The organism is Streptomyces sp. NPDC048192, from assembly GCF_043202415.1.
GTDB lineage: Bacteria > Actinomycetota > Actinomycetes > Streptomycetales > Streptomycetaceae > Streptomyces.
In genome coordinates, this window is sequence record NZ_JBIDAL010000025.1 from 57672 (window position 1) to 115194 (window position 57523).

Genomic DNA, 57523 nt, shown 5'->3' on the forward strand with positions numbered 1-57523 from the left:
CGTCGGCGCCGCCGCGCACGCGGCCTCGTACGTCAGCGACACCGGGGAGGCGGGAGAGGCGGGCTCGGTCTCGGCGAGACACATCACATGGATCCCGGCCCGCGGCCCGGCCACGGCCAGCCGCGCCACCGCGTCCCGCAACGCGGCGCCCCCGGGATCACCGTCCACGACGACAACGGTGTACGGCCCCGGAAACCCGCCGGCCTCCCCGATCCCGGCGTCCTCCCTGGCCCAGGAGGGACGACGAGCCGGGGAGGGGCGGGACGCCGGGGGGCGGGTGCCGCTCGTGTCAGGGGTGGTGTGGGCAGTGGGGGTGTGGGTGGTGGCGGGGATTCCGGGGGTGGGATGGCCCAGGAGCGTGGTGGAGGCCGTGCGCTCCGGACCGGTGTCCTGGCTGGGCGCGCCCATGGTGGAGCCGGGCGTGGTGGGGCCGGGTGCGGGCGTGCCGTTCACGGGGTCGGCCTGGGCTGCGGTGGCCGGCGGGATGCGGACGGAGCCGGGGCGGGCCGTGCCGGCGCCGGTCGCCGCGTGGTCGTCGACCCGGCGCAGCAGCTCCTCCGTGCGGGCCGCCGCCTGCTCGCGGTCGTAGGCCAGCAGCAGCCTGCAGTCCTGGCCATGACCCGGCCGGACGTGCGGGAGCCAGCCCAGCCAGGCCCACTCGGCCGTGCGCTCCTCCACGGGACGGGAGCGGTCGGCGCTGATCAGCACGATCTCCAGCAGGTCGGGGGAGTGCAGCGCGGCCAGCTGGGCCAGCACCGCGCGGGCCAGCCCGGACAGCCGGGGGCGCGGACCGGCCAGGCCCAGCGCGCCGGCCTCGCGCAGCGCCGTCGTCACGGGCACCGCGGGCAGCAGGCCGGAGCCGTCCGGTGCGCTGCGGTCGGCGGTGCCGAGCCGCACGGCCAGCGCCTCCGGGTGACCGGGCCCGCGCTCCCACAGCCGGGGTCCGGGGCCGAGCGCCGTCAGCAGCAGCGAGGCGGGATCCGGCCAGGTGTCGGGCTGCTGCGGCGCGGTGCGGGCGGCCGGGGCGACGCCGGGAGGGGCCGCGGGGCCGTCGTACGTCTCGGATGCGGCGGACTGCTCCCCGCGTCCGCCGGTCAGCCGGCGCGCCCACGCGCCGAGGCCGCGGCGCCGGGTCCCCTGGGGGGCGTCGACGCCTCGGACGGGACTGCCCTGACGGCCGTCGCCCAGCGGCTGTCCGCCGGTCCCGCCGACACCGAGCCGCCCCGCGTGCGTGTCTTTGCCGGAGGAGCCGCCGGGCGCGCTCTCGATCCGCGGCGCCCCGGCCTGCTCCGGCACCACGGCCGCGTCCTGCCGCCGATGCTCCTGCCCCCCGCTGCCGAAGGCCCCCCACCCATCGGCCCCATAACCGTGCTGCCCCACCCCGGAGACCCCCCCGGCCTCCGCCCCACCAACACCCCTCACACCGGCCGATGGCGCTCCGACCCCGCCCAGGCCTCCTGCACCGGGCGACTCCGCTCCCGCCCCGCCCGCGGCACCCGCAGCCGCCGACGGCGCGTCCGCCCCACCGGGGCCGCCCGCACCCGACGACGATGCCCGCACGGGTGGTGCGGCTGGGAACCCTGACCCGGCCGAAGGCCGGATGCCCCCCGACGCACCCGCACCCGACGACGCACCGGCACCCGAGAACGCACCCGCACCCGACGACGAACCGGCACCCGACGACGAACCGGCACCCGCACCCGCGAACGCACCGGCACCGGAAGACGCACCGGCACCGGCAACCCGCACGCACCCCTCCCCGTCGGCGACGGTCCGCACCCGCGCCCCCGGCCCCCCGGACGGAGCAACCCGCAGCGCCGACTCGCCGATCCGCAGCAGCCCCCCGGCAGGGACCCGCACCGGACGCTCGCCGACCCGCGTCCCGTCCAGCGCCGTACCGTTCGTGGAGCCGAGGTCGGCGACCGAGACGCGGCCGTCCGCGTCGACGGTGACCGCGCAGTGCAGCCGGGAGACGTCGGGGTCGTCCAGCGGCACGTCCGCGTCGGCCGAGCGGCCCACGGTGATCCGGCCGCCGTGCAGCAGATGGACCCCGCCCGCGTCCGGGCCCGCGACGACGTGCAGCTGGGTCGGCGCCTCGTCCAGCTCGGGGTGCGGCTCGGGAGCCGCCGGGGCGCCCAGGGACAGCACGGCGCCGTCGATCAGCGGGGGCTCGCCGAGGGTGCTGCGGCGCGGGTCCAGCCGCTCCGCGCCGGCGTACAGCACGGGGGAGCCGGAGTCGCGGCCCTCCCCGGCGACCGCCTGGACCAGCGCCGACGCGACCGCGGCCAGGTCGGTGCCCGCGGGCGCCGTGACCAGCACGTCGCGGCTCGCGGCGCGGCCCCGCTGCGGAGCCGGGCCCAGCGGGTCTACGACGGTCAGCCGGATCTGCATCCCCACCCCAACACGAGCACGTCGGTCAGTACTGCAAGGCATCCTCGCACCTGCCACTGACAACACGCCCGCCACCCGGCGTCAAGTGATCTTGATTGGTCGGCTCTGCCCGCAAAAGTGCCTGACCAGTGCCGTACGAACGATCAGTTGAGATCGGTCACGTGCGCTCCCCGGCAACCGGCGGACCGGCCCGCGCGTCTTTCCGTCGAACACGTCGAACAGGGTCGGGAACGCTTACGTAGTGCCCTCGGGAGCGGCACTACAGTGGACCGGACCGGAACGACAACCGGAACGCAGGCAAGCAAGCATCAGCAAGCAGCAGGGAGCGCGTGACGTGCGGCCAGTCGGCAGCAAGTACCTGCTTGAGGAGCCGCTGGGACGCGGCGCCACAGGCACCGTCTGGCGTGCCCGCCAGCGCGAGACCGCGGGCGCCGAGGCGGCCGTGCCCGGACAGCCCGGCGAGACGGTCGCCATCAAGGTCCTCAAGGAGGAGCTGGCGAGCGACCCGGACATCGTGATGCGCTTCCTGCGCGAGCGCTCGGTCCTGCTCCGCCTCACCCACCCGAACATCGTCCGGGTGCGCGACCTGGTCGTCGAGGGCGATCTGCTGGCCCTGGTCATGGACCTCGTCGACGGCCCCGACCTGCACCGCTACCTGCGCGAGAACGGCCCGCTGTCGCCGGTCGCCGCCGCGCTGATGACCGCCCAGATCGCCGACGCGCTCGCCGCGAGCCACGCCGACGGCGTGGTCCACCGGGACCTGAAGCCCGCGAACGTGCTGCTCATGCAGCACGACGGCCGGATGCACCCGATGCTGACCGACTTCGGCATCGCCCGGCTCGCCGACTCCCCGGGCCTGACCCGCACCCAGGAGTTCGTCGGCACGCCCGCGTACGTGGCGCCGGAGTCCGCCGAGGGCCGCCCGCAGACCTCCGCCGTGGACATCTACGGCGCCGGCATCCTGCTGTATGAACTGGTCACCGGCCACCCGCCGTTCTCGGGCGGCTCGGCCCTGGAGGTCCTGCACCAGCACCTGAGCGCCGAGCCGCGCCGCCCCTCCACCGTCCCGGACCCGCTGTGGACGGTCATAGAGCGCTGCCTGCGCAAGAACCCCGACGAACGGCCGAGCGCCGAGAACCTCGCGCGCGCCCTGAGGGTCGTCGCCGAGGGCGTCGGCGTGCACGCGAACGCGGCGCAGATCGCCGCCGCCGAGGGCGTGGGCGCGCTGCTGGCCCCGGACCCGGCCCCGGCCGCCGTACCGGGCGTGCCCGGCGCCGCCGACCCCACCCAGGTGCTGCCGCATGGCTCCGCGGGGGCGTACGACCCGAACGCCGCGACCAGCGTGCTGCCGCACACCGGCGGTCCCGCGGGCGCCGCCGACCCCACCGCCGTCCTGCCGAACACGGGCGCGGCGGACCCGACGGCGGTGCTGCCGAACACCGGCCCGCAGGGGCAGCAGCCCGAACAGCCGCACCCCTGGCAGACCCAGCTGCGCGCGGCCCGCGACCGCAACGAGCAGACGCAGATCCAGTACCTCTCGCCGGAGGACGACCCGCTGCGCCACCGGCCGCAGCGGCAGGTGGCCCGGCCGCAGCAGCAGCCGCGGCAGGCCCCGCAGCCCCGCCCCCAGCAGCCGCAGCCGCGCGGCCGTCAGCAGGGCTACCAGCAGGGGTACGGCTATGCGCCCGAGCCCCAGCAGTACGCGCCGCAGCGGCGTCCGCAGCGGTACGCGCCGCCCGCGCCGGAGCCGCAGCGGCCCGCGCGCGAGCCCCGCGAGCCGCGGCGGCGCAGCGCCAACCCGATGAAAATCCCGGGTCTCGGCTGTCTGAAGGGCTGCCTGTTCACGATCGTCATCCTGGTCGTGGCGAGCTGGCTGATCTACGAGCTGACGCCGGTGCACACCTGGATCGGCCAGGGCCGCGGCTACTGGCACGAGGTGAGCCACTGGGTCGGCCAGGCAAGCAAGTGGGTCAAGGAGCTGGGCGGCTCCTCGGGCGGCGGCAACTGACTCCGGGTACTCGCGGTGACTGACCGCGAGTTTGCGGATTTGTCGACATCTGGCGGGTGATTTCCGTCTCCGCGGTGAAGGTTGGCTCGTCGGACGCGTAGTTTTAGCGACACCACGCGACAACGCGCGTCTGTAGGAGCAGTCTTGGCACGGAAGATCGGCAGCCGGTACACCGCGAACCAGATCCTTGGTCGGGGCAGCGCCGGCACGGTGTGGCTGGGCGAGGGACCGGACGGGCCCGTCGCCATCAAGATGCTGCGCGAGGACCTCGCCTCCGACCAGGAGCTCGTCGGACGCTTCGTGCAGGAGCGCACCGCGCTGCTCGGCCTGGAGCACCCGCACATCGTCACCGTGCGCGACCTGGTGGTCGACGGCAACGACCTCGCCCTCGTCATGGACCTGGTGCGGGGCACCGACCTGCGCACCCGGCTGGAGCGCGAGCGGCGGCTCGCCCCCGAGGCGGCCGTCGCGATCGTCGCGGACATCGCCGACGCGCTGGCGGCGGCCCACGCGGCCGGGGTCGTCCACCGGGACGTCAAGCCCGAGAACGTGCTCCTCGACATGCAGGGCCCGCTCGGCCCCGGCGGCTCGCACCCCGCCCTGCTCACCGACTTCGGCGTGGCCAAGCTGATCGACTCGCCGAAGCGGACCCGCGCCACGAAGATCATCGGCACGCCGGACTACCTGGCACCGGAGATCGTCGAGGGCCTGCCGCCCCGCGCGGCCGTGGACATCTACGCCCTGGCGACCGTCCTGTACGAGCTGCTGGCCGGCTTCACCCCGTTCGGCGGGGGCCACCCCGGCGCGGTGCTGCGCCGCCACGTGACCGAGACCGTCGTACCCCTGCCCGGCATCCCCGAGGAGCTGTGGCAGCTGATCGTGCAGTGCCTGGCCAAGGCGCCCGCGTCCCGGCTGCGCGCCTCGGAGCTGGCGGCGCGGCTGCGCGAGCAGCTGCCGACGCTGGCCGGGATGCCGCCGCTGGACGTCGACGAACCGGAGCCAGCCGAGGAGGCGGCACAGGAGCCGGCGCCGCCCGTCCCGGGCGGCGAGCCGGTGCGGCGGCGGGGCGCGGTCCCGCTCGTGCCCGGCGCCAAGCCGGACTCCAACCGCGACACGCACACCTCGATGCGCGTACCGGGACCGGACGAGCTGGCGGGCGGCGCCCACGGGACGGCTCGCGCCCCCCGGGCCGCCGGCGCGCCCCGGCCGGGCTCGGCGAGGCACCGGGCGGCGCTGCGGCGGCGCAGGCTGACCCTGGGCGTGGCCGGACTGGTCGTGGCGGCCGTCGTGGGCGTCGGGGCGTGGTGGGTGTCGGCGGACGACGACTCCGGGACGCCGTCCGGCACCCACAGCACGTCGGCCCCCTGACCCACCCTGACCCACCCCGGACGCCGGCCCCTGACCGACCCGGGGCCGGCGAGACGCCGGGGACGCTCGGCCGAGGTCGGTTGCCACAGCCGTTACGCTGGGAGGCGTGGCAGTCGTCGATGTATCCGAAGAGCTGAAGTCCCTCTCCTCGACCATGGAGTCGATCGAGGCCGTCCTGGACCTCGACAGGATGAGGGCAGACATCGCCGTGCTCGAGGAGCAGGCGGCCGCGCCGTCCCTGTGGGACAACCCGGACGAGGCGCAGAAGATCACCAGCAAGCTCTCCCACCTCCAGGCCGAGGTCAGGAAGGCGGAGGCGCTGCGCGGACGGATTGACGATCTCGCGGTCCTCTTCGAGATGGCCGAGGAGGAGAACGACCCGGACACCCGCGCCGAGGCCGAGTCCGAGCTGGCCGCGGTCAAGAAGGCGCTGGACGAGATGGAGGTCCGCACGCTCCTCAGCGGCGAGTACGACTCCCGTGAGGCGCTCGTCAACATCCGCGCCGAGGCCGGCGGCGTCGACGCCGCCGACTTCGCCGAGAAGCTCCAGCGCATGTACCTGCGCTGGGCCGAGCAGCGCGGCTACAAGACGGAGCTGATCGAGACGTCGTACGCGGAAGAGGCCGGCATCAAGTCGACCACCTTCGCCGTCCAGGCGCCCTACGCCTACGGCACCCTCTCCGTCGAGCAGGGCACGCACCGCCTCGTGCGCATCTCGCCCTTCGACAACCAGGGCCGCCGCCAGACCTCCTTCGCGGGTGTGGAGGTGCTGCCCGTCGTCGAGCAGTCCGACCACGTCGAGATCGACGAGTCCGACCTGCGCATCGACGTCTACCGCTCCTCCGGCCCCGGCGGCCAGGGCGTGAACACCACCGACTCCGCGGTGCGCATCACCCACCTGCCCACCGGCATCGTGGTCTCCTGCCAGAACGAGCGGTCGCAGATCCAGAACAAGGCCACCGCGATGAACGTCCTCCAGGCCAAGCTGCTGGAGCGCCGCCGGCAGGAGGAGCAGGCCAAGATGGACGCCCTCAAGGGCGACGGCGGCAACTCCTGGGGCAACCAGATGCGCTCCTACGTGCTGCACCCGTACCAGATGGTCAAGGACCTGCGCACCGAATACGAAGTGGGCAACCCGGAGGCCGTGTTCAACGGCGAGATCGACGGGTTCCTGGAGGCCGGTATTCGCTGGCGCAAGCAGCAGGAGAAGTAACCGCAGAAGTTACTTTGTCGACATGACAACTGCCGCCCGAGAGGCGGCAGTTGTCTTTTGTCTGGGTTTTACATCACACTCACACGCTTCAACTCGCCGCATACGGCCCCCGAGCGGACATAGCGCCCGCAACGGCCTTGACGTTGCTTTGAAAAATCGGAAGGGTGAAGCGCGGCATGCGTAACTTCAGGGGCGCATGTGAACCGGGGGAACGAGTTGACGCGCTTCGTCACCGGCTGCCTCCCGTCGATCACGGCACGCCCCATGCGCCGCCTCATGGACGATCAGCTACTGGGGGTAGCAACCATATGACGAAGAAGACGCGGATCCGGGTCGCGCGGATAGCCGCCGGCGCCGTGATCGCGGCCGGTGCGTCACTGACCGCAGCCGGCGCGGCCTCCGCCCTGGACCTCGATGTCAAGGCCGGACCGATCAGCCTCGGTGTCACCACGGACGGCAACGACACCGACGGGACCACCGAGGGTACGACCGACGGCACCATCCAGGGCGCCACGCTCGGCGTGACCGAGGGGACGACCCAGGGGTCCACCCAGGGCACCACGGAGGGCGACACCCAGGGCTCGACCCAGGGCGACACGCTGGGCACCACGGAGGGCGACACCCAGGGCTCGACCCAGGGCGACACCCTGGGCACCACCGAGGGCGACACCCAGGGCTCGACCCTCGGCACCACCGAGGGCGACACGCAGGGTTCCACCCAGGGATCGACCCAGGGCACCACCCAGGGTTCCACTCAGGGTTCGACCCAGGGCACCACCGAGGGCTCGACCCAGGGTTCCACCCAGGGCAGCACCGAGGGCGGTTCCGGTGACGGCGGCAACGGCGGCGGCCACGGCAACGGTGGCAACGGCAACGGCGGCAACGGCAACGGCGGTAACGGCAACGGTGGCAACACCGGCGGCTCCGGCAACGGCGGCTCCGGCACCGGCGGTTCCAGCACCGGTGGCAACCACGACAACCCGCAGGGCGGCAGCGGCACCGCGCCCCAGGAGGAGGGCTCCTCGGCCCTCACCGACACCGGGTCCGACAGCAAGGCCCAGGGCGGCGACAAGCAGCTCGCCGAGACCGGTGCCGGCCAGACCGCGTTCCTGGTCATCGGCGCCGCGACGATGATCGCGGGCGGCATCGGCTTCCGCATCCTGCCGCGCCTGGTCAACGGCCGGGGCGGCGCTGCCGCCTGAGCGTAGCCGTACGCTCACGCGGCGCGCACGGCGTGCACGCGCAAGGGCCCGGAGCCTGACGCTCCGGGCCCTGACGGGTCTGTGAGACTTCTCTTACGCGGTCTGGTGCGCCAGCAGCGCCACCGCGGCGATCAGCACCGCCAGCAGTGCGATCAGCGCCATCGGGTTCACCCCGCCGAGGAAGCCCTCCTGCTGCAGTCGCTCGCGGTTGGCACGGCACACCGGGCACCGGCCCTCGCTCACGGGCGCCGCGCAGTTCGCGCACACCAACCGGTCGTACGTCATGCGCTCGCCCTCCTTGCACCGGCCATCACACGTACAACGCTCCTGGGAACGAGAACGTTCCCCCCTCCACTGTGCCAGGTTCACGGAGTGCGTGCGCGGGCCCCCGGAGAGCCGGAGGGGAACAGCGGCCGGTACAAAAACGTACAAGCCTTACCCAACCTCGACCTGCGACTGCACTTGCACACCCGGTTCGCGTATGGTCACGCTCATCTACCCCCGGCGACCCGTGGTGCATCCGTGATCCGATTCGACAACGTCTCCAAGGTCTACCCCAAGCAGACCCGCCCCGCACTCAGGGATGTCTCCCTGGAGGTGGAGAAGGGCGAGTTCGTGTTCCTCGTGGGGTCCTCCGGCTCCGGAAAGTCCACCTTCCTGCGGCTCATCCTCCGCGAGGAGCGCTGCAGCCACGGCCAGGTGCACGTGCTGGGCAAGGACCTCGCACGCCTCTCCAACTGGAAGGTGCCGCAGATGCGCCGCCAGCTGGGGACCGTCTTCCAGGACTTCCGCCTGCTGCCGAACAAGACGGTCGCGGAGAACGTGGCCTTCGCGCAGGAGGTGATCGGCAAGTCCAAGGGCGAGATCCGCAAGTCCGTGCCGCAGGTGCTCGACCTCGTCGGCCTCGGCGGCAAGGAGGACCGCATGCCCGGCGAGCTGTCCGGTGGTGAGCAGCAGCGCGTCGCCATCGCGCGGGCCTTCGTCAACCGCCCGAAGCTGCTCATCGCCGACGAGCCCACCGGCAACCTCGACCCGCAGACCTCCGTCGGCATCATGAAGCTGCTCGACCGCATCAATCGGACGGGCACCACCGTCATCATGGCGACGCACGATCAGAACATCGTGGACCAGATGCGCAAGCGCGTCATCGAGCTGGAGAAGGGCCGCCTCGTCCGCGACCAGGCCCGCGGCGTCTACGGCTACCAGCACTAAGCAAGTTCACGACGGAAAGGCTCGACCAGACGCCATGCGCGCCCAGTTCGTCCTGTCGGAGATCGGTGTCGGTCTCCGCCGCAATCTGACGATGACCTTCGCCGTCATCGTCTCCGTCGCCCTGTCCCTGGCCCTCTTCGGCGGCTCCCTGCTGATGAGCGACCAGGTGAGCACCATGAAGGGCTACTGGTACGACAAGGTCAACGTCTCGATCTTCCTGTGCAACAAGCACGACGCCGACTCGGACGTCAACTGCGCCAAGGGCGCGGTCACCGAGGACCAGAAGAAGCAGATCCTCTCGGACCTGCACAAGATGACGGTCGTCGAGAAGGTCACCTACGAGTCGCAGGACGAGGCGTACAAGCACTACAAGGAGCAGTTCGGAAACTCCCCGCTGGCCAGCTCGCTCACCCCGGACCAGATGCAGGAGTCCTACCGGATCAAGCTCAAGGACCCGCAGAAGTACCAGGTGATCGCGTCCGCGTTCAACGGACGGCCCGGCGTGCAGTCCGTGCAGGACCAGAAGGGGATCCTGGACAACCTCTTCCAGCTGCTGAACCTGATGAACCGGGGCGCGCTCGGCGTGATGGCGATGATGCTGGTCGTCGCGCTGCTGCTGATCGTCAACACCGTGCGCGTCTCGGCGTTCAGCCGCCGGCGCGAGACCGGGATCATGCGCCTGGTCGGCGCCTCGGGCTTCTACATCCAGGCGCCGTTCATCGCCGAGGCCGCGGTCGCCGGGCTCATCGGCGGCGGACTCGCCTGCGTGGCGCTGGTGGTCGGCCGGTACCTCACCATCGACCACGGCATGGACCTGTCCCACAAGCTCACGCTCATCAACTTCGTCGGCTGGGACGCCGTGTTGACCAAGCTGCCGCTGATCCTCGCGACGAGCGTCGTGATGCCGTCCTTGGCGGCGTTCTTCGCTCTGCGCAAGTACCTGAAGGTGTGACGCACGCCAAGAAGGGCCGTGCGGTCAACCGGCCGTACGGCCCTTCGCGTTGTCCTAGACTCACCGCCATGTCAGGTCGTGACCTGTTCTGCCCGCCCCGCCGCTTCCGCCGCGGGGCCGCCCTGACATTGGTCTTCGCCGGCGTCCTGGTCACCGGCGCCGCCACCGGCTCCTTCCCGGAACCCGACCCCGCCGCACCGGTGGCGTCCGCGCGCAAGGCCGCCCCCTCCCCGAAGGGCGCGGCCACCGGGCACGAGGACGTGCAGCGGGCCGCCGCCCAGGCGCTGGCCGACGGCACGTCCCCGATGGAGGCGGCCGAGCGGGCCGTCAGCCGCAGCGGGGACCGCTGGGGCGCCGTCTACTCGGAGGGCGAGTACCAGGAGTTCCAGGAGGCACTCGACGGCCGCTACACCGGCGTCGGCCTGTGGGCGCGGCGCGAGCGGGACGGCCGGATCGAGGTGACCCGGGTGCAGCCCGGCTCGCCGGCCGCCGAGGCGGGGATCCGGTCCGGCGACCGGCTGCGCAGCATCGACGGCCGCAAGGCCGACGGCCGGCCGGTCACCGAGGTGGTCTCGCTGCTGCGCGGCGACGCCGACGACGCGGCCGCCGGCACGACGGTCACCCTCGGCCTCCAGCGCGGCACGCGCGCGTGGACCGAGACCCTGCGCCGGGCCCGGCTGTCGACCGACTCGGTGACCGTGCGCCGGCTGCCGGGCGGGGCCACCCTCATCAGGATCGCCGCGTTCACCAAGGGCTCGGGGGACGCCGTCCGCACCGCCGTACGGCACGCCCCGGCCGGCGGCGGCATCGTGCTCGACCTGCGCGGCAACTCCGGCGGGCTGGTCACCGAGGCCGTCAGGACCGCCTCCGCCTTCCTCGACGGCGGCCTGGTCGCCACCTACGACACCGACGGCGTGCAGCGCTCCCTGCACGCCGACACCGGCGGCGACACCACCCGGCCCCTGGTCACCCTGGTCGACGGCGGCACGATGAGCGCGGCCGAGATGCTCACCGGGGCCCTGCAGGACCGGGGCCGCGCGGTGGTCGTCGGCTCCCGCACCTTCGGCAAGGGCTCCATCCAGATGCCGACCGGCCTGCCCGACGGCTCGGTGGCCGAGCTGACCGTGGGCCACTACCGCACCCCGCTGGGGCACGCGGTCGACGGCCGCGGCATCACCCCCGACCTCGAGGCGGCGCCCGACGAGGCCGAGCGGCGGGCCGAGACGGTCCTCGCCGGCCTGGGCGACCCCTCCTAGCCACACGTAATCGGCTGTACGCACACCCCGGGTGTGGTGCGAAAATGGGCGGCACTATGGCTAAGGAAAAAGGGCGCAAGCTGATCGCGCAGAACAAGAAGGCGCGGCACGACTACCACATCCTCGACACCTACGAGGCCGGTCTGGTCCTCATGGGCACCGAGGTGAAGTCACTGCGCCAGGGGCGGGCCTCGCTGGTCGACGGCTTCGTGCAGCTGAGCGACCACGAAGCGTGGCTGCACAACGTGCACGTCCCCGAGTACAGCCAGGGCACCTGGACGAACCACAGCGCCCGGCGCAAGCGCAAGCTGCTGCTGCACCGCGAGGAGATCGACAAGCTGGAGTCCAAGTCCCAGGAGACGGGTCACACCATCGTGCCCCTCGCCCTGTACTTCAAGGACGGCCGGGCCAAGATCGAGATCGCGCTGGCGAAGGGCAAGAAGGAGTACGACAAGCGGCAGACCCTGCGGGAGAAGCAGGACCGGCGCGAGGCGGACCGGGCGATGTCGGCGGTCCGGCGCAGGCAGCGCGGCTGACCCCGCGCGGGGCGGCGCCGGTCCCGGGAATGTTCCGGACCCGGGCCGCGTTATCTGATGCGATCGCCGTACGACGGCCGGGTGACCGGCAGGAATACGGTGGCATCGGCGGGCGTTGTTGCTCTACGATGGCACCCGCACTCCACAGCGGGTGCGTGCGGCCCTCCTCGGAGGGTTTGAAAAATCAACATGGGGATGATCGGTTTCGACAGCGGCTGTCGAAGCAGGGGAAGCGTGTCGAGGAAGCGGCCATGATCTCGTAAACCACAGGCCGAAAAAAATAATCGCCAACACCAAGCGCGATTCCTTCGCCCTCGCTGCCTAAGTAGCGACTTGCGAAGTGTCAGCCCGGGGCTGTTCCCGACCCGGATCCTGGCATCAGCTAGGGAACTAAACCTCGATCCCGGTCACGGGGTGAAGAGGGAAATCAAACAGTGACTGAGCCCGTCGGAGACTTGTCCGCGTGATCTCCGGGGCCGAGAAAAGCGAAGCGGACTGCACACGGAGAAGCCCTGATTCCACACCGTTGGACGCGGGTTCGATTCCCGCCATCTCCACCAAGCCCCTCCGGGGGCTCGCCCCATGTTCACAACGCCCCGTCGCTTTCGAGCGGCGGGGCGTTCGTCATGGGGCGGCGCCGTCGGCCGCCCCGTCCGGCGGCACCCCGCCGACGCGGGTGAGCGCGGCCACGCCCAGGGCCAGCGCGGCGGCGCCGGCCGGGACCGCGTACGCGACCGTCGCGGACAGGTGCTCCGCCGCCCAGCCCCCCGCCGCCGAGCCGCAGGCCACCCCCGTGAGCAGTCCCGTCACCATCAGGCTCATGCCCTCGTTCAGACGGTCGGCCGGGGTGCGCCGCTGGACCAGGGTCATCGCGGTCACCATCGTCGGCGCCGTGGCCATCCCCGCCACCAGCAGCGCCCCCGCCAGCGCCCACAGCGAACCGGCGAGGCCGGCGGCGGTCCACGGCAGGGTCATCAGCGCCGCCATCCCCGCCAGGCAGTGCACCAGCCGCACCCCCGCCGGCTTCAGCGCCCCGTACCCCAGCCCCGCCGCGCACGACCCCGCCGCCTGCAACGCGAGGACCGCGCCGGCCGCCGTACGGTGACCCTGCGCGTCGGCGTAGGCGATCGTGACGACCTCCATCGAGCCGAACACCGCCCCGGTCGCGACGAAACACGCCAGCAGCGGCGGGATCCCCGGCGTGCGCAGCGGCGACCGCGCCTGTGAACGCCCCCGCGGCGGCGGCTCGGTGGCCCGCTGGGCGGTGAACAGCAGCATGCCGGTCAGCAGCAGGAACGCCCCGGTCAGCGTGCCCGCCTCCGGGAAGAACGTGCCGGTGAGGAAGGAGGCCAGCACCGGCCCGAGCATGAAGCACAGCTCGTCGGCGGCCTGTTCGAAGGAGTTCGCGGTGTGCAGCGCGCCGGGTTCGTCGCGCAGCAGATGGGCCCAGCGCGCCCGGGACAGACCGCCGATGTTCGGGGTCGCCGCGGTGCCGGTGTAGGCGGCGAACAGGGTCCAGTCGGGTGCGTCGTAGCGGACGCACAGCAGCAGCGCGAGGCTGCCGAGCACCGAGGCGAGGGTGGCCGGGACGGCGACCCGGGCCTGTCCGTGCCGGTCGACGAGCCGCGCGACCCACGGCCCGACCAGCGCGGTCGCCGCGAGTCCGGTCGCGGTGACCGCACCGGCCAGGGCGTACGAGCCCCGCGAGCCGGCGATCATCACGACCGCGCTCACGCTGAACATGCCCATGGGCAGCCGGGCGAGGAGGTTGCCCGCGGTGAAGGCACGGGCGCCGGGCAGAGCGAAGAGACGGCGGTAGCCGCCGGCGGTGGATATGACCGGGGACGTGGACATGGCCCCACCCTCGCCCGCGGCCGATCACCCGGTCCAACACCTTCCGGACGCCGATTCACGCACTCCCGTTGTAAGTTCACGGACATGCCCGCGCCCACCGACATCGATCCCCGCCTGCTCCGCGCCTTCGTGGCCGTCGCCGAGGAACTGCACTTCACCCGCGCCGCGGCCCGGCTGTACGTCGCCCAGCAGGCGCTCAGCCGCGACGTACGGCGGCTGGAGCGGGAGTTGGGGGCGGAACTGTTCGTGCGGACGACCCGGCAGGTGACGCCGACCCCCGACGCCGTACGGCTGCTCCCGCACGCCCGCCGGGTCCTGGCCGCCCAGGACGACCTGCTCGCCGCCTTCGCCCCCGGCCAGTCCCGCCCGCTGCTGGTCGACGTCAACTCGCCGGGCCTGGCCACCGGCCGCCGCGTGCTGCACCGGGCCCGTGAACTCGCCCCCGACTGCGAGCTGATGGCCCGCTACGAGAGCGGTCTGACCGGAGCCGCCGCCGAACTGCTGGCCGGCCGGCTGGACGCCTCCTTCGGCCGTTACGCCGGCCTGGACCCGGCGCTGCGGTCCGGCCTCGCGCAGCAGCCGGTGCGCTACGAGCCGATGGCCGTCGTCCTCCCGGACGACCACCCCCTGGCCGCCCTCGCCGAGGTGCCGCTCGCCGCGCTGGCCGGGGAGACGGTGTACGCCGGCGCCGGGAACCCGCGCACGCTGGAGTGGACCGACCTGGCGCGCCGGCTCTTCGAGGAGCACGGCGTCCGGCTCGCCCCGCCGCTGCCGCTGGCCGTCGGCGACGAGGAGTTCGAGCGGATCATGGCCAAGACCCGCCATCCGGTGCTGGCCGTGGTCGACTTCCCGGCCCTGCCCCGCACGGTCCGCCGCCCGCTCGTCGATCCCGTCCCGCTGTCTCCGGTCTCCCTGGTGTGGCGGAAAGGGCTGGTCCATCCCGCGCTGGACGCGCTGCGCCGTGCGGCGGCCGGGCTCGCGGCGGAGCAGGGGTGGCTGCGCCGGCCCGCCGGTGGATGGGTTCCGGCCATGGACGAGACCGTGATGGGCGGGTGACCCGCGGCCGGAAAAGACGCCCGGACATCACGGGCGCACGGCGTGCGCTACATTCATGCCGCGAGCGCAGCGTTGGTAGGTGGGGGCGCTCGAACCAGGTGGGGGCGTGTTCCGGTCGACGGCGCTCGGGCCGCCAGCGCACCCGGAAAGTGTCCCGTGGGGGGAAGCGCGCGCATGAAGAACTGGCCAGAAGACGCCCAAGCGGACGGTCCGAGAACCGCTCACCCGACGACGGACACGCTGGCGCCCCCAGCCGCGCCGAAGCCCGCCCCCGCCTCGCACGAGGCAACCGTTCCAGCCACCGAGCCGCTTCGGGGCACCGCAAATCCTGCGCCCACCGCCGCACAGGCCGACCACACCCCGGACGCGCTGGCCTCCGCGGAGAGCGCGGGCGGGGGTGGCGCGGCGGGTGCCGGCGTGGTCGCGGGCAGGGACGACGCGGCGGGTGCCGCCGTGGTCGCGGTGAACGAGGCTGAGATCGCCGCAGTCGCCGCCGTGGCTGCCGTGGCCGGCGAAAGCCCCGAGGCCGCCGTGGAGCCGGTAGACGCGGAGCCCGCCGAGGTCGCTGCAAAGCCTGGAGAGGCGGAGGCCGCCAAGATCGTCGCGGAGCCCGGAGACGCGCAGGTCGCCAAGGCCGTTACCGAGCCCGGAGACGCGGAGAACCCGCCCCCCTCGGCGGAGACCACCGCGTCCCCCACCGAGCCCCCGCCCGACGACCGCCCCACCGCCTCCGCCCACGCCTCGGTGCAGGACGCCGTCGGCGATTCCGCCGCCTCTGCCGGTGCCCCGGGCCGCAAGCCCGCCGCTCCCGCCGTCGCCTCGGCCCCAGACGCCGCTGTCGAGTCCGCCGCCTCCGCCGATGCCCCGGGCCGCGAGGCCTCCGCTCTCGCCGTCGCCCCGGTCCCTGACGCCGCCATCGATTCTGTCGGCCCGGCGGGCGCCCCGCTCCGCGACCCCGCCGCTCCCGCCGTCGCCTCGGTCCTCGATGCCGCTGTCGATTCCGCTGGTCCCGCCGATGCGCCGGGACGCGAGGCCTCCGCTCTCGCCGTCGCCCCGGTCCAGGACGCCGCCGCCGAGTCCGCCGCCTCCGCCGATGCCCCGGGCCGCGAGCCCTCTGCTCCCGCCAGCGCCCCGCTCCCCGACCCCGCCGCCGAATCCGTCGGCCCCGCCGATGCACCGCTCCCCGCACCCTCCGCCCCCGTCGACACCCCCGCCCAGGAGCTCCCCGACGTGACGGCTCAGGCGGCTGCGATGCGGGCTGGCGACACGCGGGACGTCGCGCACGCCCCGGGTTCCGGGGGTGACGGTGCCGACGGGCCCGTGTTCGTCGATGCCTCCGGGCGTCGTGGGCGGCGTTTCCGGCGGCTCGGGATGGTTGTCGCCGTCGGCTGTGCCGGGTACGCCGCCGTCATCGTCGCGACCCTGCTGTCCGGCAACTCCACCGCCCCGTGGCTGCCGGTGCCCGGGCAGGGGGACGACAAGCCTGCCGGGCAGGTGCACGTCTCGCCGCGGCCCAGCGCCTCCTCCGTGCCGGGCCTGTCGGAGCCCGGTGCGGTGACCGGGACGGGTCTGCCCGCGTCGGCGGGTGCGACCGCCGTACCGGGGGCCGGTTCGACCGGTCCGACGCCCGGCGGCTCCAAGGCCGCCGCCTCCACGGCCGGCGCCACCAGCGCCTCCACGCCGGGCGAGCCCGGGAACTCCCCGTCCGCGACGGCTCCCTCGCCGGGCGCGTCCCCGACCCCGTCCGCCCCGGGCGGCGCGACCTCCCCGGCTCCCTCCTCCTCGCCGACGCGCACCCGGCCCACACCCCCCGGCCGGGCCAAGCACTCGCACATTCCGCTCCCGCTCTGATCCGACCAGGGAAACACCCTCTGATGGCTTCGCGTCCCCGCGGCCGCCGCCCCCGGCTGCCCCTGCGCTATCTGCTCCCCGTGCTGGTGCTCTGCGCGACCCTGGCGATGCTCATGCTGCGCGGCTACGTGCACAGCGAGATCCTCGCGGACCACCGCATCCGCCCGGAGTCGGCGCACGACCGGGTGCCGGCGAAGATCCTCGACGGCGGCCCGGTCATCGACACCCGGGGCGGCGCCGTCACCAGCCTGCGGATCCCGGACCACCGGATCGTCCTCACCTTCGACGACGGCCCCGACCCGAAGTGGACCCCGAAGGTCCTCGACGTCCTGAGGAAGCACCACGCGCACGCGGTCTTCTTCGTCACCGGCACCATGACCTCGCGCCATCCGGACCTGGTCCGGCGCATGGTGGCCGAGGGACACGAGGTCGGCGTGCACACCTTCGACCACCCGGACCTGTCGTACCACTCCACGCGGCGCATCGACTGGGAGCTGTCGCAGAGCCAGCTGGCGCTGGCCGGCGCCGCCGGCATCCGCAGCTCCCTGTTCCGGCCGCCGTACTCCTCCTTCGCCGACGCCATGGACGACCGGTCCTGGCCGGTGACCGAGTACGTCGGCAGCCGCGGCTATCTCACCGTCGTGGACGACATCGACAGCGAGGACTGGCGCAGGCCGGGCGTGGCCCGGATCATCCGCAACGCCACGCCCCACGGCGGCAAGGGCGCGGTCGTCCTCATGCACGACTCCGGCGGCGACCGCCACCAGACGGTCCGGGCGCTCGATGGGTACCTGTCCCGTCTCCAGCAGCAGGGGTACAGGTTCCAGACCGTCACCGAGGCCCTGAAGGCGCCGAGCGCCGACACCCCGGTCACCGGCCTCGACCTGTGGAAGGGCAAGGTCTGGATCCTCCTGGTGCGGGCGGCGGACAACGTCACCGGCGCCCTCGTCACCGGTCTCGCGGTCACCGGCGTCCTCGTGCTCGCCCGCTTCGCCCTGATGCTGCTGCTGGCCGGCGTCCACGCGCGCCGCACCCGGCGCCGGGACTTCCGCTGGGGCGAGGCGCCGGTCACCGAGCCGGTGTCGGTGCTGGTCCCGGCGTACAACGAGGCCAAGTGCATCGAGAACACGGTCCGTTCGCTGATGCGCAGCGAGCACCCGATCGAGGTGCTCGTCGTCGACGACGGCTCCACGGACGGCACCGCCGGCCTCGTGGAGGCGCTGGGCCTGCCGAACGTCCGGGTGATCCGGCAGGCCAACGCGGGCAAGCCGGCCGCGCTCAACCGCGGCATCGCCGAGGCCCGGTACGACCTGATCGTGATGATGGACGGCGACACGGTCTTCGAGCCGTCCACCGTCCGCGAACTCGTGCAGCCCTTCGCCGACCCGCGCGTCGGCGCCGTCGCCGGCAACGCCAAGGTCGGCAACAAGAACCGCCTCATCGGCGCCTGGCAGCACATCGAGTACGTGATGGGCTTCAACCTCGACCGCCGGATGTACGACATCCTGCGCTGCATGCCGACGATCCCCGGCGCGGTCGGCGCGTTCCGCCGTGCCGCCCTGCACCGGGTCGGCGGGATGAGCGACGACACGCTCGCCGAGGACACCGACATCACGATGGCGCTGCACCGCGACGGCTGGCGGGTCGTCTACGCCGAGCGCGCCCGCGCCTGGACAGAGGCCCCCGAGTCGGTCCAGCAGCTGTGGTCCCAGCGCTACCGCTGGTCGTACGGCACCATGCAGGCGATCTGGAAGCACCGCCGGGCCCTGTTCGAGCGGGGTCCCTCCGGCCGTTTCGGCCGCGTGGGCCTGCCGCTGGTGTCGCTGTTCATGGTGGTGGCCCCGCTGCTGGCCCCGCTGATCGACCTCTTCCTCGTCTACGGCCTGGTCTTCGGGCCCACCGTGAAGACGATCGGCGCCTGGTGCGGCGTCCTCGCGGTGCAGGCGGTCTGCGCGGCGTACGCCTTCGCCCTGGACCGCGAGCGGCTCACCCCGCTGCTCTCGCTGCCCCTGCAGCAGCTCCTGTACCGGCAGCTGATGTACGTCGTGCTGCTGCAGTCCTGGATCACCGCGCTCACCGGCGGCCGGCTCCGCTGGCAGAAGCTGCGCCGCATGGGCGGCGTGGCCGCGCCCCCGGCGGAGCGGGACCTCTCATCCCCCCTGCGGACGGGGTGAGAGCAACGTTCCCTTCCGGTCACTCACAGCCACAAGGCCGGAAACGCGCCCTCCCTACCTTCGGGCTCAGTCACTGGTGTGGCAGACCGAGCAGCCGGAGCCCCGTGGAGGCGTGATGACAGCCCCAGCCCCAACCCGTCGCAGTGGCCGCTGGATCGAGCGCTGGGACCCGGAGGACGAGGGGTTCTGGAAGGCGACCGGGGAGCGGATCGCCAACCGGAACCTGTGGTTCTCCGTCCTGTCAGAGCACATCGGCTTCTCGGTGTGGACCCTGTGGTCCGTCCTGGTGCTGTTCATGGGCCCGGAGTACGGCCTCACCCCCGCCGACAAGTTCCTGCTCACCTCGATGGTCACCCTCGTCGGTGCGGTCGTACGGGTCCCGTACACCTTCGCCGTGGCCGTCTTCGGCGGCCGCAACTGGACGATCATCTCGGCGAGCCTGCTGCTCATCCCGACGATCGCGGCCTTCGCGGTCATGGAGCCGGGCACGTCCTTCACCACGTTCCTCCTCGTCGGCCTGCTGGCGGGCATCGGCGGCGGCAACTTCGCCTCCTCCATGACCAACATCAACGCCTTCTTCCCGCTGAAGAGGAAGGGCTGGGCGCTCGGCCTGAACGCGGGCGGCGGCAACATCGGCGTGGCGGCCATCCAGCTGGTGGCCCTCGCGGTCATCGGCGCGAACGGCGGACCGCGCGTCCTGCTGGGCATCTACATCCCGCTGATCGTCGTGGCCGCCGTGCTCGCCGCCGTCTTCATGGACAACCTGGCGACGGTGAAGAACGACACCGGCGCGGCCAAGGACGCCGCCAGGGACGCCCACACCTGGATCATGGCGTTCCTGTACATCGGCACCTTCGGCTCCTTCATCGGCTACAGCTTCGCCTTCGGCCAGGTGCTGACCAACCAGTTCGGCCGGACCCCGCTGCAGGCGACCTACCTCACCTTCATGGGGCCGCTGCTCGGCTCGCTGGTCCGGCCCGTCGGCGGCCGGCTCGCGGACCGCTTCGGCGGCGCCCGCATCACCCTGTGGAACTACGTCGCCATGGGCGCCGCCACCGCCGTACTGGTCGCGGCCAGTGTGCGGAAGTCGCTGCCGCTGTTCGTCGTCGCGTTCGTCGTGCTCTTCGCGCTCACCGGCATCGGCAACGGCTCGACGTTCAAGATGATCCCGGGCATCTTCCACGCGAAGGCCCTGGCCAAGGGCCTGCAGGGGGAGGCGGCGGTGCTCCACGGCCGCCGGCTGTCCGGCGCCTCGATGGGCCTGATCGGCGCGGTCGGCGCGCTCGGCGGCGTCGCCATCAACCTCGCCTTCCGCCAGTCCTTCCTGTCCTACGGCACCGGCACCGGCGCGTTCGTCGCCTTCCTCGCCTACTACGGTGTCTGCTTCGCGGTGACGTGGTCCGTATACCTTCGCCGGCCCGCGCGGCAGGCGGCGCCGGTGGCGGCTTCGGAGACGAAGTCGCAGCTCAGCTACGCCGAAGTGTGACGTAACACCGGTGCAATGAAGCCGAACCGAGCCTGTCACGCGCCGTTGACAGGCTCGATTCGCGTGCCGGTCAGCTAGGAGATCCCATGTACGACGAAGAGCAGCAACCCGGAGCCGGGCACGGCCCGCTCGCGGGATTCACGGTGGGCGTCACCGCCGCCCGCCGTGCCGACGAGCTGGGCGCCCTGCTCCAGCGGCGCGGTGCCGCCGTCCTGCACGCACCCGCCCTGCGCATCGTGCCGCTCGCCGACGACGGCGAACTCCTCGCCGCCACCAAGGAGATCATCGACCAGGCGCCGGACGTGGTGGTGGCCACCACGGCGATCGGCTTCCGGGGCTGGGTCGAGGCCGCCGACGGCTGGGGCCTGGGCGAGCCGCTGCTCGGCCGGCTGCGCGGGGTCGAGCTGCTGGCCCGGGGCCCGAAGGTGAAGGGCGCGATCCGCGCGGCCGGCCTGACGGAGGAGTGGTCGCCGTCGTCGGAGTCCCTGGCGGAGGTGCTGGACCACCTGCTGGCACAGGGCGTGGACGGCCGCCGTATCGCCGTACAGCTGCACGGCGAGCCGCTGCCGGGCTTCGTCGAATCGCTCCGGGCCGGGGGAGCGGAGGTGGTGCCCGTCCCGGTGTACCGCTGGATGCCCCCCGAGGACATCACCCCCCTGGACCGGCTGCTGGACGCGACCGTCTCCCGCTCCCTGGACGCCCTCACCTTCACCAGCGCCCCGGCCGCGGCCTCCCTCCTCTCCCGGGCCGAGACCCGGGGCCTGCTCGCGGAACTCCTGTCCGCCCTGTCCCACGACGTCCTCCCGGCCTGCGTCGGCCCCGTCACCGCGGTCCCGCTCCAGGCGCACGGCGTGGACACCCTCCAGCCGGAACGCTTCCGCCTGGGCCCCCTGGTGCAGCTCCTCTGCCAGGAACTCCCGTCCCGCGCCCGCCCGTTGCCCGTCGCCGGCCACCGGCTGGAGATCCGCGGCCACGCGGTCCTGATCGACGGCGCCCTCAAACCGGTCCCACCGGCGGGCATGGCCCTGCTGCGGGCCCTGTCCCGCCGCCCCGGCTGGGTCGTCCCCCGCGCGGACCTCCTGCGTGCCCTGCCCGGCGCCGGCCGCGACGAACACGCCGTGGAAACCGCGATGGCCCGCCTCCGCACGGCCCTGGGCGCCCCGAAGCTCATCCAGACGGTGGTCAAACGCGGCTACCGCCTCGCCCTGGACCCGGCGACGGACGCGAAGTACGCGGACGCGTAGCCGGGTATCGGAGTCGGCTCACAAGTACGTCGCCTGGTGGATGTAGAGGCACTCGTGCCGCGGGACGATCAAGTACAGGAAGAAGCCACCGGGTACGTGCGCGACGTTTCCCTTCGGGCCCGCCTCCTGATACGAGGTGCCGTCGAGGTAGAAGGCGGCAGCGGCCCGCACCAGCTCGTCGGCTCGCTTCTCGACTTCGGCGACGAACGCGGGCGGGGCGCCGCCGATGACATACTCCTCGTCCGGGTCGTACTCCCACCGCCAGGTCATGCGGACACCGCCTGGCGAGCCTCCGACTCGACGGCGCGGAGTTCGGCCATGGCCGCGCGGAAGTCGGGGTCGTCTCTGGTGTCCGTGGTGTGCACGGAGGCCAGGGCAGCCTGGTAACGGGAACGCAGGTCGGGCCGCCGTTCGATCTCCACCTGTGTCTGCCAGTAGGTGAGCCAGTACTGGAGGTGGCCGATCTTGCCGTCCTGGAGGGCGGCTCCCAGGGCTTCCTCCTTGTGCTGTTCCATCTCACTCAGCCGATGCGGGGCCAGCCGTGCCAGCGCCGTGCGTACTGCCGCCGGGGTACGTTCGGGGCGGGGAATCAGCTCATGGCCGTGATCGGGTCGTGTGCTCACGCGTCGGCTCCTCCATCCTGAGCTTCCTGCATTCACGGTACTGGCCGGGAGTGACAACGGCTTGACGTGAGCTGATCCGTCCCTGAGCGGCTGGATCACGTCAGGACTCGAGAAGCGTCGTGCCACGGCCCGCAGCGTCCTGTATTGGTCGCCCGCCCACCTCGAACCACAACAGCTTCCCGGCGCCCCGCTCCAGCAGGCCGTCCCCGATCCGGAAACCGCCCCACCAGTCGGCGTACTCCTGCACGAGGTGCAGCCCGCGCCCGCGCTCGGCGTCCACCGGGGCCGCCGGAACCCGGTCCCAGGGAGGGTCCCCGAAGGGCGCCGGGATGCGCGGGTGACTGTCCCACACCCCGACCCTGAGCCTTCCGTCCGCCAGCGCGGTGAGCCGCAGGGAGGCGGGACCCCTGGTGTGCCGGTAGGCGTTGGTGACCAGCTCCGACGTCAGCAGCTCGACGGGTTCCAGCAGGTCCTGTCTGCCGTGCCCGTTCAACACGCCCGTACGGTCATACGTGCGACCCGTGCCGCGCGCGGATCATGAGGCAGGCGAAGGGCGTACGCCCAGGTGTCGGGCAGGGATACGGTGCCCATGGAAACCTCCGTCGAGAGAAGGGACGCGGGCTCGCTCAACCGTTCACGCCTGGCGGGCGTTTCTCGACGAGTTGGCGCGATACCCGGACGGCGGTGGCAACGGCTCGGCCATGAAGGACTTCACGAAGACCTACGTGAAAGTGGCCAATCGGTTCCTCGACGTGTGGGCCAAGTCCGTGCGGGCGTCGGATTCACCACTACTGCCAACAACTACGTCGCGGCCGACCACGCCACGAACCCCTCGCCGACCGGTCACCCGACACAGCGACCTGCTCCGCACGTGATCGACACACCGCCCAAGTACGGTCCGGTCACCGATTTCAAGTGGGGTGATTTCCACGCCGGCCAGGACATCATGCAGAAGGCCCTGGAGGGACTGGAGGGCGCGGCCCTGGCCGTCATGCGTCCCTTGCTGGAACACGAGTGCCGCTGGGGGAAGGCGGCGAAGATCCTCCCCTTGCCCAATCACCTGCGTCTGTACTCGATCTCCGAGACGTGGAGGATGCCGCAGAACACGCTCACCATGGTGGACGGGACGCTGACCGGTCTCATCGGCGGCATAACCGACCAGGCCAACCAGGAGTGGTACGACGCGATGCGGCAGTTCTGCAGCACGCTGTGGGGAACCTCCGCCTGGGGTCAGACGAGGCATGGCTATAGTTGGGCCAACGACGACGCACACAAAAAGGGAACGAGCCACCCTGTCTTCGCCGTAGCCGCCGTCTACAACGTGGCCAAGGCGGCGGAAGATGTTCGCGACGATCTGCACAGGATCTATCGGCAGGCCGTAGTGGACAGCATCAAGCAGCTCGATCCGCGAGACCTGGATATCACGGACGCCAAGAGCGTGATCAAGGGCTTGTGGGAGGCAGGTAAGGGACTGGTCGCGGACGTATCAGTCGGTACCGTCCTGAAGTCGTCACCGCCAACGAGCAGGTCATCCACCGCTGGCTCGCCCAGTCCACGCGCCCCCGTCTGACCATCGAGGCTTCCTGGCCCTCCCGGTCCGAGCCGGTCGGCCGGGTCCTCCTGCAGGCCATGATGCTCGCCGGCCGCGAGCCGGTCGACGTGCGGGCGGCCAGGGTGATCCTCAAGCGGGATGCCTCCCGCCCGCACGGCTTCGCCGTCCACGCGACATTCCCCGTCTACCTGTAGACCCGTAGAGGCAGACAACCGTGCCCCTGAGCCCCCTCGAACACGACCGCCGCTACGGCGAACTCGACCAGGTCATGCGCGCCTACGTCGGGCAGCCGGCCGATGACACCCCCGACAGGCCTAGCCAGGCCCTGACCGCCTACCTCCGCCACACCTGGCACACTCGCCCCTGGGCCCTCGCCGTCGCCGAGCGGCAGCTGCGGGACTACGCCGACAACCCGCCCGGACGACTCAGGCTGCGCCTCGGCGAGTTCTACGCCGTTCCCGATGTCGGCCTGCCCCAGGACGCGGTCCAGCCGTGGCTGTACTGCCTCGCGGACCACATCAAGCACAGCATCGAGACCGGCGAGGTACCGCCGCCGGCGCCGCCCGCCACCCACTGGGAATGGCACGCCCGCTTCCCCGAACTGGGCCAGTTCCTGAGCGGCTGGTTCTCGCAGGACATGCCGGACGAGTTCGACGACCACGACGCCGCCGTCGACGACTATCGAGGTTCCACCGACTCCCAGCTCGTGGCCCGGCTCGTCGGCGAGCTCCATGAACTCCTGGCGCTGGACCTGGACGAGAGCGACTACGCACTCGCCGTCGCCGAGCTGGGCATGGAGGTCGACGCACCGGCGCCGTATTCACCGAGCGGCTGGCTGGCCCGGGTCGCCGAGCAGCTCTCCACGCCGCCTGCCGACGCGCGGTGAGTCCGTCGGCCGTTCGTGAAACGGCCGACGGATGTCCCTCCGCCGCTGCGGGCCGGAGCCGACGTCACCGCGCAGTGGTGTTTTGACGAACGTTGGTCCTTCGCCGCGCTCGTACCGCACGGGCCGCACGGGCGGGCGGACTGGCTCGCCACGGTGATGCAAACGATCCAGGGGCATGCCGTGCTGCGGCACGTCGACCGGGAGGAGTTGCGAGAGGGCATCCTGCCGGTCTCACCCGCTCAAGCCCTGGATCTGGCCAAGCTGATCTCGGGCGGCTCTCTTCTGTCCGGCTCCAACAAATCCCTTCGCGCACCGGATGCGGAACGCGACGCCCGCCTGCGGGAACTCCTGCGAGGGGTGGGGGCCGGCGCGCACTTCTTCACCAACCACGGGCACGCGGAAGACGGTGAAGAGGGTGACTTCCTGGCCTCGGCGTTTCACGTGAACGGCCTCACCGGAATCACCATCGACGTCTGCCTCATCGGAGTGTCGGACGAGCGCGTGCTGGTGCTCTGGCGTTTCGAGGACGACTGAGTTGTGTCTCCTCGGTCAGCGCCTTGCTCAGGGAGACACGCTGCGCCTCGGCGGTGATCCGGCGGTCCTGGTGATCCGGCGGCGGCACCCGCCCGGCGGTGCCGCCGGACGTCAGCGGTTCGCCAGGGTGCGGGGTGCCGTGCGCAGCAGCGCCTCTTCCAGCGTGGCGGCGTGCGGATGGGGGTTGGTGCGCGGGTACACGTAGTGCAGAGTGGCGGGGGGAGCCCCGGTCAGCGGCAGGTAGAGGATGTCCGGGTCGGGGTGCTGTGCGGCCACCGAGGAAGGCAGGACGCCGACGCCGCGGCGAGCGGCGACGGCGTGCAGGTACTCCTCGATGTTGGTGGCCTCGGCGCCGATCTCGGGGGTGGCGCTTCGCGGCCAGTCGTCGGGGGTCAGCGTCCCGCTGACGGTGTTGACCACCAGGCACCGGCGCCCCAGTTCCCGCCACGTCACCGTGGACTGCACCGCCAGCGTGGAGCGCCGGGAGACGGCCGCGACGCGTGTGTCGCTGAGGATTTCCACCGAGGTCAGGCGGGGGTCGGAGATGCCGCCCCACAAAAGGGCCGCGTCGACGGCCCCGTCCCGCAGCCCCGCCGTGCGGTCGTCGGCGCGGACGGCCTGGACGAGCACCTGGTGGTGCTCCTCCATGTGCTCGATGGCCCGTCGGCCGAGCTTCATGGGAAAGCCCCACGCGTAGCCGAGGCGGAACGGAGCCTCGGGCGCCTGCGGCCGCAGGGCGGCTTCCAGGCGCGGCAGCAGTGTCTGCAGTTCCGCCTGGAGCCGGCGGCCTTCCACCGTGAGCCGGGGATGGCGGGTGCTGCGGTCCAGCAGCGACCGGCCCATCACCTCCTCCAGGCGCCGGATCTGACGGCTGAGGGTCGGCTGCGACATGCCGAGGCGGTCGGCCGCCCATGTGAAGTGCTGTTCCTCCGCGAGCGTGAGGAAACACCGCAGGTGCTGTATGCCGATGTCCATGGTGGTCGGGTGGGTCACAGGGCTGTCCGGTCCGCGGGCTCGGGCGCCTGCCCCCGCACCGGCACCCGCGTGTCCCGGCGGGTGAAGTGCCGTACGACGGTGAGGTGGAGGACGAGAGCCAGGGCTCCCAGAGCCGCGGTGCAATAGGGTAGCGCGGCCGGGGTGACGCCGGCGGCGATGACCGTGCCGCCGAGCGCCGAGCCGATCGCGCTGCCCAGGTAGACGGCCGAGCTGTTCAGCGCCACCGCCACCGGCGCCTGGTCGGGCTGCGCGGCCATCAACTGGTGCTGCTGGGGCACCTGGAGCGCCCAGCCCGCCGCTCCCCACACCACCATGGGCACCACGAGCGCCCAGGAACCGACCGCCGCTGCCGGCAGCGCCAGGTGAGCCGCCGTCAGCAGGGTGAGAACGCACCCGACGACGGTGAAGGGACGCCGGGTGCGGTCGACGACCCGGCCGATGAGAAGGCTGCCGAGGACGCCGCCCACACCCCAGGCCCACATGGGGCCCACCGTGCTGGTGCGGTCGGCGGCGTCGGCGAGGAAGGGAGCCAGGTAGGTGTAGAGGCCGAGGCTTGCCACACCGCCGAGCAGTGAGACGACGGCGATCCCCGCGACCCGGCCGTCGGCCAGGATGCGCACCCGGTCCTTCAGAGCGGGCGGCGGGCCGGCGGTCGTGGCCGGCAGCAGGGTGAGCCCGGCCAGGGCGAGCGCGCCGAGAGCCGTGATCAGCCACAGGGTGCCGCGCCAGCCCACGTGGTCGGCGACCAGGACACCCAGCGGTACGCCGACCACCGTCCCGATGCTCATCCCGCCCATCACCAGGGCCAGGCTGCGGCCCCGGCGCTCCTCACCGGCCAGTCCCGCCGCCGTCGCCGCGGCCATCGGTGAGTACAGACCGGCGCCGATGCCGGCCAGCGCGCGCGCCACCAGCAGGACCGGCAGCGCGGGGGCGACGGCGGTCAGAGCGTTGCCGGCGGTGAACACGGCCAGTGCGCAGGCCAGGACGATCTTCGCGGGACGGCCGGCCAGGGCGGCGGCGAACACCGGCGCGGCGAGGGCGTAGCACAGGGTGAACACCGTCACCATCTGGCCGGCCGACGCCTCCGAGACACCCAGGTCGTCCGCCACCCGGGGCAGGAGGCCCGCCATCACATAGGCGTCGAGACCCAGCGCGAACGCGCCGACGGCGAGCAGCAGAACGGGCCGGCTGCCGTGGCTGGACGTGGCCCAAGAGGAGTCCTTGCCGGTCATCCCAGCCGCTCCCAGTCGATCTCGGTGGCGATCGTACGGTCGCCGGGGAAGTAGCGCGCCGGGCCGGTGGTGGCGGCGGCGTCCTCGATGTCGTTGAGCAGGCGCTGCAGGGCCAGGGACTCCTCCAGGCCGGCGAAGGCGACCTGCGGGGCCTCACCGGTGCGTACGTAGCGCAGCACATCGGCGACGAGGCGCCGCAACTTCACTATGGCGCGCAGCTGTTCGGCCGCGCGCTCGGTGGTGGTGTCCACCTCGCACAGCGTCTCCTCACCGTCCGGGACCCGTCGCCAGATCCGCAGCCGGTCGGCGTCCCACACCGGGGTGTCGTAGACGGCCGAGGCGTACACGAGGCCGCCGTCGGGGTCACGGAAGGTCAGGTCCACCGTCCGCTGCCGGGTGATGTTGGTGAAGCTGCTGTACACCGTGACCGGGGCCTCGCCCAGGGTGGCGGTGAGGGCGACACTGTCCAGGACGTCCGGTCCGCTGATGGAGAAGTCGGAGCTGACCCCGAGCACGCCGGCCGGGGTGACGGTGTGCCCGCCCGGCGCGATCCACTGGAGCAGATCCAGGGAGTGGATCACCTCGCTTGTCACGCCCACGGTCGGCCGGTGGTCGTTGATGCGGTCCTTGCCCCAGGTCGCGTGAGCGCGCACGAGCGTCAGCCCGCTACGGCGCACATGGTCGCGCAGGGCGGCCGTCGCGTCGGAGTACCGCTCCACCAGGTCCAGCGCGAAACCGGAGGTGCGGGCAAGTGCCCGGGCGACAGCGTCGAGGTCGTCGTTGCGCGAGGTGAGAGGCTTCTCGGCGAGGACGAACCCCTCGTAACCGTCCAGCGCGGTGAGGACTTCGGCGTGTGCGGAGTCCGTCACCGCGACGATGACGACATCCGGACGGAAGTGCGTCAGGGCCTCCGCGATCGAGGCGTAGTAGGGAATGTCCTCGCGGGTGCGGTGGCGGGCGTGGTAGGCGATCTCCAGGTCCGCGCCGGCGCCGTGGCCACCGTCCAGGGTGCGCAGGGCGCTCAGGAAGCGGGATCCGGCGTAGCCCATCCCCGCGATCAGTACGTTCAGCTTGCTCGGCTCACTCATGCGGCCCGGCCTCCTTGTGCGGGTGCAGTGGCTTGTACAGCAGGTCCTCTCCGGTGGGCAGGAAGCCCGAGCGGCGGTAGAAGCCGTGCGCCGCTGTGGTGGTCTGCAGCACGGCCTCGTCGGCGCCCCGGCGCTCCAGCCAGGAGGTGAGGTCGGCGACCACGGCCGCGCCGAGTCCCTGGCCGCGGTCGCGCGGGTCGGTCACCACGGACTGGATCCACCCGGCGAGCCCGCTCGGGCACACGGGGGAGGGGGCGCGCTGGTCCACGACGGCGGTGGCGCACGCACGCAGCCGGCCCTCACCGGGCACTACGGCGACGCGCAGCAGAGGGTCCCGGCCGAGCCGTTCGGCCAGCCAGGCGCGGTAGTTCGCCCGCCACACCGAACGCTCGGCGGCGGAGGTGGCCGCGTAGGGAACACCGGCGGTGGCGGTGTCCTCCAGCAGGTGCGCGCGCAGCCGGACGAGTTCGTCGATGTCTTCGTGGGTGGCCTCGCGCACCACCGTGGCAAGGGTCGTCATGCTCACGCCGCGCCCCTCGCCCGCGCGCCGTCGGCCCCGAAGTGGGCGAAGACCTCGCTCAGCGCCCGGACCAGATGGGCGATGTCCTCCTCGGTGTGGTTCGGGGTGACGTTCACCCGGAAGCGCTCCGTACCCACCGGCACCGTCGGGGAGTTGATGGGCTGCAGATACACGTCGTGCCGGTCCAGCAGCCGGGCTGCGGCCCTCTTGCACAGGTCGGCGTCGCCCACCAGCACGGGCAGGACGTGCGTGGTGCTGCACGGCATGACTTCGATACCTGCGTCGGCCAGCGCACCGCGCAGCAGGGCGGTCTTGCGGTGCAGGGCCGCACGCTCGGCGTCGGAGGTCTTCAGGTGCTCCACGCTGGCGTGGCAGGCCGCGACGACGGCGGGCGGCAGCGAGGTGGTGAAGATGAAGCCGGAGGCGAAGCTGCGGACGGCGTCCACCAGCGTGGCGGAGCCCGCGATGTAGCCGCCGATCACCCCGATGGCCTTGGCCATGGTGCCCTGGATGATGTCGACGTGGTGGTCGACGTTCAGTTGGGCGGCGATGCCCGCGCCTCTGGGCCCGTACATGCCGATGGCGTGCACCTCGTCGAGATGCGTCAGCGCGTTGTGGTGCTGGGCGACCTTGACGATCTCCTCGATCGGGGCGACGTCACCGTCCATCGAGTAGACCGACTCGAAAACCACGATCTTCGGCCGGTCCAGCGGCTGCGCCGCCAGCAGTTCGTCGAGGTGGTCCACGTCGTTGTGGCGGAAGACGGCGCGTTCGGCCTTCGCGCTCCGTATGCCGTTGATGATCGAGGCGTGGTTCAGCTCGTCGGAGACGACGAACGGGTCGGGCAGCACCCGCAGCAGGCACTGCAGTGTGGCGTCGTTGGAGCCGTACCCGGTCGGGAAGACCAGGGCGGCCTCCTTGCCGTGCCACTCGGCCAGCGAGGCCTCCAGCCGAGCGTAGTGGGCGTGCGTGCCGCCGATGTTGCGTGAACCGCCCGAGCCGGCACCGTACTCGTCGATCGCCTGGTGCATGGCCTGGAGCACCTTCGGGTGCTGGGACATGCCGAGATAGTCGTTGCTGCACCACACCGTGACCTGGCGGACGCGTCCGTCGGCGGTACGACGCAGAGCCTTGGGGTAGTCACCGGCCCTGCGGTTGATGTCCACGAACTCGCGGTACTGGCCACGGGCGCGCAACTCGTCGAGCTTCGCCGCCAGGAAATCGTCGTACATGTGTGTTCCCCGTAGATGGTGTGCCACCCGGCGCAGTCCTGCCGGGCGTTGTCGTACGGGTGCAGTAGACGGCGGTCGGTGGCAGTGACTCCAATGTGATGCATGCACGTCACATGCAGATGGTGCATCGGCGCAGGTGAAGCGCAGTGCTTCAGTGCGTTGAGCCGTTGGTCACAGGCGTGGGACGGGCCGATCGCCGGTGAGCCTGGTGATCCGTTGCTCGGGGCATGGAGAAGAGTGATTACACACCCGAGGGTTCCGGCCCACGCTCCGGGCGGGCACTGTGAAGAGGAGAGCCCCGCGGAGCCCTGCCGGGCCCGCAGGGAACAGCCCCGCTCCCTGCCAAGGCGGTGACAGGCACATGGCACTGGGTACGGCCACGCCCCCTTACGCGCCGCGGTTCGACGCCGGGCGGATCTGTCTCGATCTTCTCGCGACCGCGCATCCTGCCGAACGGCTCGACGGTGTCGAGGCGTTGTGCGCGTGGATCGGCGGGGCGGGGCTCGTGCCGGAGGGGACGGGACTGGGGCACGCGGAGGCGTCGTGGCTCGTGGGGTTCCGCGAACTGCGCGCGTACGTCGCCCAGTTGGTGCGCGATCCGCACGCGCCGGACACGCCGACGTACGAGCATGCGCTCCGGCGGGTCAACGAGGTCGCGCAGGGCCAGACGCCCGTCCCGCGTGCCGTGCGCGGTGCGGAAGGCGGTCTCCGCAGGGAGCTGGCCGGGCCGCCGACCTGCGCCGGGCTGCTCGCGCTCGTCGCGCGGGACGCCGTCGACCTGCTCACCGACCCCGTCGCGCGGGCCGCCGTACGGGAGTGTGAGGGGGACAACTGCCCGCTCGTCTATCTGGACACCTCGCGCGGGCGGCGCCGGCGGTGGTGCTCCAGCGAGGTGTGCGGCAACCGGGAGCGGGTGGCCCGGCACCGGCGGCGGGCCGCGCTCGCGCGGGCGTGATTTCCGTAACACCGCGTTTTGGGTGGCTCATACATGGGAATGAGCCGGGAACTCCCGCTCTGTGTCTGGATTGTGAAGATCGCGGGGTGGGAATGTGCGCGCATGTCCCTGTCGTCACGTCAGCCCACAGAAAACTGTCGCCTCCGTTTGAACACCCCGCCGCTTCCTTCCGTACGGGTGGGCGAGCGACCGACTGGGGGAACCCCCGGACACCGGAGGTGGGCGTGCGCAAGGATGCGGCCGTGGCCAATGAACGTGGATCGAGGGCCCGACATCGCATGTCCTCACAGCCCTCGGAACCTGACGAGGAGCTGATGCGTGCGCTGTACCGAGAGCACGCCGGACCCCTGCTCGCGTATGTCCTGCGCCTGGTCGCCGGCGATCGGCAGCGCGCCGAGGACGTCGTACAGGAAACGCTCATCCGTGCCTGGAAGAACGCCGGTCAGCTCAATCGGGCGACCGGTTCGGTACGCCCCTGGCTGGTGACGGTCGCACGCCGCATCGTCATCGACGGCCACCGCAGCCGGCAGGCCCGGCCGCAGGAGGTCGATCCGTCGCCGCTGGAGGTCATCCCCGCGGAGGACGAGATCGACAAGGCGCTGTGGCTGATGACGCTGTCGGACGCGCTCGACGACCTGACCCCGGCCCACCGGGAGGTGCTCGTCGAGACGTACTTCAAGGGGCGTACGGTCAATGAGGCGGCCGAGACGCTGGGCATACCCAGCGGCACGGTGCGGTCTCGGGTGTTCTACGCCCTGCGTTCGATGAAGCTGGCACTGGAGGAGCGGGGGGTGACGGCGTGATGAGCAGTGGTTACGGGGGAATGCAGGGATTCGGGGCGCAAGGTCCGGGTATGCCTGGGCCCATGAACCCCAGTCCGGGATCTCCGGTGCCGAGCGAGCACGAGACCGTGGGCGCCTATGCCCTCGGGATCCTCGACGACGCCGAGGCAACCGCTTTCGAGGCCCACCTCGCCGGCTGCGAGTGGTGCGCCCAGCAGCTGGACGAGCTGGCCGGGATGGAGCCGATGCTGGCCGCCCTCGCGGACCTGCCCGGTTCCGGCAGCACGCCCGCGATCGGCGAGTCGCTGTCCGCCAGGCCCACGCCCCGCCTGGTGGAGAAGCTGGTCGACGAGGTCGCGGAGAAGCGCGCCCAGAAGCGCCGGCGCAGCTTCTACATGATCGCGGCGGCAGCCGCACTGATCATCGCCGGCCCGCTGGCCGCGGTGGCGGTGAACGGCGGCTCCGACGGGGGCGGCGGCCAGGTCACCGCGTCCTCGGCGCAGACGGCGTTCGCGTCGATGCCCGACAAGAAGTCGGCGACGGACCCGTCGTCCCGGATCAGCGCGACCGTCGCGATGGCGCCGAAGGACTGGGGCACCCAGGCGGTCCTGGAGCTGAAGAACGCCAAGGGTCCGATCAAGTGCTCCCTGGTGCTCGTGGCGAAGAACGGGCAGCGCGTGACGATGTCCTCCTGGTCCGTGCCCGACTGGGGATACGGCATCCCGAACGGCAAGACGCCCGAGTCCAGGAAACCGCTCTACATCGGTGGCGCGGCGGCCTTCAAGCCGAACGAGATCGACCATTTCGAGGTCGTGACCTTCCAGGGGAAGAAGCTGGTACAAGTCGACGCGTAGCTTCCACCGGCCCCCTTCGCGTACGGTTGACGGCTGCCCAGCACGTCAGAAGGGGGCCAGGTGGCCGCTCAGGTTCAGCAGTCCGCGGTCGGCTCGGTACACGGCGCACACGATTCCGTCCGTGACCGGGAGATCGGCGTCGAGCAGGAACACCTGGACCGGGTGTACCGGCGGCTGGAGGAGAAGATCCACGAGGCCGAGTTCCTGATGCGGGACGCGGCCCAGCGCGGCCAGGTGGGCACCCCGGGCGCGCTGGCCGAACGGGACGCGCAGGTCTTCCGCGCCGGCATCCACCTGAACCGGCTCAACAACGAGTTCGAGGACTTCCTCTTCGGCCGGATCGACCTGCTCCTCGGCAAGGACGGCAAGAAGGGGCCCGACGGCGCCTACACGGCGGTGGAGCCGGCGGAGGGGGCCGTGCGCCCCGACAACACCGCCGACATCGCCGAGACCCTGCACATCGGGCGCATCGGCGTCCTCGACGAGGACTACGCGCCGCTCGTCATCGACTGGCGCGCGCCCGCCGCCGCCCCCTTCTACCGGGCCACCCCGGTGGAGCCCGGACGGGTCGTGCGGCGCCGGGTCATCCGGTCCAAGGGGCGCCGCGTGCTCGGCGTCGAGGACGACCTGATGCGGCCCGAGCTGACCGCCTACCTCGACGGCAGCGAGCTGCCCGTCATCGGCGACGGCGCCCTCATGGCCGCCCTCGGCCAGGCCCGCACCCACACCATGCGGGACATCGTCTCCTCCATCCAGGCCGAGCAGGACCTGGTGATCCGTGCTCCCGCCGCCTCCATCACCTACGTCGAGGGCGGCCCCGGCACCGGCAAGACCGCCGTCGCCCTGCACCGCGCCGCGTACCTGCTCTACCAGGACAGACGCCGCTACGCGGGCGGCATCCTCATCGTCTCCCCGACCCCGCTGCTCGTCGCCTACACCGAGGGTGTGCTGCCCTCGCTCGGCGAGGAGGGCCAGGTCGCGATCCGCGCCATGGGCTCGCTCGTCGACGGCGCGGAGGCGACCCTGTACGACTCCCCGGCCGTGGCCCGTGCCAAGGGCTCGTACCGGATGCTGAAGGTGCTGCGGAAGGCGGCCCGGGGCGCCCTGGAGCTGGGGCCCACCGCTCCGGCGCAGGGCGAGGACACCGAGCCGCGCACGCTCGCCGGGCCGCCCTCCCGCCTGCGTGTCGTCGCCTTCGGGCGCCGTCTTGAGCTGGAGGCCGAGGAGCTGGAGCGCATCCGCCGTACCGCCCTCGGCGGCACCGCGCCCGTCAACCTGCTCCGCCCGCGCGCCCGCAGGCTGCTGCTGGACGCCCTGTGGACGAGATCCGGGGCGGCCGGCCGGCACACCGACCCGGAGCTGGCTGCGGAACTGCGCTCCTCCTTCGACGAGGACGTCAGTTCCGAGGACTCCTTCAGCGCCTTCCTCGACGCCTGGTGGCCCGAGCTGACCCCGAAGGCCGTGCTCGCCGCCATGGCCGACGAGAAGCGGCTCGGCCGCTGGGCCCGCCGGATCCTCAACCCCGGCGAGGTCCGCAAGGTCGCCCGCTCCCTGGCCCGGGACGGCTACTCGGTCCACGACATCGCCCTGCTCGACGAACTGCAGGCGCTCCTCGGCGCCCCGGCCCGGCCGCGGAAGAAGCGCGAGATCGATCCGCTCGACCAGCTCACCGGCCTGGAGGAGCTGATGCCGGTGCGCGAGGAGTCGCAGCGGGAGAGGGCCGAGCGGCTCGCGCAGGAGCGCACCGAGTACGCCCACGTCATCGTGGACGAGGCGCAGGACCTCACCCCGATGCAGTGGCGCATGGTCGGCCGCCGCGGCCGGCACGCCACCTGGACGGTCGTCGGCGACCCCGCCCAGTCCTCCTGGTCCGACCCGGACGAGGCGGCCGAGGCCCGCGACGAGGCCCTGGGCACCCGGCCCCGGCGCCGCTTCCAGCTCACCGTGAACTACCGCAACCCGGCGGAGATCGCCGAGCTGGCCGCCAAGGTGCTCGCGCTCGCCATGCCGGGCGCCGAGGCGCCGAGCGCGGTCCGCTCCACGGGCGTCGAGCCGCGCTTCTCGGTGGTGCGGGGGTCCCTGGGGGCCACCGTGCGGGCCGAGGCCGAGCGGCTGCTGGACCTGGTGGACGGCACGGTCGGCGTGGTCGTCGCGATGAACCGGCGCGAGGAGGCCCGGCGCTGGCTGGCCGGTCTGAGCGACCGGGTGGTGGCCCTCGGCAGCCTGGAGGCCAAGGGCCTGGAGTACGACGCGACGGTGGTCGTCTCGCCCGCGGAGATCGCCGACGAGTCCCCGGCCGGCCTGCGCGTGCTGTACGTGGCGCTGACCCGGGCGACCCAGCAGCTCACGGTGGTCTCGGGCGACCGCGACGAACCGGACGCGGCGGCGGTGCCGGATCTGCTGAGGGACTGAAGTTTCCGCTGAATCCGCGGGACCGGAATGGACACCGGCATCCGTTTGTTAGCCTGGATACGGCACCGGCTCGATCCAAGCCCCCGGGCCCAACCTTCGTCCCTTCGAGGGACCACTTGCCGCGAGGCGAGCATGGCGGGTCGGTGTCGTTTGCGTGAGAGAGGCCCACGTCCGTGTGACGTGGGCCTCTTCCTTTTGACCGATCGTTTCTCGTATGGTGGAAGTGGTTTTCCGAAACCGAGCACCGCTCATGAACAAAACGTCCGCAATCCAGGGCGACTACCACGTACTCCGCGGTAGGTGCGACGATCGGACGGCTACGACTCGCGACACGGTGAAAGCAGAGGAAGTCGGCCATGGCAACGGCGCCCAGCGTCTCCTACTCGATGACCATCCGGCTGGAGGTGCCCGCGAGCGGAACCGCCGTCTCGCAGCTCACCACCGCGGTGGAGTCCTCCGGAGGCTCGGTGACCGGCCTCGACGTCACCGCGTCCGGCCACGAGAAGCTCCGTATCGACGTCACCATCGCGGCCACCTCCACGGCCCACGCCGAGGAGATCGTCGAGAAGCTGCGCGGGATCGAGGGCGTCACCCTCGGCAAGGTCTCCGACCGGACGTTCCTGATGCACCTCGGCGGCAAGATCGAGATGGCGTCGAAACACCCCATCCGCAACCGTGACGACCTGTCCATGGTCTACACGCCCGGCGTGGCCCGCGTCTGCATGGCCATCGCCGAGAACCCCGAGGACGCCCGCCGCCTCACCATCAAGCGCAACTCCGTTGCGGTCGTGACGGACGGCTCCGCCGTGCTCGGCCTCGGCAACATCGGCCCCAAGGCCGCGCTGCCCGTCATGGAGGGCAAGGCGGCCCTCTTCAAGCGGTTCGCCGGCATCGACGCCTGGCCGATCTGCCTGGACACCCAGGACACCGACGCCATCGTCGAGATCGTCAAGGCCATCGCCCCCGGGTTCGCCGGCATCAACCTCGAGGACATCTCCGCGCCCCGCTGCTTCGAGATCGAGGCCCGGCTGCGCGAGGCCCTCGACATCCCCGTCTTCCACGACGACCAGCACGGCACCGCGATCGTCGTCCTCGCCGCCCTGACCAACGCGCTCCGCGTCACGGACAAGGCCATCGAGAACATCCGGGTCGTCATGTCCGGCGCCGGCGCGGCCGGCACGGCCATCCTCAAGCTGCTGCTCGCCGCCGGCGTGAAGAACGCCGTCGTCGCCGACATCCACGGTGTCGTCCACTCCGGCCGCGAGGACCTGGTCGCCGCGCCCGCGGACTCCCCGCTGCGCTGGATCGCGGACAACACCAACCCCGAGGGCCTCACCGGCACGCTCAAGGAGGCCGTGCGCGGCGCGGACGTCTTCATCGGCGTCTCCGCCCCGAACGTCCTCGACGGCGACGACGTGGCCGCCATGGCCGACGGCGCCATCGTGTTCGCGCTCGCGAACCCCGACCCCGAGGTCGACCCGGCAATCGCCCGTCAGACGGCGGCCGTTGTGGCCACCGGCCGCTCCGACTTCCCGAACCAGATCAACAACGTGCTGGTCTTCCCGGGCGTCTTCCGCGGCCTGCTGGACGCCCAGTCCCGCACCGTCAACACCGAGATGATGCTCGCCGCCGCGCAGGCCCTCGCCGACGTGGTCAGCCAGGACGAGCTGAACCCGAACTACATCATCCCCAGCGTCTTCAACGACAAGGTCGCGGGCGCGGTCGCCGGCGCCGTCCGCGAGGCCGCGAAGGCCGCGGGCGCGACCGCCTAGCCGGCCTCGTCGCCGCGTGCCGCCCGGCCGCCCCGGCGCCGGCCGCCGCCGTGCCGGACGACGGCACGGCGGCGGCCGGGCGACGTCCCGGTGACGGCGTGCCGTACTGTGCTGGGGCTGTGAGGATCACCACGGCGGGCCCCGGCACCGGCGCGTCGTGGAACCAGTCGATGCCGTGCGCCCTCTAGGGTGACGCCGAGCGGGCGCTTTTCGTGTGACTCCCCAGGGTGTTCTCACGACTCCTACGGGTGCCGGATTGGCTTTACCGCCGCAGGTAGGGGCAGGATGCCTCCCTGGGCGCGAGCGCATCGGCATCGCAGTGCCTGCGGTGGATCCGCCGCGTGGCACACCCCAACGGCAAGAAATACACGGGAGTAACAACATGAACCGCAGTGAGCTGGTGGCCGCGCTGGCCGACCGCGCCGAGGTGACCCGCAAGGACGCCGACGCCGTGCTGGCCGCGTTCGCCGAGACCGTCGGCGAGATCGTCGCCAAGGGCGACGAGAAGGTCACCATCCCCGGCTTCCTGACCTTCGAGCGCACCCACCGTGCCGCTCGCACCGCCCGCAACCCGCAGACCGGCGAGCCGATCAACATCCCCGCCGGCTACAGCGTGAAGGTCACCGCGGGCAGCAAGCTCAAGGAAGCCGCCAAGGGCAAGTGACCTTGCCGTCCGTACGCCGCGGGACGGCGTGCGAGGCGTTCTGACGCGCGAAGACGCCAACGGGGCGGCCCTCCTTCACCGGAGGGCCGCCCCGTCGTCGTACGAGCGCCTGACGCGGTCAGCCGAGCGCCTTGCCCGGCAGCTCGACCTTCGCACCGAGTTCCACGAGCTTCTCCATGAAGTTCTCGTAGCCGCGGTTGATCAGGTCGATGCCGTGGACGCGGGAGGTGCCCTCGGCGGCCAGGGCCGCGATCAGGTACGAGAAGCCGCCGCGCAGGTCGGGGATGACCAGGTCGGCGCCCTGGAGCTTCGTGGGACCGGAGACGACCGCGGAGTGCAGGAAGTTGCGCTGGCCGAAGCGGCAGTCGGAGCCGCCCAGGCACTCGCGGTAGAGCTGGATGTGCGCGCCCATCTGGTTCAGCGCGGAGGTGAAGCCGAGCCGGGACTCGTACACCGTCTCGTGGATGATGGACAGGCCGGTCGCCTGGGTCAGGGCCACCACCAGCGGCTGCTGCCAGTCGGTCTGGAAGCCGGGGTGCACGTCCGTCTCCAGCGCGATGGACTTCAACTGCCCGCCGGGGTGCCAGAAACGGATGCCCTCGTCGTCGATCTCGAAGGCGCCGCCCACCTTCCGGTAGGTGTTCAGGAACGTCATCATCGAGCGCTGCTGGGCGCCGCGGACGTAGATGTTGCCGTTGGTCGCGAGCGCGGCGGAGGCCCAGGACGCGGCCTCCAGGCGGTCCGGCAGGGCGCGGTGGGTGTAGCCGCCGAGCTTGTCCACACCGGTGATGCGGATCGTGCGGTCGGTGTCCATCGCGATGATCGCGCCCATCTTCTGCAGCACGCAGATGAGGTCCTCGATCTCCGGCTCGACGGCCGCGTTGGACAACTCCGTGACGCCCTCGGCGAGTACGGCCGTCAGCAGCACCTGCTCGGTCGCGCCGACGGACGGGTACGGCAGCCGGATCTTCGTGCCGCGCAGCCGCTGCGGCGCCTCCAGGTACTGCCCGTCCGCGCGCTTCTCGATGACCGCGCCGAACTGCCGCAGCACGTCGAAGTGGAAGTCGATGGGCCGGCCGCCGATGTCGCAGCCGCCGAGGCCCGGGATGAACGCGTGGCCCAGACGGTGCAGCAGCGGCCCGCAGAAGAGGATCGGGATACGGCTGGAGCCGGCGTGGGCGTCGATGTCGGCCACGTTGGCGCTCTCGACGTGCGTCGGATCGAGGACCAGCTCGCCGGGCTCCTCGCCGGGACGGACCGTCACCCCGTGCAGCTGGAGCAGGCCGCGCACGACCCGCACGTCACGGATGTCGGGAACGTTGCGCAGTCGGCTCGGCGCGCTGCCCAGCAGGGCGGCGACCATGGCCTTCGGTACGAGGTTCTTCGCACCTCGGACACGGATCTCGCCCTCCAGCGGGGTTCCGCCGTGGACAAGCAGGACATCGTCGTTGACGGTCATGTATCTCGCGTTCCGATGAGTTGGGCAGGGGGTGGCTGCGGCCGATCACTCGCGCAGGGGCCGGGGGGACAGCGTAATCGCCGATTACCCCCGGTCCGTAAGTCCAAGTACCGCCCAGGCACGTCATAGCTGTGTCACAACACGAACCGTGCGCTTTCGGGCACATGGGGTCACCGCTCGCGGCGTGCGCCGGTGGTGCTTCCGCGCTCTGTGAGCTGCGTTCACTCCCCGGCCCCGATTGGCTCCCCACCGGAGGGGAAGATGCGGGATCATGTCTGGCATGACCGAGGTGTCCTCGCTCACAGGGCGGCTGCTCGTGGCCACTCCCGCCCTGGCGGACCCGAACTTCGACCGCGCGGTGGTGCTCCTTCTCGACCACGACGAGGAGGGCTCCCTCGGTGTCGTCCTCAACCGCCCCACCCCGGTGGACGTCGGCGACATCCTGGAGGGCTGGGCCGACCTCGCCGGAGAGCCCGGCGTGGTCTTCCAGGGCGGCCCCGTCTCGCTGGACTCGGCGCTCGGCGTCGCGGTGATCCCCGGCGGGGCGAACGGCGACCTCGCCCCGCTGGGCTGGCGCCGGGTGCACGGCGCGATCGGCCTGGTCGACCTGGAGGCGCCGCCGGAGCTGCTGGCCTCCGCCCTGGGCTCGCTGCGCATCTTCGCCGGATACGCCGGCTGGGGCCCCGGCCAGCTGGAGGACGAGCTGGTCGAGGGCGCCTGGTACGTGGTCGAGTCCGAGCCGGGCGACGTCTCCTCGCCGGCCCCGGAGAGACTCTGGCGCGAAGTGCTGCGCCGCCAGCGCAACGAGCTGGCGATGGTGGCCACGTATCCGGACGACCCGTCGCTCAACTGAAGGCTGTGACACCTGTGCGGATGCCGAGTCCGAGCGAGGGATCACTAGTTCGGATGGTCGTCCGTGTTTTCGAATGCAGAGGCCACTTCCGGTGAATGGCGTCGCCGGTATGAAGCTGGTGATGCAGGTCAGGCTGTTGCCGACGTCCGTGCAAGCGGCGGCGCTTGAGAAGACGCTGCGTGCCTGCAATGAGGCGGCCACCTGGGCCAGCGGCGTGGCGTTTGAAAGGGGGGTGAGGAAGAACTTCGCGCTGCGGAAGCACACGTACGGCGAGATCAAGAGCCGGTGGGGGCTGGGTGCGCAGGCGGCGCAGCATGTGATCAAGAAGACGTGCGATGCGTATGCCGCGCTCAAGACCAACCTGAGGGCCGGGAACCTCGGCAGACCAGGATCACGGCGGTATCGGCGGGCTTCGGAGAAACCGATTGTCTTCCGGCCGGAGGGGGCGCAGCCGTACGACGACCGGATGCTGTCGTGGCAGATGACCGAGCGGCGGATCTCGATCTGGACGGTGGTCGGGCGGGTGAAGGACGTGGAGTTCACCGCCTCGCCGGAGCAGCACCTGCGCCGAGTGCAGGCACATCGACAAGGCGAACCGGGTCTCGCAGGCCCGCTTCGCGTGCCGGAACTGCGGATTCGTTGATCACGCAGACCGGAACGGCTCCCGCAACATCCGTGCCCGTGCGTGGATGGCGTGGCGGCGCGGGGCGCAGTCAACCGCCCCTGACCCACCCGGGAAGTGTCCGGGTGGGACTGGACGCAGGCGACACGTGACAGCCAGTGACGCTCGTTGTGCAAGCCCCGGGCCCATAGCCTCGGGCAGTTGACTACCCTGGGGCTTATGAGCACTCTCGAGCCCGAGCGCGGGACTGGTACGGGGACCCTCGTAGAGCCGACGCCACAGGTGTCCCACGGCGACGGCGACCACGAGCGCTTCGCCCACTACGTCCAGAAGGACAAGATCATGGCGAGCGCCCTCGACGGCACCCCCGTCGTGGCGCTGTGCGGCAAGGTCTGGGTGCCGGGCCGCGACCCGAAGAAGTACCCCGTGTGCCCCATGTGCAAGGAGATCTACGAGTCCATGGGCAGCGGCGGCGACGACAAGGGCGGCGACAAGTAGCGGCACGTCCGAGTCCGTGAGGCCCCCGGTGCGCGCGGCGTGCGCGCGCCGGGGGTTTCGCCGTCCTCTGGCCGCGCAGTGGTCCAGACCGGTAGCCTCCGTCGAGGTTGTACGCGATGGAACGGCCGTTGCGCACAGTGCAACACTTGGGGCGGAGGTACGACGGCGGCATGAGCGGCACACCCCGCGGGGCGAGCGACCGGTTCCTCTCTCCGGAATCCCAGGTGTCGCTGATCCCGGCGCCGAGCAGCCTCACGGCCCCCTCGCCCGGCGGCGGCACCGGGTTCGTCCTCGACGCGGACACCGGGATCGAGGCCACCGACGGCACCGGGCGGGTCGCACGCTGGCTGCGCACGACCGTCGGGGCCGCGACCGGACTGCCGCTGGCCCCGCACCGCGACGGCGGCTCGCGCATCCTGCTGCGGATCACCCCCGCGCTCGAGGACGAGCTCGGCGGCCCCGAGGCCTATCGGCTGTCCGCCGACGGCTCTCTGGTCCACATCGACGGCGCGAGCGAGGCCGGCCTGTTCTGGGGCGCCCAGACCTTCCGCCAGCTGCTCGGTCCCGAGGCGTTCCGGCGCGCTCCGGTCAGCGGCCGCACCGAGTGGGAGGTCCCGGCCGTCACCGTGCGCGACGCGCCCCGGTTCCGCTGGCGCGGTCTGCTCCTGGACGTCGCCCGGCACTTCATGCCCAAGGACGGCGTGCTGCGCTACCTCGACCTGATGGCCGCGCACAAACTCAACGTCTTCCACTTCCATCTGACCGACGACCAGGGCTGGCGGATCGAGATCAAGCGGTATCCGAAACTGACCGAAACCGCCTCCTGGCGGCCGCGGTCGAGATTCGGTCACCGGGCCTCCCCGCTGTGGGAGGAGAAACCGCACGGGGGTTACTACACCCAGGACGACATCCGGGAGATCGTCGCCTACGCCGCCGAGCGGCACATCACCGTCGTCCCCGAGATCGACGTACCCGGGCATTCGCAGGCCGCCATCGCCGCGTACCCGGAACTCGGCAACACCGACGTCGTCGACACCACCGCCCTCACCGTCTGGGACGACTGGGGCATCTCGGCCAACGTGCTCGCCCCCACCGACACCGTCCTGCGCTTCTACGAGGGAGTGTTCGAGGAGATTCTGGAGCTGTTCCCTTCATGGTTCGTCCACGTCGGCGGCGACGAGTGCCGCAAGGACCAGTGGGCCGCGTCGGCGACCGCCGGGAACCGGATCACAGCGCTCGGCCTGGCCGACGAGGACGAGCTGCAGGCGTGGTTCATCGGCCACTTCGACTCCTGGCTCGCCGCGCGCGGACGCCGGCTCATCGGCTGGGACGAGATCCTTCAGGGCGGGCTCGCGAAGGGCGCGGCGGTGTCCTCCTGGCGCGGCTACGGCGGCGGGATCGCGGCCGCGCGGGCCGGGCACGACGTCGTCATGTGCCCGGAGCAGTACGTGTATCTGGACCACCGTCAGGCCCCGGGCGAGGACGAACCGGTGCCGATCGGGTACGTGCGCACCCTGGAGGACGTCTACCGGTTCGAGCCGGTGCCGGACGGTCTCACCGAGGCCGAGGCCCGGCATGTGCTGGGCACGCAGGCCAACGTCTGGACCGAGGTGCTGGAGGACGCCGCGCGCGTGGACTACCAGGCCTTCCCCCGGCTCGCCGCCTTCGCCGAGGTGGCCTGGAGCAGCCTGCCCGCCCCCGCGCAGCGGGACTTCGCCGGCTTCGAGCGCCGTATGACGGCCCATTACGCGCGGCTCGACGCCCTCGGCGTCGCCTACCGGCCGCCCGCCGGCCCCCGGCCGTGGCAGAAGCGCCCCGGCGTCGCCGGCCGCCCGATCGAGGGACCGCCGCCCGCCAGGTGATCCCTCCCTCGGGAGACGGTCGTTTCGAACAAGTGCCGGAAAACCGCGTCAAGCATCACCGAAGAGTGTCAATCGCCGCGCACCGCCGATGCCGCACGAAATCGGTACATCTCTGCGGTGAGGTGGGCGAACACCTCGTGATGCCGGGCGGCGGACCCCCGTCCTCGTGCCTTGCGAAGATGTGCCAGAGTTGCCACGTCCGCCCTGTGAGCACGTACCGTACGGCCACACAGGTGGGACCAGGTGGGGCAGCGGGAAGGGGCAGCCGGTTTGACCACGCACGCACCGCAGGCGGAGCAGGCCGTCACGCTGCCCACGACGCTGGACGAGGCCGTGGCGGCCCTCACCGCCATGCCCGCCGCCGTGCCCGTGGCGGGCGGCACCGACCTGATGGCCGCCGTCAACTCCGGCCAGCTCAGGCCCGCCGCCCTGGTGGGTCTCGGGCGGATCAGCGAGATCCGCGGCTGGCAGTACCAGGACGGCCACGCGCTGCTCGGCGCGGGCCTCACCCACGCGCGCATGGGCCGCCCCGACTTCGCGGCCCTGATCCCGGCGCTCGCCGCCGCCGCGCGCGCCGCGGGCCCGCCGCACATCCGCAACGCGGGCACCCTGGGCGGCAACATCGCCTCGGCCGCGCCCACCGGCGACGCCCTGCCGGTGCTGGCCGCCCTGGAGGCGACGCTGATCATCGCGGGCCCGGGCGGAGCCCGCCGGGAGATCCCGGTGTCGCACCTGCTGGCCGGCATGGAGATGCTGCGCGGCGGCGAACTCATCGGGTACGTGCGCGTGCCGCTGCTGCACGCCCCGCAGGTCTTCCTCAAGGCCACCGGACGCACCGGCCCGGGCCGCGCGCTGGCCTCCGTGGCCGTGGTCCTCGACCCCGCCCGGCGCGGTGTGCGGTGCGCCGTCGGCGCCATAGCGCCGATGCCGCTCAGGCCCCTGGAGGCCGAGCAGTGGGTCGCCCAGCTCATCGACTGGGACAACGACCGCGCGCTCGTCCCGGAGGCCCTGAACGCCTTCGGCGAGTACGTCGCCGCCGCCTGCATCCCGGACCCGGCGCCGGAGCCCGACGGCTCGGTGACCCCGCTTCCGCCCGCCGTACTGCACCTGCGGCGCACCGTCGCCGCGCTGGCCCGACGAGCACTGGGGAGGGCGCTGTCGTGACCGACGACCAGCACGGAGAGGGCGCGCCCCAGGCCGGCGGCCGCTGGGACCCGCTGCCCCAGGGCGACTACGACGACGGCGCCACCGCCTTCGTCAAGCTCCCCGAGGGCGGCATCGACGCCCTGCTGAACGGCGAGAGCCCGCTGGCCGCGCCGGGTCACGGCTATGTGCCGCCGCGGATAGCGGCCGCCCCCGGCACCGGCGACCCCGCGGCGCCGGGCGACTGGTCCGCGCCGGCGAGCGGCGCCGAGTGGCCCGACCCGAACGCCGGGCAGCAGTCACCGCACGCGGACGACCGGTTCACGTACCACCCGGGCGCGACCCAGCACTGGACCTTCGAGGAGCCCGCGGCCCCGCCCGCGCCCGGACACGACGTCACCGGGCAGTGGTCGATCCCGGTCGCCGGCGGCGATCTCCCGGACGAATCGGGTGAATTCACTACATCCTCGCTGGTCGAGCAGTGGGGCGGGACACCGCCGGCCACCCTGCCCGGCGGCGCGCCCGCACCCTGGGCGACGGACGCCTCCGCACCCTGGCACCGCCCTGCCGAGCCGGGCCTGCCCGACCACACCGACGCGCTTCCGTCGGGCGACGCACAGGCGCCGGACGCGTACGCGGGTGACGAGCGGTACGGGCACCCTCCGGCCGGATACGCCGAGCCGGGCCACCCGGCCGCGCCGCACACGGAGAACACCGACGACGCGGGAGGCCGGGGCGAGACCGGCCACGCGGAGCCGGCCCAGGGGGAGTACGCCGCGGAGCACGGCCACGACGGGGCCGACGGCGCGGACTTCGGGCACCCGGAACCGGGGCGTGACGGCGCCGGGAGCCGCGCGTCCGCCGGCGCGGAGTTCCGGCACGCGGAGCCCGGCGGGCACGGGGCCGGCGCTGCGGAGCCCGGCCGCCCGGAGCCGGGCCACGACGGGGCGCACGGTGCCGAGTTCGCCCGCGACACGGCGGGTCACGCCCAGCCCGGCCGCCCGGAGTTCGGGCACGGCGCGCAGGGGCACACCGAGTCCGGTGCCGCGCCGGCCGACTTCGGGGCCGCACCCTCGGACACGCACGCCCCCATCGACGCCCACGCCCCCGCGCGGGCCCCTGAGGGCGCCGCTGACGCCCGTACCGGCCACGAGGGCCCCGCAGGCCACCGCACCGCCCCGCAGGCCGCCACAACGGCGGACACGGCCGGCGCACAGTCCCCTGCCGCCCAGGAGACCCCGGCCGCCGCCCACCGCGCCGAGGCGGACGCGGCCGAGCAGGCATCCGACGCCGGCGCACCGCACGGCACGGCCGAGGAACCCGCGGAGGAACCCGGCGAGGACTCCACCGCCGAGCCCGCCGGAGCCGCCCAGCACGCCGAGGCCCCCGCGGCGGACCCGGCGCCGGACCGCGCCGAGACGCCCGCCACCGCGCGGGCGGACGGCGACGAGACCGGCGACGAGGAAGCCGCCGTACCGCCGCCGTCGCACGACGACCACCCGCTCGCCTCGTACGTCCTGCGCGTCAACGGCGTCGACCGGCCGGTCGGCGACGCCTGGATCGGCGAGTCGCTGCTGTACGTGCTGCGCGAGCGGCTCGGGCTCGCGGGCGCCAAGGACGGCTGCTCCCAGGGCGAGTGCGGCGCCTGCAACGTCCAGGTCGACGGCCGCCTGGTGGCCTCCTGCCTGGTCCCGGCGGCCACCGCGGCCGGCAGCGAGGTGCGCACCGTGGAGGGCCTCGCCGCCGACGGGCAGCCCTCCGACGTGCAGCGCGCGCTCGCCCGCTGCGGAGCCGTCCAGTGCGGCTTCTGCGTGCCCGGCATGGCGATGACCGTGCACGACCTGCTCGAGGGCAACCCCGCCCCGACCGAGCTGGAGACCCGGCAGGCGCTGTGCGGCAACCTGTGCCGTTGCTCCGGCTACCGGGGCGTGCTGGACGCCGTCAAGGAGGTCGTCGCCGAACGCGAGGCCTCGCACGCCGCCGACGCCGAGACGGACGCGGACGACGCCCGTATTCCCCACCAGGCGGGCCCCGGCGCCGGCGGGGTCCACCCGTCGGCGTTCGAGGCGCCGGGCGCGTTCGACACGCCGCAGACCGCCCCCGGCGGCTACGCCGACACGCCGCCGTACGGCACGCCCGACCCGTACGGCACACCGCCGCACGGCACACCGGGACCGCACGACCCGCACTACGGTCAGGACGGAGGACAGGCGTGAGCAACGAAGCCGCCACGGCGACCACCGCCGCGGAAGCGGCCCCCGAGGCCGAGCCGCTGCCGCACGGCCTCGGCGCCTCCCTGCCGCACGCCGACGCCCGCGCCAAGACCGAGGGCACCTTCCCGTACGCGGCCGACCTGTGGGCCGAGGGCCTGCTGTGGGCGGCCGTCCTGCGCTCCCCGCACGCGCACGCGCGCATCGTGTCCATCGACACCAGTCACGCGCGCGAGATGCCCGGCGTACGGGCCGTCGTCACCCACGAGGACGTGCCCGGCACCCCGCGCCACGGCCGGGGCACGCCCGACCGGCCGGTGTTCGCCTCCGAGGTCGTACGGCACCACGGCGAGCCCATCGCGGCCGTGGCCGCCGACCATCCGGACACCGCGCGGATGGCCGCGGCGGCGATCATCGTCGAGTACGAAGTACTCGACCCGGTCACCGACCCCGAGCAGGCCTTCGAGGCCGAGCCGCTGCACCCCGACGGCAACCTGATCCGGCACATCCCGCTGCACCACGGCGACCCGTCGGCGGTCGGCGAGGTCGTCGTGGAGGGCCAGTACCGCATAGGGCGCCAGGACCCCGCCCCGATCGGCGCCGAGGCCGGCCTCGCCGTGCCGCGCCCGGACGGCGGCGTCGAGCTGTACCTGGCCTCCACCGACCCGCACACCGACCGCAACACCGCCGCGGCCTGCTACGGCCTGTCCCCGGATCGGGTGAAGATCGTGGTCACCGGGGTGCCGGGCGCCACCGCCGACCGCGAGGACCAGGGCTTCCAGCTCCCGCTCGGCCTGCTCGCGCTGAAGACCGGCTGCCCGGTGAAGCTCACCGCGACCCGCGAGGAGTCCTTCCTCGGCCACGCCCACCGCCACCCCACGCTGCTCCGGTACCGCCACCACGCGGACGCCGAGGGCAGGCTGGTGAAGGTCGAGGCGCAGATCCTGCTGGACGCCGGCGCCTACGCCGACACCTCCTCCGACGCGCTGGCCGCCGCCGTGTCCTTCGCGTGCGGCCCGTACGTCGTCCCGAACGCCTTCATCGAGGGCTGGGCCGTGCGCACCAACAACCCGCCCTCCGGCCATGTCCGCGGCGAGGGCGCGATGCAGGTGTGCGCCGCCTACGAGGCCCAGATGGACAAGCTGGCCAAGAAACTCGGCCTCGACCCGGCCGAGCTGCGCCTGCGCAACGTCCTCGCCACCGGTGACGTCCTCCCGATCGGCCAGACGGTGACCTGCCCGGCGCCGGTCGCCGAACTCCTCCAGGCCGTACGGGACTTCCCGCTCCCGGCGCTGCCCAAGGACACGCCCGAGGAGGAGTGGCTGCTGCCCGGCGGCCCCGAGGGCGCGGGCGAGCCGGGCGCGGTGCGCCGGGGCGTCGGCTACGGCCTCGGCATGGTGCACATGCTCGGCGCGGAGGGCGCCGACGAGGTGTCCACCGCCACCGTCAAGGTCCACGACGGCGTCGCGACCGTGCTGTGCGCGGCCGTGGAGACCGGGCAGGGCTTCACCACCCTCGCCCGCCAGATCGTCCAGGAGACCCTCGGCATCGAGGAAGTCCACGTCGCCCCGGTCGACACCGACCAGCCGCCGGCCGGAGCGGGCTGCCGGGGCCGGCACACCTGGGTCTCGGGCGGCGCGGTGGAACGCGCGGCCAAGATGGTCCGCACCCAGCTGCTGCAGCCCCTCGCCCACAAGTTCGGCATGTCCACCGAACTCCTCCAGATCACCGACGGCAAGATCACCTCGTACGACGGCGTGCTCTCCACGACCGTCACGGAGGCGATGGACGGCAAGGAGCTGTGGGCGACGGCCCAGTGCCGCCCGCACCCCACCGAGCCGCTGAACGCCTCCGGCCAGGGCGACGCCTTCGTGGGCCTGGCCTTCTGCGCGATCCGCGCAGTTGTCGACGTCGACATCGAGCTGGGCTCGGTCCGGGTGGTGGAGCTGGCGGTCGCCCAGGACGTGGGCCGGGTCCTCAACCCCACGCAGCTGGCGGCCAGGATCGAGGCGGGCGTGACCCAGGGCGTCGGCATCGCCCTGACGGAGAACCTCCGCACGCCCCGCGGCCTGATCCGCCACCCCGACCTCACCGGCTACGCCCTGCCGACGGCCCTGGACGTCCCGGACATCCGGATCGTCAAGCTGGTCGAGGAGCGGGACGTGGTCGCCCCCTTCGGCGCCAAGTCCGTCAGCGCCGTCCCGGTCGTGACGGCCCCGGCCGCGATCGCCTCCGCGGTCCGCGCGGCCACCGGCCGCCCGGTCAACCGCCTCCCGATCCGCCCCCAGGCGGCGGTGGTCGCACCGCAGTGAGACGCGTGCCCGCGGCGTCACCGGAGCCCGCGTCACCGGAGCCCGCGTCACCGGAGCCCGCCGCCGGGCAACGTGCACCGCTCGCCGCGCGTCTTTCCCGTTGAGGGCCGTTGTCAGTGGTGCGGCGTAGTGTGCTGAGCGGTGGGGGCACTCGCGCTCACCGACTCTTGAACTCACGGACGCGCGTGCGGACTTGTGCACGCGTGCACCGACGGGGAAGATCGCGGGGGAGCGATGGGCACGACGGACGCCGGGGTTCCGGTGATCACGCTGACCGAGGCGGAGCTGGACCGCCATGTCACGCACGGGCCGACACGCGGCCTGCTCGGCGGCGCCGGACTGCCCGCGGGCACCGACCTGCTGACCTTCTCCCCGCTGCGCACGCACGGCCTGCGCACGCTCGCCGACGCCGCCGACGGCCCGTTCCGGGTCGCGGACGAGCTGCGGGACCGGCTGGTGATAGGCGAACTGCTCAACCCGGCGGGCATGCGGCGCGAGTCGATCCTGCTCGACGGCGGCACCGGCGAGCTGACCACGGCCTACCTCTTCGCCCCGCCCCGCCCCCGCCCCTTCGCGCCCTCCCTGGACACCCTGCTGCGTTTCGCCGCGGTCACCGAGGAACTGGCCGGCCTGCGCGGCCGCTTCGCCTCCCTCGCCGGCCGGTACGGACCCGAGACGGCGGCCGAGGCCACCCGCCGGCTGCTCTCGCTGTTCGCGGAGGGCGCGGACGGCGAGGTTCCGCCGTACTGGAAGGCGGCGGCCCTGATCCGCCCCCTCGCCCTGGTCGCCGGCCCCGGCACCGCCTGCGGCCTCACCCTGGACGTCCCCGCCCGCCTGCTGGACCAGCAGTTCGGTCACGGCCGGGTGGTGCGCTTCGAGGAGGTCGACTTCCCGGCGACGCTCACGCACGAGCCGACCCGCCGCTTCCTGCGCGGGACCGGCCTGCCGGAGGAGGCGGTCCTCTTCCACGCCGACACGGACGTCCCGCTGCCCACGCTCCGCGAGTACGCCGCCGACGAGTACACCGGCAACTGTCCCCTCGACGAACTCCCGGCCCACGCGGACCACTTGATCCGCCTCGGCCGCCTCGTCGAGAACAACAGCGTGGTCCTCGACGGCAGAACGGGCGCGGTCCTGACCTTCAGCGAGCCGGAGGCCACGCTCCACCCCCTCAACAGCGACGTCTCCACCCTCGCCTTCACGCTCTGGCTCCTGCACCACGAGCGCACCATCGACGAACACCTCGGCCACGAACTGACCACCCGCGCCTACGACCATCTGGCCGCGGCCATGCTCCACGTCCTGTCCGCGGTCGACCCGACGACCACCCCACCCGGGCCGGACCGGCCCTACTGGACGGACCTGTTCCAGGCCGAGCGGGGCGGCGTCCTCTGAAGGTCACGTGATCGGCTGCGTGGTCCCGTCAGGCAGCACGCAGGCGTCCCCGGCGTAGGGGCGTGAAACGATCTGTCCGCCGGCGGCCGTGCAGTCGTCTCTGGAGATGTTCGGAGACGAGGCGGCACCGGCGCTGACAGCGCTCACCCCGGCGAGGGTCGCCGCGGCCAGGGCGAGACCCAGGATCCTTCGCATGCGGCGCATGACGCGCTCCTCCTCTCGGCGCCTTCGTTCGGCCTTCGGAGATGACGCGTCCCGCAGTCTCGGGAAGGACGGGCCTCAGGACGAAGGCGCCCTCTCATCCAGCATGGGCACTGCGCATGAGGCCCGCGAGGCGGCACATCGGTGCCGGCGGGCGGGCGCCACGCGCGGTGCTCTAACGCGGCTCGTGGGCCGCCGCCCGGCAGGCACCGGTCGCGGCGCCGCCCGGCACCCCGGCCCCGGTCAGCCCGGTCACACAACCCTGCAGATCCCCGGCCACGCCACGGGTGCAGGCCGCGGTGACGGAGTCGGAAGCGGTGGCACCGGCCAGTTCGGCCATCTTCGTGCAGGCGGGGATGTCCGCGCGGACCGCGGGAGCGGCGAGGACCACACCGCCGAGCGTGAGGGTCAGGCCGGTGAGGGCACCGGCGATACGGGTCGACATGCGCATGGGGAGGCACCTGCCTTCCGGGTCGGTCACGCGGTCCTGGTCCCGGCGGGCGCAGTGCAGCAGGCGGGCACCCGGCCTCGGCAGCTCGCTGCGCCGCCGTGGGAGCGCCCCGCGGCGCGCGGCTGCGGGGCGCCCGTGGCGCTCAGTCGATCCGCTCTCCGTCGTGCGTACCGCCCTTGCAGAGGTTGTCCGTCAGATCGGCCGTTCCGCCGCCCTGCTTGCACTCGGACGGGGTGACGTAGGCCGAGGCACCCTGTGTGGCGGCGGCGGTTGCGGTGGCGGCACCCGCGAGGCTGAGTCCGGCGAGGCCTGCCGTGGCGATGACGGCGGCGAGGATTCGTCGAATGCGCATGTGGTTCCCCTTTCACGGATTGCCTCGATTGGGGCACTAGCCAGCCTGATCTTCACCCATGTGGGTGGCACGTCATGGTGCGCCATTCGAGTGAGTGACCGTCCGTCCTGAGCCGGCAACGGAGACGCACGACAGAAGGGCGGCACCCCTCCCGGGGCGCCGCCCTTGCGCTTCGCCTGTTCAAGGCGCCGGAGGCCGTGGCGGGATTCGAACCCACGTAACTCGCTTTGCAGGCGAGCCCCTGAACCACTCGGGCACACGGCCGTGTTCGTGTGCATGACGTTAGGGGGCCTGCCGGGAGGGCTCAAGGGAGACGGGCGGCATGCAATGGGACTGCCATACGGCGTTCATGAATGGGGGCGTAGGACCAAGGTCTCGGAGGGATGGGGACCTATTGACAGGGGTGAAACGCAGTTTCGGGCCTTACTCTGGTGGGCATGAGCGCCCTTGAGTCCAGTGATGCCGGTGTACTGAAACCCGTCGAGCAGGGCGACGGCGTGCTGGGCCGCGGCTTTCGGGCGCTCAGTGTCGGCATCGTGTCCGTCGTGCTGCTGATCGCCTTCGAGGCGACCGCGGTCGGCACCGCGATGCCGGTGGCGGCGCGGGAGCTCGACGGCGTGGCGCAGTACGCGTTCGCCTTCTCCGGGTACTTCACCACCAGCCTGTTCGGCATGGTGCTGGCGGGCCAGTGGTCCGACCGGCGCGGCCCGCTCGGGGCGCTGACCACCGGCATCGGGGCCTTCGCGGCGGGCCTGGTCGTCGCCGGGACCGCGCAGGCCATGTGGGTGTTCATCCTCGGCCGGGCCGTGCAGGGACTCGGCGGCGGGCTGGTCATCGTCGCGCTGTACGTCATCGTCGGCCGCGCCTACCCGGAGCGGCTGCGGCCCGCGATCATGGCGGCGTTCGCGGCCTCCTGGGTCGTCCCCTCCGTCGTCGGCCCGCTCGCCTCCGGCGCCGTCACCGAACACCTCGGCTGGCGCTGGGTCTTCCTCGGCATCCCGGTCCTCGTCGTCCTCCCGCTCGCCCTCGCCCTGCCGCAGATACGGCGCAGGGCCTCCGGCCCGGTCGACGAGGAAGCCGGCGCCGCCTCCTTCGACCGGCGGCGGATCCGGCTGGCCCTCGGCATCTCCGCCGGCGCGGGCCTGGTGCAGTACGCCGCCCAGGACCTGCGCCCCCTCTCCCTCCTGCCGGGCCTGGCCGGCGGCGCGCTGCTGGTGCCCGCCGTCCGCGGCCTCCTGCCGCCCGGCACCTACCGGGCCGCCCGCGGCATGCCCTCCGTGGTGCTGCTGCGCGGACTCGCCGCCGGTTCCTTCATCGCCGCCGAGTCCTTCGTGCCGCTGATGCTGGTCACCCAGCGCGGGCTCTCCCCGACGCTCGCCGGATTCTCGCTGGCCGCGGGCGGCGGCACCTGGGCGCTGGGCTCGTGGGCGCAGTCCCGGCCGCGCCTGCAGCCGTACCGGGAGCGGCTGATGACCTTCGGCATGCTGCTGGTCGCCGCCGCGATCGCCGCCGCGCCGAGCGTGCTCGTGCACGCCGTGCCCGTGTGGACCGTCGCCGTCGCCTGGGGCTTCGGCTGCTTCGGTATGGGCCTGGTGATCTCCTCCACCGGCGTGCTGCTGTTCCAGCTGTCCGCCCCGGAGGAGGCCGGCGCCAACTCCGCCGCGCTCCAGATCTCCGACGCCCTGTCCAACGCGCTGCTGCTCGCCGCGACCGGCGCCGCGTTCGCCGCCCTGGGCGGCGGCAGCACGGCCGCCACGGCCACGGCGGCCGCGGGTTCCCGTCCCGCCGCCTTCGCCGCCGTGTTCCTGCCGATGGCGGGGGTGGCGCTGGCGGGGGCGTGGGTGACGCGCCGACTGGGAGCCCACTGACGCCCGGCACGGCACGAGTCCACCGCCGACCGCTTTCGTACGACGCCGTCACCGGCCGGCTTCGGCGGGGTTCTGTGTCTGCCGCCACCGGCCGCCTCCCTGCCTGCCCGCCCTCGGGCGACAGCCGAGTAGTGCCCGGTTCTGCCGCCATCCGCCGGCAGCCGAACCGCGCCGGGACGAGAGCGCCGGGCGAGGGGATGTGACCTCGGTCCCACCCGTGAGCGACCCGGCCTCGTTCGCGCGTTGGCACCGCGGGGCCGCCGGTAGGGTGGCCCGGTTGTCAGACGTAGCCGAGCCCCACAAGACGAGCCCCACACCACGGAGACCGTGACTACCACCGCCGCTTCCTCCGCTCACTCCCACCACCTGTCGCCCGCCTTCCCCGGCCGCGCGCCCTGGGGTACCGCCAGCAAGCTGCGTGCCTGGCAGCAGGGGGCGATGGAGAAGTACATCCAGGAGCAGCCGCGCGACTTCCTCGCCGTGGCCACGCCCGGCGCCGGCAAGACGACCTTCGCGCTGACGCTCGCCTCCTGGCTGCTGCACCACCACGTCGTGCAGCAGGTGACCGTGGTCGCGCCGACCGAGCACCTGAAGAAGCAGTGGGCCGAGGCGGCCGGAAGAATAGGGATCAGACTCGATCCCGAATACAGCGCGGGCCCGCTCGGCCGGGAGTACGACGGCGTCGCCGTCACCTACGCCGGCGTCGGCGTACGGCCCATGCTGCACCGCAACCGCGTCGAGCAGCGCAAGACCCTGGTCATCCTCGACGAGATCCACCACGCCGGCGACTCCAAGTCCTGGGGCGAGGCCTGTCTGGAGGCCTTCGAGCCCGCCACGCGCCGGCTCGCGCTGACCGGCACGCCGTTCCGCTCCGACACCAACCCCATCCCCTTCGTGACGTACGAGGAGGGCCCGGACGGCATCCGGCGGTCCGCCGCCGACTACACCTACGGCTACGGCTCCGCCCTGGCGGACGGCGTCGTGCGGCCGGTCATCTTCCTCTCCTACAGCGGCAACATGCGCTGGCGCACCAAGGCCGGCGACGAGGTCGCCGCGCGGCTCGGCGAGCCGATGACCAAGGACGCGATCAGCCAGGCGTGGCGTACGGCGCTCGATCCGCGCGGCGACTGGATGCCCAGCGTGCTGCGCGCCGCCGACCAGCGGCTGACCGAGGTCAGGAAGGCCATCCCGGACGCCGGTGCGCTGGTCATCGCCTCCGACCAGGACTCGGCGCGCGCGTACGCCAAGCTGATCCGGGAGATCACCGGCACGAAGGCGACGCTCGTCCTGTCCGACGACGCCGGCGCCTCGAAGAGGATCGACGAGTTCAGCGCGAGCGACGACCGGTGGATGGTCGCCGTGCGCATGGTGTCCGAGGGCGTCGACGTGCCCCGGCTCGCGGTGGGGGTCTACGCCACCACCATCTCCACCCCCCTGTTCTTCGCGCAGGCCGTCGGGCGCTTCGTACGGTCCCGGCGGCGCGGCGAGACCGCGTCCGTGTTCCTGCCGACCGTGCCCGACCTGCTGACCTTCGCCAACGAGATGGAGAAGGAGCGGGACCACGCCCTGGACAAGCCGAAGAAGGAGGGCGAGGAGGACCCGTACGCCGAATCCGAGAAGGAGATGGAGGAGGCGAACAAGCAGCAGGACGAGGACACCGGCGAGCAGGACATGCTGCCCTTCGAGGCGCTGGAGTCCGACGCCGTCTTCGACCGGGTGCTCTACGACGGCGCCGAGTTCGGCATGCAGGCCCACCCGGGCAGCGAGGAGGAACAGGACTACCTGGGCATCCCGGGGCTCCTCGAACCCGAGCAGGTGCAGCTGCTGCTGCAGAAGCGGCAGGCCCGCCAGATCGCGCACAGCCGCAAGAAACCGGACAGCGAGGCCGACCTGCTGGAGCTGCCGGCCGAGCGGCGGCCGGTGGTCACGCACAAGGAGATGATGGAGCTGCGCAAGCGGCTGAACACGCTGGTCAGTGCGTACGTCCACCAGAGCGGCAAGCCGCACGGTGTGATCCACACCGAGCTGCGGCGGGTGTGCGGGGGACCGCCCAGCGCGGAGGCCACGGCGGGGCAGCTGCGGCAGCGGATCGCCAAGGTGCAGGAGTGGGCGACCCGGATGAGGTGAGTCGGCCGCCAGGTGGCGGGGCTGTGCCCGGGACCCCCAGGGACTGGCGCGTGTCAGTTCCTGGGGGCCGCGCGTTTCCGGACGAATGACAGCAGGCCGGATCTCGGCTTGACCGGATTCTGGACGGAGACTTCCGCTCAGCGAACCTGCTTCGCTACTGTCCCGCTACGCACACGCCCCGTGGCAGCGCCGCCGCGGAGCGCAGCCGTGAAGCGACATGGCCCGGAGCCGCTGGGTCGTTCTGCCGATCGGCGGCCTCTGAAGCGCGTCGCCGACGGGACTCGGTGACGCATCCGCCGCTCAGGGGGCCGCCGACCTCACCACCAAAGGAGTGGGCGTCGTGACCGCGGAGACCTCTCAGACGCTCGATCGGGGACTGCGCGTCCTCAAGCTGCTGGCCGACACCGACCACGGGCTGACCGTCACCGAGTTGTCCACGAAACTGGGCGTGAACCGTACCGTGGTGTACCGGTTGCTCGCCACCCTGGAGCAACACGCGCTCGTACGGCGCGACTTGGGCGGGCGCGCCCGGGTCGGACTGGGGGTGCTGCGGCTCGGCCGGCAGGTGCATCCGCTGGTACGGGAGGCCGCGCTGCCCGCGCTGCGGTCGCTCGCCGAGGACATCGGGGCGACGGCGCATCTGACGTTGGTGGACGGGACGGAGGCGCTGGCCGTCGCCGTGGTCGAACCGACGTGGACCGACTATCACGTGGCGTACCGGGCCGGGTTCCGGCACCCGCTGGACCGGGGGGCGGCGGGCAAGGCGATCCTGGCCGCGCGGCAGTCTCCGGCCGCGGACCCCGGCTACACCCTGACGCACGGCGAACTGGAGGCCGGGGCGAGCGGCGCGGCCGCACCGCTGATCGGGGTCACCGGCGTCGAGGGCAGCGTGGGCGTCGTCATGCTGGCGGACTCCGTACCGGAACGGGTGGGCCTCAGGGTGGTGGAGGCGGCGAAGGAGGTCGCCGAGGCCCTGCGCTGACGCGCATTCGCCCCACTCTTTGGTCGTACGGCCAATCGGCGCCCCGCACCTCTGGCCGATCCGCGCACCCCACCGCGCCGCCCCCTCCGCATCATCTGGGGTCATACAGCCCCGAGGCGGAGGGAACAACGCGGTGGACACAGTGGACAGCCGGCCGGAGGCCGCAGCGCCGAGAACCCGGACACACAGCCTCACCCGGCGCCAGCCGGTGCAGCGCCTCGTCGGCGAGGCCGCCGGCAGCCCCCTGAAGCGGACCATGGGCGTGGCCCAGCTGACGCTGCTCAGCGTGGGGGCCACCCTCGGCACGGGCATCTTCGTGGTGCTCGGGCAGGCCGTACCGGAGGCGGGACCGGCGATCGTCGTCTCCTTCGTCCTCGCCGGCGTCACCGCTCTGTTCTCGGCGCTGTCGTACGCGGAGCTGGCCGGCATGATCCCCGGCTCGGGGTCCTCGTACAGCTACGCCTACGCCACCCTCGGCGAACTGGTCGCCTGGGTGTGCGGCTGGTGCCTGATCCTGGAGTACGGGGTGTCGGTCGCCGCCGTGGCCGTGGGCTGGGGCCAGTACGTCAACGAGTTGCTCCGGCTCACCGTCGGGGTGACCCTCCCCGACTCGCTCAGCGCGCCGCCCGGCGCCGGGGGCACCCTGAACATCCCGGCCGCCCTCATCGTCGTCCTCGCGATGGTCGTCCTGCTGCGCGGCGCCAAGGAGAGCGCCGTCGCCAACACGATCATGGTCGCCGTCAAGATCGCCGCCCTCGTGCTGTTCTGCGCCGTCGCCTTCACCGCGTTCCGCGCCGGGAACTTCCACCCCCTCTTCCCGCTCGGCGCCGCCGGCATGAGCGCCGGGGCGGCCTCGCTGTTCTTCTCCTACATCGGGTTCGACGCCGCCTCCACCGCGGGCGAGGAGGCCCGCGATCCGCAGCGGGACCTGCCGCGCGCCATCCTCCTGTCGCTCGTCCTCGTCACCGCCCTGTACGTCCTCGTCGCGGTCGCCGCGCTCGGCGCCATGCCGTGGAAGCAGTTCGCGGGCACCGAGGCCACGCTCAGCGAGGTGCTCGTGCGGTCCGTCGGCGGCGGGAACCTGTGGCCCGTCCTGCTGTCCGTCGGCGCGGTCGTCGCCACCACCAGCGTGGTGCTCACCGTGCAGTACGGGCAGATCCGCATCCTGTTCGCCATGGCCCGTGACGGGCTCGTGCCGCCGCTGTTCGCCAAGGTGCACCCGCGCACCGGCGTGCCCCGCGCCAACACCGTGATCGTCTCGGCTTTCATCGCGGTCCTCGCCG

51 protein-coding genes, 1 tRNA gene and 1 other RNA gene (2 of these 53 only partly in view) are annotated in these 57523 nt (G+C 72.5%); 37 read left to right on the forward strand and 16 right to left on the reverse strand.

The window, feature by feature from the left end:
- Positions 1-2391 carry the 5' portion of an FHA domain-containing protein gene (locus tag ACGFZN_RS37055; RefSeq protein ID WP_393862921.1) on the reverse strand. The gene continues 1341 nt to the left of window position 1, outside the view, so only the first 2391 of its 3732 coding nucleotides appear in the window; the start codon lies at positions 2389-2391; the stop codon falls past the left edge of the window.
- 334 nt (positions 2392-2725) lie between these two features.
- On the opposite strand from ACGFZN_RS37055, the gene ACGFZN_RS37060 reads away from it, so the two are divergent.
- The 4 genes from ACGFZN_RS37060 to ACGFZN_RS37075 all read left to right on the forward strand — a co-directional run bounded on the left by ACGFZN_RS37060 (position 2726) and on the right by ACGFZN_RS37075 (position 8182).
- The gene (locus ACGFZN_RS37060; protein WP_393862874.1) at positions 2726-4399 is read left to right on the forward strand and encodes a serine/threonine-protein kinase; all 1674 of its coding nucleotides are present in this window, start codon (positions 2726-2728) and stop codon (positions 4397-4399) included.
- A 144-nt stretch (positions 4400-4543) separates the two neighbouring features.
- Positions 4544-5767, forward strand: a complete 1224-nt coding sequence (locus ACGFZN_RS37065) for a serine/threonine-protein kinase (RefSeq protein WP_393862875.1) — start codon at positions 4544-4546, stop codon at positions 5765-5767.
- 106 nt (positions 5768-5873) lie between these two features.
- Positions 5874-6980, forward strand: coding sequence for a peptide chain release factor 2 (prfB, locus tag ACGFZN_RS37070; RefSeq protein ID WP_393862876.1), 1107 nt, complete (start codon positions 5874-5876; stop codon positions 6978-6980).
- Between the two features lie 308 nt (positions 6981-7288).
- Positions 7289-8182, forward strand: coding sequence for a hypothetical protein (locus tag ACGFZN_RS37075; protein WP_393862877.1), 894 nt, complete (start codon positions 7289-7291; stop codon positions 8180-8182).
- Between the two features lie 93 nt (positions 8183-8275).
- Here ACGFZN_RS37075 and ACGFZN_RS37080 read toward each other — a convergent pair whose 3' ends face one another.
- Positions 8276-8467, reverse strand: a complete 192-nt coding sequence (locus tag ACGFZN_RS37080; RefSeq protein ID WP_023550109.1) for a hypothetical protein — start codon at positions 8465-8467, stop codon at positions 8276-8278.
- A gap of 237 nt (positions 8468-8704) precedes the next feature.
- Here ACGFZN_RS37080 and ftsE point away from each other — a divergent pair, with 237 nt between their 5' ends.
- From ftsE to ssrA, 5 genes are all read left to right on the forward strand, one after another.
- Positions 8705-9394: a cell division ATP-binding protein FtsE gene (ftsE, locus tag ACGFZN_RS37085; RefSeq protein WP_330339656.1), complete on the forward strand. Its 690-nt coding sequence runs from the start codon at positions 8705-8707 to the stop codon at positions 9392-9394.
- Between the two features lie 34 nt (positions 9395-9428).
- Positions 9429-10346 (forward strand): permease-like cell division protein FtsX, encoded by a 918-nt coding sequence (gene ftsX, locus ACGFZN_RS37090; RefSeq protein ID WP_393862878.1) that lies wholly within the window; start codon positions 9429-9431, stop codon positions 10344-10346.
- Positions 10347-10414: 68 nt separating this feature from the next.
- Entirely contained in the window at positions 10415-11602 is a 1188-nt protein-coding gene (locus ACGFZN_RS37095) for a S41 family peptidase (RefSeq protein WP_393862879.1), read from the forward strand.
- Between the two features lie 56 nt (positions 11603-11658).
- Complete coding sequence (gene smpB / locus ACGFZN_RS37100; protein WP_393862880.1) at positions 11659-12138, forward strand: SsrA-binding protein SmpB; 480 nt, start codon at positions 11659-11661, stop codon at positions 12136-12138.
- A 191-nt stretch (positions 12139-12329) separates the two neighbouring features.
- Positions 12330-12698: a transfer-messenger RNA gene (ssrA, locus tag ACGFZN_RS37105) on the forward strand.
- A 64-nt stretch (positions 12699-12762) separates the two neighbouring features.
- Here ssrA and ACGFZN_RS37110 read toward each other — a convergent pair.
- The gene (locus tag ACGFZN_RS37110) at positions 12763-13992 is read right to left on the reverse strand and encodes an MFS transporter (RefSeq protein WP_393862881.1); all 1230 of its coding nucleotides are present in this window, start codon (positions 13990-13992) and stop codon (positions 12763-12765) included.
- A gap of 84 nt (positions 13993-14076) precedes the next feature.
- On the opposite strand from ACGFZN_RS37110, the gene ACGFZN_RS37115 reads away from it, so the two are divergent.
- The 5 genes from ACGFZN_RS37115 to ACGFZN_RS37135 all read left to right on the forward strand — a co-directional run bounded on the left by ACGFZN_RS37115 (position 14077) and on the right by ACGFZN_RS37135 (position 21803).
- Positions 14077-15048, forward strand: a complete 972-nt coding sequence (locus ACGFZN_RS37115) for a LysR family transcriptional regulator (RefSeq protein WP_393862882.1) — start codon at positions 14077-14079, stop codon at positions 15046-15048.
- A 174-nt stretch (positions 15049-15222) separates the two neighbouring features.
- Entirely contained in the window at positions 15223-16899 is a 1677-nt protein-coding gene (locus tag ACGFZN_RS37120; RefSeq protein ID WP_393862883.1) for a hypothetical protein, read from the forward strand.
- A 23-nt stretch (positions 16900-16922) separates the two neighbouring features.
- The gene (locus ACGFZN_RS37125; RefSeq protein WP_393862884.1) at positions 16923-19073 is read left to right on the forward strand and encodes a bifunctional polysaccharide deacetylase/glycosyltransferase family 2 protein; all 2151 of its coding nucleotides are present in this window, start codon (positions 16923-16925) and stop codon (positions 19071-19073) included.
- A gap of 115 nt (positions 19074-19188) precedes the next feature.
- Positions 19189-20559: a nitrate/nitrite transporter gene (locus tag ACGFZN_RS37130; RefSeq protein WP_393862885.1), complete on the forward strand. Its 1371-nt coding sequence runs from the start codon at positions 19189-19191 to the stop codon at positions 20557-20559.
- Positions 20560-20645: 86 nt separating this feature from the next.
- Positions 20646-21803 carry a uroporphyrinogen-III synthase gene (locus tag ACGFZN_RS37135; protein WP_393862886.1) on the forward strand — a complete coding sequence of 386 codons (1158 nt, stop codon included), beginning with the start codon at positions 20646-20648 and terminating at the stop codon, positions 21801-21803.
- Between the two features lie 18 nt (positions 21804-21821).
- On the opposite strand, the gene ACGFZN_RS37140 is transcribed toward ACGFZN_RS37135, so the two are convergent.
- The 3 genes from ACGFZN_RS37140 to ACGFZN_RS37150 all read right to left on the reverse strand — a co-directional run bounded on the left by ACGFZN_RS37140 (position 21822) and on the right by ACGFZN_RS37150 (position 22922).
- Positions 21822-22073, reverse strand: coding sequence for a hypothetical protein (locus ACGFZN_RS37140; RefSeq protein WP_393862887.1), 252 nt, complete (start codon positions 22071-22073; stop codon positions 21822-21824).
- Positions 22070-22426 (reverse strand): hypothetical protein, encoded by a 357-nt coding sequence (locus ACGFZN_RS37145; RefSeq protein WP_393862888.1) that lies wholly within the window; start codon positions 22424-22426, stop codon positions 22070-22072. The genes ACGFZN_RS37140 and ACGFZN_RS37145 overlap by 4 nt, the downstream gene beginning before the upstream one ends.
- Positions 22427-22526: 100 nt before the next feature.
- Positions 22527-22922: an ATP-binding protein gene (locus tag ACGFZN_RS37150; RefSeq protein ID WP_393862889.1), complete on the reverse strand. Its 396-nt coding sequence runs from the start codon at positions 22920-22922 to the stop codon at positions 22527-22529.
- Positions 22923-23297: 375 nt separating this feature from the next.
- On the opposite strand from ACGFZN_RS37150, the gene ACGFZN_RS37155 reads away from it, so the two are divergent.
- The 4 genes from ACGFZN_RS37155 to ACGFZN_RS37170 are packed head-to-tail and all read left to right on the forward strand — an operon-like array spanning position 23298 to position 25398.
- On the forward strand, positions 23298-23996 hold the full coding sequence (locus ACGFZN_RS37155; RefSeq protein WP_393862890.1) for a hypothetical protein: 699 nt from the start codon (positions 23298-23300) through the stop codon (positions 23994-23996).
- The gene (locus ACGFZN_RS37160; protein WP_393862922.1) at positions 23912-24172 is read left to right on the forward strand and encodes a hypothetical protein; all 261 of its coding nucleotides are present in this window, start codon (positions 23912-23914) and stop codon (positions 24170-24172) included. The genes ACGFZN_RS37155 and ACGFZN_RS37160 overlap by 85 nt, the downstream gene beginning before the upstream one ends.
- A gap of 20 nt (positions 24173-24192) precedes the next feature.
- Positions 24193-24864: a contact-dependent growth inhibition system immunity protein gene (locus ACGFZN_RS37165; RefSeq protein ID WP_393862891.1), complete on the forward strand. Its 672-nt coding sequence runs from the start codon at positions 24193-24195 to the stop codon at positions 24862-24864.
- A 15-nt stretch (positions 24865-24879) separates the two neighbouring features.
- Positions 24880-25398 carry a hypothetical protein gene (locus ACGFZN_RS37170; RefSeq protein ID WP_393862892.1) on the forward strand — a complete coding sequence of 173 codons (519 nt, stop codon included), beginning with the start codon at positions 24880-24882 and terminating at the stop codon, positions 25396-25398.
- 111 nt (positions 25399-25509) lie between these two features.
- Here ACGFZN_RS37170 and ACGFZN_RS37175 read toward each other — a convergent pair whose 3' ends face one another.
- Genes ACGFZN_RS37175 through hemA form a run of 5 tightly spaced genes read right to left on the reverse strand, consistent with a single transcriptional unit; the run spans position 25510 to position 30466 of the window.
- Positions 25510-26391, reverse strand: coding sequence for a LysR family transcriptional regulator (locus ACGFZN_RS37175; RefSeq protein ID WP_393862893.1), 882 nt, complete (start codon positions 26389-26391; stop codon positions 25510-25512).
- The gene (locus ACGFZN_RS37180) at positions 26388-27626 is read right to left on the reverse strand and encodes an MFS transporter (protein WP_393862894.1); all 1239 of its coding nucleotides are present in this window, start codon (positions 27624-27626) and stop codon (positions 26388-26390) included. The genes ACGFZN_RS37175 and ACGFZN_RS37180 overlap by 4 nt, the downstream gene beginning before the upstream one ends.
- Positions 27623-28714, reverse strand: coding sequence for a Gfo/Idh/MocA family protein (locus tag ACGFZN_RS37185; RefSeq protein ID WP_393862895.1), 1092 nt, complete (start codon positions 28712-28714; stop codon positions 27623-27625). Before ACGFZN_RS37185 ends, ACGFZN_RS37180 begins: the two co-directional genes overlap by 4 nt.
- Positions 28707-29234, reverse strand: coding sequence for a GNAT family N-acetyltransferase (locus ACGFZN_RS37190; RefSeq protein ID WP_393862923.1), 528 nt, complete (start codon positions 29232-29234; stop codon positions 28707-28709). The genes ACGFZN_RS37185 and ACGFZN_RS37190 overlap by 8 nt, the downstream gene beginning before the upstream one ends.
- Positions 29235-29236: 2 nt before the next feature.
- Positions 29237-30466 (reverse strand): 5-aminolevulinate synthase, encoded by a 1230-nt coding sequence (gene hemA, locus ACGFZN_RS37195; protein ID WP_393862896.1) that lies wholly within the window; start codon positions 30464-30466, stop codon positions 29237-29239.
- A gap of 361 nt (positions 30467-30827) precedes the next feature.
- On the opposite strand from hemA, the gene ACGFZN_RS37200 reads away from it, so the two are divergent.
- From ACGFZN_RS37200 to ACGFZN_RS37225, 6 genes are all read left to right on the forward strand, one after another.
- Positions 30828-31421 (forward strand): CGNR zinc finger domain-containing protein, encoded by a 594-nt coding sequence (locus ACGFZN_RS37200; protein ID WP_393862897.1) that lies wholly within the window; start codon positions 30828-30830, stop codon positions 31419-31421.
- Positions 31422-31639: 218 nt separating this feature from the next.
- Positions 31640-32224: a sigma-70 family RNA polymerase sigma factor gene (locus tag ACGFZN_RS37205; RefSeq protein WP_030167252.1), complete on the forward strand. Its 585-nt coding sequence runs from the start codon at positions 31640-31642 to the stop codon at positions 32222-32224.
- A gap of 62 nt (positions 32225-32286) precedes the next feature.
- Positions 32287-33057 carry an anti-sigma factor family protein gene (locus tag ACGFZN_RS37210; RefSeq protein ID WP_393862898.1) on the forward strand — a complete coding sequence of 257 codons (771 nt, stop codon included), beginning with the start codon at positions 32287-32289 and terminating at the stop codon, positions 33055-33057.
- Between the two features lie 60 nt (positions 33058-33117).
- Positions 33118-35469, forward strand: a complete 2352-nt coding sequence (locus ACGFZN_RS37215; protein ID WP_393862899.1) for a HelD family protein — start codon at positions 33118-33120, stop codon at positions 35467-35469.
- Positions 35470-35825: 356 nt separating this feature from the next.
- Positions 35826-37241, forward strand: coding sequence for an NAD-dependent malic enzyme (locus ACGFZN_RS37220; RefSeq protein WP_393862900.1), 1416 nt, complete (start codon positions 35826-35828; stop codon positions 37239-37241).
- Positions 37242-37623: 382 nt separating this feature from the next.
- The gene (locus tag ACGFZN_RS37225) at positions 37624-37905 is read left to right on the forward strand and encodes an HU family DNA-binding protein (protein WP_023550134.1); all 282 of its coding nucleotides are present in this window, start codon (positions 37624-37626) and stop codon (positions 37903-37905) included.
- 118 nt (positions 37906-38023) lie between these two features.
- On the opposite strand, the gene murA is transcribed toward ACGFZN_RS37225, so the two are convergent.
- Positions 38024-39364 carry a UDP-N-acetylglucosamine 1-carboxyvinyltransferase gene (gene murA / locus ACGFZN_RS37230; RefSeq protein WP_393862901.1) on the reverse strand — a complete coding sequence of 447 codons (1341 nt, stop codon included), beginning with the start codon at positions 39362-39364 and terminating at the stop codon, positions 38024-38026.
- 280 nt (positions 39365-39644) lie between these two features.
- On the opposite strand from murA, the gene ACGFZN_RS37235 reads away from it, so the two are divergent.
- The 9 genes from ACGFZN_RS37235 (at position 39645) to ACGFZN_RS37275 (ending at position 50259) form a co-directional block, all read left to right on the forward strand.
- Positions 39645-40217, forward strand: a complete 573-nt coding sequence (locus tag ACGFZN_RS37235; protein ID WP_360160461.1) for a YqgE/AlgH family protein — start codon at positions 39645-39647, stop codon at positions 40215-40217.
- Between the two features lie 109 nt (positions 40218-40326).
- On the forward strand, positions 40327-40860 hold the full coding sequence (locus ACGFZN_RS37240; protein ID WP_393862902.1) for a hypothetical protein: 534 nt from the start codon (positions 40327-40329) through the stop codon (positions 40858-40860).
- Positions 40799-41044 (forward strand): zinc ribbon domain-containing protein, encoded by a 246-nt coding sequence (locus ACGFZN_RS37245; protein WP_393862924.1) that lies wholly within the window; start codon positions 40799-40801, stop codon positions 41042-41044. Before ACGFZN_RS37240 ends, ACGFZN_RS37245 begins: the two co-directional genes overlap by 62 nt.
- A 14-nt stretch (positions 41045-41058) precedes the next feature.
- Positions 41059-41337, forward strand: coding sequence for a DUF3039 domain-containing protein (locus ACGFZN_RS37250; protein ID WP_143638399.1), 279 nt, complete (start codon positions 41059-41061; stop codon positions 41335-41337).
- Positions 41338-41507: 170 nt separating this feature from the next.
- Entirely contained in the window at positions 41508-43199 is a 1692-nt protein-coding gene (locus ACGFZN_RS37255; protein ID WP_393862903.1) for a beta-N-acetylhexosaminidase, read from the forward strand.
- A gap of 270 nt (positions 43200-43469) precedes the next feature.
- Positions 43470-44363, forward strand: a complete 894-nt coding sequence (locus ACGFZN_RS37260; RefSeq protein ID WP_393862904.1) for an FAD binding domain-containing protein — start codon at positions 43470-43472, stop codon at positions 44361-44363.
- Complete coding sequence (locus tag ACGFZN_RS37265) at positions 44360-46558, forward strand: 2Fe-2S iron-sulfur cluster-binding protein (RefSeq protein ID WP_393862905.1); 2199 nt, start codon at positions 44360-44362, stop codon at positions 46556-46558. Before ACGFZN_RS37260 ends, ACGFZN_RS37265 begins: the two co-directional genes overlap by 4 nt.
- The gene (locus ACGFZN_RS37270) at positions 46555-48864 is read left to right on the forward strand and encodes a xanthine dehydrogenase family protein molybdopterin-binding subunit (RefSeq protein WP_393862906.1); all 2310 of its coding nucleotides are present in this window, start codon (positions 46555-46557) and stop codon (positions 48862-48864) included. The genes ACGFZN_RS37265 and ACGFZN_RS37270 overlap by 4 nt, the downstream gene beginning before the upstream one ends.
- A gap of 234 nt (positions 48865-49098) precedes the next feature.
- Positions 49099-50259 (forward strand): SUKH-4 family immunity protein, encoded by a 1161-nt coding sequence (locus ACGFZN_RS37275; protein ID WP_393862907.1) that lies wholly within the window; start codon positions 49099-49101, stop codon positions 50257-50259.
- Positions 50260-50262: 3 nt separating this feature from the next.
- On the opposite strand, the gene ACGFZN_RS37280 is transcribed toward ACGFZN_RS37275, so the two are convergent.
- The 4 genes from ACGFZN_RS37280 to ACGFZN_RS37295 form a co-directional block, all read right to left on the reverse strand.
- On the reverse strand, positions 50263-50463 hold the full coding sequence (locus ACGFZN_RS37280) for a hypothetical protein (RefSeq protein WP_393862908.1): 201 nt from the start codon (positions 50461-50463) through the stop codon (positions 50263-50265).
- A gap of 172 nt (positions 50464-50635) precedes the next feature.
- Positions 50636-50911, reverse strand: coding sequence for a hypothetical protein (locus ACGFZN_RS37285; protein WP_393862909.1), 276 nt, complete (start codon positions 50909-50911; stop codon positions 50636-50638).
- 142 nt (positions 50912-51053) lie between these two features.
- Positions 51054-51263 (reverse strand): hypothetical protein, encoded by a 210-nt coding sequence (locus tag ACGFZN_RS37290; protein ID WP_393862910.1) that lies wholly within the window; start codon positions 51261-51263, stop codon positions 51054-51056.
- A 192-nt stretch (positions 51264-51455) separates the two neighbouring features.
- Positions 51456-51527 (reverse strand) — tRNA-Cys (locus ACGFZN_RS37295).
- Positions 51528-51700: 173 nt separating this feature from the next.
- Between ACGFZN_RS37295 and ACGFZN_RS37300 the strand changes: the two genes are divergently transcribed.
- From ACGFZN_RS37300 to ACGFZN_RS37315, 4 genes are all read left to right on the forward strand, one after another.
- Positions 51701-53131: an MFS transporter gene (locus ACGFZN_RS37300; protein ID WP_393862911.1), complete on the forward strand. Its 1431-nt coding sequence runs from the start codon at positions 51701-51703 to the stop codon at positions 53129-53131.
- 327 nt (positions 53132-53458) lie between these two features.
- Complete coding sequence (locus ACGFZN_RS37305) at positions 53459-55258, forward strand: DEAD/DEAH box helicase (protein WP_393862912.1); 1800 nt, start codon at positions 53459-53461, stop codon at positions 55256-55258.
- 340 nt (positions 55259-55598) lie between these two features.
- Entirely contained in the window at positions 55599-56240 is a 642-nt protein-coding gene (locus ACGFZN_RS37310; RefSeq protein WP_393862913.1) for an IclR family transcriptional regulator, read from the forward strand.
- Positions 56241-56373: 133 nt separating this feature from the next.
- Positions 56374-57523, forward strand: partial view of an amino acid permease gene (locus ACGFZN_RS37315; protein ID WP_393862914.1) — the 5' portion only. Its footprint extends 317 nt past the window's final position; only the first 1150 of its 1467 coding nucleotides appear in the window; the start codon lies at positions 56374-56376; its stop codon lies off the right edge, out of view.

Excerpts from the sequence above, each read along its gene's own strand:
- smpB (WP_393862880.1), top strand. The coding sequence starts at position 11,659 with ATGGCTAAGGAAAAAGGGCGCAAGCTGATCGCGCAGAACAAGAAGGCG.
- ACGFZN_RS37240 (WP_393862902.1), top strand. The coding sequence starts at position 40,327 with ATGAAGCTGGTGATGCAGGTCAGGCTGTTGCCGACGTCCGTGCAAGCG.
- ACGFZN_RS37180 (WP_393862894.1), bottom strand. The coding sequence starts at position 27,626 with ATGACCGGCAAGGACTCCTCTTGGGCCACGTCCAGCCACGGCAGCCGG.
- ACGFZN_RS37130 (WP_393862885.1), top strand. The coding sequence starts at position 19,189 with ATGACAGCCCCAGCCCCAACCCGTCGCAGTGGCCGCTGGATCGAGCGC.
- ACGFZN_RS37300 (WP_393862911.1), top strand. The coding sequence starts at position 51,701 with ATGAGCGCCCTTGAGTCCAGTGATGCCGGTGTACTGAAACCCGTCGAG.
- ACGFZN_RS37095 (WP_393862879.1), top strand. The coding sequence starts at position 10,415 with ATGTCAGGTCGTGACCTGTTCTGCCCGCCCCGCCGCTTCCGCCGCGGG.
- ACGFZN_RS37080 (WP_023550109.1), bottom strand. The coding sequence starts at position 8,467 with ATGACGTACGACCGGTTGGTGTGCGCGAACTGCGCGGCGCCCGTGAGC.
- ACGFZN_RS37210 (WP_393862898.1), top strand. The coding sequence starts at position 32,287 with ATGAACCCCAGTCCGGGATCTCCGGTGCCGAGCGAGCACGAGACCGTG.
- ACGFZN_RS37255 (WP_393862903.1), top strand. The coding sequence starts at position 41,508 with ATGAGCGGCACACCCCGCGGGGCGAGCGACCGGTTCCTCTCTCCGGAA.
- ACGFZN_RS37220 (WP_393862900.1), top strand. The coding sequence starts at position 35,826 with ATGGCAACGGCGCCCAGCGTCTCCTACTCGATGACCATCCGGCTGGAG.
- ACGFZN_RS37190 (WP_393862923.1), bottom strand. The coding sequence starts at position 29,234 with ATGACGACCCTTGCCACGGTGGTGCGCGAGGCCACCCACGAAGACATC.
- hemA (WP_393862896.1), bottom strand. The coding sequence starts at position 30,466 with ATGTACGACGATTTCCTGGCGGCGAAGCTCGACGAGTTGCGCGCCCGT.
- ACGFZN_RS37110 (WP_393862881.1), bottom strand. The coding sequence starts at position 13,992 with ATGTCCACGTCCCCGGTCATATCCACCGCCGGCGGCTACCGCCGTCTC.
- ACGFZN_RS37185 (WP_393862895.1), bottom strand. The coding sequence starts at position 28,714 with ATGAGTGAGCCGAGCAAGCTGAACGTACTGATCGCGGGGATGGGCTAC.
- ACGFZN_RS37115 (WP_393862882.1), top strand. The coding sequence starts at position 14,077 with ATGCCCGCGCCCACCGACATCGATCCCCGCCTGCTCCGCGCCTTCGTG.
- ACGFZN_RS37125 (WP_393862884.1), top strand. The coding sequence starts at position 16,923 with ATGGCTTCGCGTCCCCGCGGCCGCCGCCCCCGGCTGCCCCTGCGCTAT.
- ACGFZN_RS37275 (WP_393862907.1), top strand. The coding sequence starts at position 49,099 with ATGGGCACGACGGACGCCGGGGTTCCGGTGATCACGCTGACCGAGGCG.
- ACGFZN_RS37200 (WP_393862897.1), top strand. The coding sequence starts at position 30,828 with ATGGCACTGGGTACGGCCACGCCCCCTTACGCGCCGCGGTTCGACGCC.
- murA (WP_393862901.1), bottom strand. The coding sequence starts at position 39,364 with ATGACCGTCAACGACGATGTCCTGCTTGTCCACGGCGGAACCCCGCTG.
- ACGFZN_RS37140 (WP_393862887.1), bottom strand. The coding sequence starts at position 22,073 with ATGACCTGGCGGTGGGAGTACGACCCGGACGAGGAGTATGTCATCGGC.
- ACGFZN_RS37290 (WP_393862910.1), bottom strand. The coding sequence starts at position 51,263 with ATGCGCATTCGACGAATCCTCGCCGCCGTCATCGCCACGGCAGGCCTC.
- ACGFZN_RS37280 (WP_393862908.1), bottom strand. The coding sequence starts at position 50,463 with ATGCGCCGCATGCGAAGGATCCTGGGTCTCGCCCTGGCCGCGGCGACC.
- ACGFZN_RS37120 (WP_393862883.1), top strand. The coding sequence starts at position 15,223 with ATGAAGAACTGGCCAGAAGACGCCCAAGCGGACGGTCCGAGAACCGCT.
- ACGFZN_RS37075 (WP_393862877.1), top strand. The coding sequence starts at position 7,289 with ATGACGAAGAAGACGCGGATCCGGGTCGCGCGGATAGCCGCCGGCGCC.
- ACGFZN_RS37235 (WP_360160461.1), top strand. The coding sequence starts at position 39,645 with ATGACCGAGGTGTCCTCGCTCACAGGGCGGCTGCTCGTGGCCACTCCC.
- ACGFZN_RS37135 (WP_393862886.1), top strand. The coding sequence starts at position 20,646 with ATGTACGACGAAGAGCAGCAACCCGGAGCCGGGCACGGCCCGCTCGCG.
- ACGFZN_RS37225 (WP_023550134.1), top strand. The coding sequence starts at position 37,624 with ATGAACCGCAGTGAGCTGGTGGCCGCGCTGGCCGACCGCGCCGAGGTG.
- ACGFZN_RS37250 (WP_143638399.1), top strand. The coding sequence starts at position 41,059 with ATGAGCACTCTCGAGCCCGAGCGCGGGACTGGTACGGGGACCCTCGTA.
- ACGFZN_RS37285 (WP_393862909.1), bottom strand. The coding sequence starts at position 50,911 with ATGCGCATGTCGACCCGTATCGCCGGTGCCCTCACCGGCCTGACCCTC.
- ftsX (WP_393862878.1), top strand. The coding sequence starts at position 9,429 with ATGCGCGCCCAGTTCGTCCTGTCGGAGATCGGTGTCGGTCTCCGCCGC.